Origin of the sequence: Nonomuraea sp. NPDC049158 (genome assembly GCF_040648335.1) — a bacterium.
Taxonomy (GTDB): domain Bacteria; phylum Actinomycetota; class Actinomycetes; order Streptosporangiales; family Streptosporangiaceae; genus Nonomuraea.
On sequence record NZ_JBEZDM010000004.1, the window covers coordinates 1 to 57671 of the forward strand.

Here is a 57671-nt window from a genome sequence, read left to right on the forward strand (position 1 = left end):
CGCGAACAGCGCGGAGAAGAAGCGGGGACCTAAACCGGCCATCAGTGGTGACCTCGAACTGGCCACCTGTGGGGACTTTTACATGGCCACGGACACGGGGAACGGCCTGGCCGCGTTCTACGCTCGCGTGGGCGCGTGGGCCCTGTCTGCCATGTGTGCCGCGTGAGCGCGTGAGCGCGTGAGCGCGTGAGCCACATGGGCCGTGTCTACCCGTGTGCCACATGTGCTGGGTGCGCTGCGTGTCCGGAGGACCCGGCGGGCCCAGCGGGCCCGGAGGCCCAGCGGGCCCGGAGGCCCAGCGGGCCCGGAGGCCCAGCGGTCCAGCGGTCCAGCGGTCCAGCGGTCCAGCGGTCCAGCGGTCCAGCGGTCCAGCGGTCCAGCGGTTGGACGGGTCGGGCGGGTCCAGTGGCTCCGGCGGCTCCAGCGGCTCCAGCGGTCGGACGGAGCGGGCGGACCAGGCGGAGGAGCGGGCGGAGCCGGCGGAGCGGGCGGACCAGATGGGCCGAGTGGACCGAGCAGTCCGGGCGAGAGCATCCGTAGGCAGTTGCCCGCGTGCACTGCGCGCGGTTTATGGGGTCATCCGTGGAAGCCGTTTGTGGATCGTCGCGGAAAGCGAGCGCGGGCTCGGGGAGAAAAGCGGGCGCGGTCCGTACGGATGCTGGAGACGAGCGGTGAGGCCACACGGCTACGGGCAACGAGCGGTAAGGGCTGGTCCGTACGGATTCGGGCAACGAGCAGTAGGGGATGGTCCGTACGGATGCGAAACACAAGAGACCGGGACCAGCCCCCAGCAACGGGCCATCGGTGGACAGCCCGTGGAAACGAACTCAGGAGAGGGCGGATCGCAGGACAGCCGCCGCACTCAAGCCGCACAACGTACATACGGCCATACAAGATCAGCCCTACGACACAACGGGCGAAGGGGTCAGACGGCGGCGCGGTGGGCGATTTCTCGGGCGGCGTCCATGTAGGCCATGGCGCCACTCGAGCCAGGGTCGTACGTCATCACCGACTGCCCATAGCTGGGCGCCTCCGAAAGGCGGACGCTGCGCGGGATGACCGTGCTGAGGACCGTCTCCCCGAAGTGGGCGCGGACCTCGTCGGCGACCTGGGACGCCAACCGGGTGCGGCCGTCGTACATGGTGAGGACGATCGTCGACAGGCTGAGCGTCGGGTTCAGGTGCGCCTTGATGAGGTCGACGTTGCGGAGGAGCTGGCCCAGGCCCTCCAGGGCGTAGTACTCGCACTGGATGGGGATCATGACCTCTTCGGCGGCGACCAGGGCGTTGACGGTCAGGAGGCCGAGCGACGGCGGGCAGTCGATGATGATGTAGTCGAGCTCGATCGCCTCGAAGGCCCCCAGCGCGCGCCGGAGGCGGGCTTCCCGGGCGACGAGGGAGACGAGTTCGATCTCGGCGCCGGCGAGGTCGATGGTGGCGGGGGCGCAGTAGAGGCCCGGCATGTCCGGTACCTCCTTGACGATGTCGGCCATCGGCAAGTCGTCGACGAGCACCTGATAGACATCCGGGACATCGCCCCGGTGTTCGGTGGCCAGGGCCGTGGAGGCGTTGCCCTGGGGGTCGAGGTCGACGACGAGTACGCGCTGGCCGTGCATCGAGAGCGCGGCGGCGATGTTGACCGAAGTCGTGGTCTTTCCGACGCCACCCTTCTGGTTCGCCACCGCGATCACTCGGCACTTGGGCGGCCTCGGCCAGGCGCCGTCGCCTCCCCCAGACGCGTCGCCTGCCTTGGCAGCGGCTGTTTGGGTGGCAGATGTTTCACGTGAAACCACTGAGCTGAGCGCCTCTCGTACCAACGGCGAATCACCGGGGTTTAGGGGGGTCTGGGTCACGTTGGCCATCCTTTCAACCAGTGGCAGGCCGGTGCCAGGAATTCGCTGTCGCGACACGCCCATTTCGGGCCAGCCAACCCCGCTGGGACTCTCGGACAGAGGGCTGTCCGGCCAGCCAAGACCGCTTGACGCGATTGGCACGACCGTCACCTCCTTTGTCGCCGCCTACCGGGCTCCGGCGCGCGACCTGCTACCACCCGAACCAATGTTGCAGGCGGCTCGACCTTACCGCGCCCGACGGTCACAAGCTCGGCTGTCCTCGCCCCGCAGGCCCGCAATTGGGGCTCCGCCTCGGCAAGTTCCTCCGCGGCGCGCTCCCCCTTCATGGCGATCAACTCGCCACCCTCGCGAAGGAGTGGCATGGCCCACTTCAGCAGCCGGTCAAGTGGCGCGACAGCGCGGGCGCTGGCGACGTCGAATTCGCGCTTGCCCGCCAGCTCTTCCGCGCGACCGCGCAACACCTCGACGTTGTCCAGTTTGAGGGCTTCGACGCACTCCTCCAGGAAGACGGTACGGCGAAGGAGCGGCTCCAGCAGGGTCACCGTGATGTCCTGCCGGACGATCGCCAGCACGAGGCCCGGCAACCCGGCGCCCGAGCCGATGTCGACCAGCCGCACCTCCGGCGGCACGGCCTCGGCGACGACGGCGCAGTTGAGCAGATGGCGATCCCAGATCCGCGGGACCTCGCGGGGGCCCAGCAGCCCGCGTACCACCCCAGGGCCGGCGAGGAACTCGGCGAACGCCTGTGCGCGGCCCCACGCCTCGCCGCTGAAGACCTCTCGCGCCACATCGGGTGGAGGCGGCAGCTCACGCGCTTCGTCGGGCGGAGGCGGCAGCTCGTCGGTCACTGGTGGGTGGCCCTTCCTCGGGGGTCATGGGCGGTGGTCTCTACTCAAAGGCTAGGCGTGCGATCACTTGGCAAGGCTAGCGGGCTGCCCTGAATGAGGGCCGCGCGCCACACTCTCTGCACTCCGCACCGAACCCGGAATGCTCCAAACTTCATGAAAGATGCCAAAAGGAGCAATTAGCTATAGAGCCGACAAACTGTACGTACATGAAGGATGCCCTCATGCGAACCGGCCGCCGTCCCCCGAGTGCGGGACGGCGGCCGGTCGGCGAGCGAGCGTACGTACGTGCGGTCAGACCGGGAGCACCACCACGTAGCGGTGCGGCTCTTCCCCCTCGGACTCGCTACGGAGCCCGGCGGCCGCCACCGCGTCGTGGACGATCTTGCGCTCGAAGGGCGTCATGGCGTGCAGTGCCTTGGGCTCGCCCTTCTCCTTCACCTCGTTGGCGATCTCGGTGCCGAGCTTGGTGAGCTCGGCGCGGCGCCGCTCGCGGTAGCCGGCGACGTCGAGCATCAGCCGGGACCGCTCCCCCGTCTGCCGGTGCACGGCCAGGCGGGTCAGCTCCTGGAGCGCCTCCAGAACCTCCCCCTCGGGCCCGACGAGGCCGGTGCCCTTGAGGCCCACGACCGAGACCAGCGCGCGGTCACCTTCGACGTCCATGTCGATGTCGCCGTCGATGTCGGCGATATCCAGGAGACCCTCGACGTAGTCTGCCGCGATCTCGCCTTCCTGCTCGAGCGCGTTGAGATCAGGAGTCTTCTCCTGCTCGGCCTCGGTCATGGCCGGCCTCTCCTTCGTGTTCACGACTTCTTGCTGCCGGTGCGCTTGCTGCGGGGCTGACGACTGGGCTGCTGCCGAATGATCTTAGGCTCCGGCGGCGCGGAAGGCACTTCCTCTTCCGGAGTGGCGCCGCCCTTGCGGATCTTCGAGAGCAGGCTGGTCTTCGGCTCGACCGGGACCACGTTGCCCTTGGCGTCGAACTGCGGCATCGGGTGGCGGGTGTAGAACCAGTGCTGCTGACCGAGCGTCCACAGGTTCGTGGTGACCCAGTACATGATCAGGCCGAGCGGGAAGTTGAGGCTGAAGAAGGCGAACAGCGGAGAGATGTACATCAGGATCTTCTGCTGCTGCGCCATGGGGTTGTCCGGCATCTGGGCCATCGAGCGGGTGACGCTCTGCCGGACGGTGAGGAACGTGGTGAGCGAGCTGATCGCCACGAAGACACCCAGCACGATCTTCGTCGTGACGACGGTGGCCCCGAAACTCTCTACCTGGGCCTGCGACATCCAGAAGTTCGCCGGGAGCGGCGCGCCGAAGATGTGCGCGGATCGGGCGCTGTCGACGAGCTGCTGCGTCATGCCGTAGACCGGGCGGCCGTCGGCCATGGCCCGCAGCACGGTGAACATCGAGATGAAGATGGGGAACTGCGCGACCACGGGCAGACAGCCACCGAGCGGGTTGGCGCCCGCTCCCTGGTAGACCGCCATGACTTCCTGGTTCATGCGCTGCTTGTCGTTCTTGTAGCGCTTGCGGAGCTCGGCCACCTTGGGGGCGAGTTCCTGCATCTTGCGCGACGAGCGCATCTGCTTCAGGAAGAGCGGGAAGATCAGGACCCGCATGAAAACGGTCAGCGTGATGATGGTCAGGGCCCATGTCAGCCCGCTGTCCGGGTTGAGGAATGTGCTGTATCCCTGATGGATCCAGATGATGACATGGGCTACGGCTTCATAGAGCCAGCTCAGCCAGGACAGCTCCACCGAGCTATCTCCCTTGCGTTTCGTGGGACCGAACCGGGCGTGGGGGCACCGGGTCTATACCTCCGGGATGGAATGGGTGGCACCGCCCGATGCGCCGGACAGTCAGCCATGTGCCGCGCAATGCACCGTGTACGGCTATCGCTTCGAGCCCGTAGGCACTGCATGACGGATAGAAACGGCAACGTGGACCGAGCATCGGGCTGATGAAGGCCCGATAGAACCGGATCGGGATGATCAATGCCCGAGCGGGGAGGCTCGGCATCCCTTGCGGCTGCTCCGTCATCTGTGTCCATCCATCGCGGACTCGCGCCGCCTGAACAAACGATCCAACGCGAGGTCGAGCTCGGCGGCAAGGTGCTCGTATCGCGCTGACGCGGCCGGTGGATTGGCGCGTACCACCAGCAGGCTACCTCGCGGGAGCCGGTCGAGACGGTCCCGCATCAGGTGTCGGAGCCGCCGCTTGACCTTGTTACGGACGGCGGCGCCACCCACAGCTCGGCTCACCACGAAACCAACCAGAGGCGTCGAATCCCCAGAAATGCTTAGATGCACTACCAGGGTAGGACGGCCCGCGCGCTTCCCACGCTTGACGGCCGCCTCGAACTCCTCCCCGCGTCGCATGCGGGATTGACGGGAAAGCACCATATACGCCTATCGCCCGCCGGCGGACTTCACCGGCGGGCGGACTATCGGACGCGAGCCGATCAGGCCGACAGCGTTTCGCGGCCCTTACGGCGGCGAGCGGCCAGGATGGCGCGACCGGCCCGGGTGCGCATCCGCAGCCGGAAGCCGTGGGTCTTCGCGCGGCGACGGTTGTTCGGCTGGAAAGTACGCTTGCTCACGGGTGGGCTCCAGGCTTGAAGGTGCGCCGCAGGGGCGCTGATACACACATGGCTGGCTTGCCAAGAGAGCGAGGGCACGCGAAATAGCCGTCGCGTGACAAGCCGACCATGGCACGTTACGGGGCAAGCATGCCCCAGGTCAAACTGGCGGCCCGGCGAAGGAGTTATCCACTAATCCACATGCGGGTTTTCCACCGCCTCGGCCGCGTCCACAGTATGTGCACTCAGGTACCACTAGGCTGTGGACAACGCTTGAACACAGCTGTGCACAGAGCTACTGTCAGCCCTCCCAGAGCCGCTCAGGCCCTGTGCATAACCTGTGGATGGCCTGTGGATGGTGTGGGTGTCCAGCTCGGCCGCCACGCTGTGGACGAAGGCGCCGGCCGCCCTTGCGGGTGGGAGTTCCTGTGGATAACTCGCCGCGGTGGACAGTCAGTGACGACGCATCGACGACTTGTGACATACGTGTGCGAAGCGCCAATAACCAGGCCGTAGCCGGTCAATGCCCGCACTGGGCAAGCGGTAAACGATCAATCGCGGGGGGCCGCGACAGGAAGGAGGGGTACCGCACATGAACCATGTCGACCTCGGCACGGTATGGGCGAACGCCCTGAGCAACTTCCTCAACGAGAACGTCCCCATACAGCAGCGCACCTGGCTCTCCATGGTGCGCCCGATCGCCCAAGCCGACGACACGATCGTCCTGGGCGTCCCCAACGACTTCCTGAAGGACCTCATCGAGGGGAAGTTGCGCCCCCTCGTGGCCCACGCGCTCTCCCAGGAGCTCGGCCGGGCGATGCGCCTGGCCGTGATGATCGACACGACGGCCCCCGCGCAAGCGATGCCGGACCTTCATCCACAGCCTGTGGCTCAAAATTATCCCCAGGGCCTGGACCCCCAGCCACGTTATGCACAGCCCCCATCGGCCCAGCACTACCAGGCTTCCGAGCCTCCGCAGTTCTATTCTCCACAGCCGGACCCGGCCCAGATATCCACCGAATATCCACAGCCCACGTTCTCTTTTGAACAGGCGCAGTCCCCTGTGGAGAAACTGCCGGAGCCGACGCACAACCGCTGGGAAGCGAAGAGCAACAAGCCCAGCGAACCCGCCCGGCTCAACCAGAAGTACACATTCGAGACATTCGTCATCGGGGCCAGCAACCGATTCGCCCACGCGGCCGCGGTGGCCGTAGCCGAATCCCCCGCAAAGGCGTACAACCCCCTCTTTATTTATGGGGACTCGGGCCTGGGGAAGACCCACCTCCTGCACGCGATCGGGCATTACGCCCAGAGCCTGTACGACGGCGCGCGGGTGAGGTACGTGAGCTCGGAGGAGTTCACCAACGACTTCATCAACAGCATCCGCGACCACAAGGCCGACGGCTTCCGTGGCCGCTACCGGGCGATCGACATCCTGCTCGTGGACGACATCCAGTTCCTGGAGGGCAAGGAGCAGACGCAGGAGGAGTTCTTCCACACCTTCAACACCCTCCACAACGCCAACAAGCAGATCGTCATCTCCAGCGACCGGGCGCCGAAGCAGCTGATCACGCTGGAAGACCGGCTGCGCAACCGGTTCGAGTGGGGCCTGATCACCGACGTCCAGCCGCCCGAGCTGGAGACCCGCATCGCGATCCTCAGGAAGAAGGCCATCCAGGAGGGCCTGGCCGCCCCGCCCGAGGTCCTGGAGTACATCGCCAGCCGCATCTCCACCAACATCCGCGAGCTGGAGGGCGCCCTGATCAGGGTCACCGCCTTCGCCAGCCTCAACAGGCAGGGCGTCGACCTCCAGCTGGCCGAGGTGGTGCTGAAGGACCTGATCACCTCCGACGGCGGCCACGAGATCACCATCGCCACGATCATGGCCAAGACCGCCGAATACTTCGGCATCAGCATCGACGACCTCTGCGGCAGCTCGCGCAGCCGGGCTCTGGTCAACGCCCGGCAGATCGCCATGTATCTGGTACGCGAGCTGACCGACCTGTCGCTGCCGAAGATCGGGCAGCAGTTCGGCGGCCGCGATCACACGACCGTCATGCACGCCGAGCGCAAGATCCGCTCGCTCATCGCGGAGCGCAGGTCGATGTACAACCAGGTCAACGAGCTAACAATGCGTATCAAACAGACGTCGCGCGGATCCTGACCGTCATGCACAGCCTGTGGATAACACTGTGGATCAGGGGAAACGTCAGATCGCGGCGGCCGTACGCCCCATCTTCGCCTGAAAAATCCTGCGCGATGCCTGGGGATAAAGTTGGGGACATCCTGAGGACAACCTGGGGACATCCGGTGGATGACTTGTGGACGGCCTGTGCACAGTCGAAAAAGGGTCTCCCGCGAGGCCGTTTATCCCGTGGATAACCTGTGGAAAGCCGGTGGATGACCAGTGGATGAACGCACCATGATCTGGGGACGAGCTGTGGGCAACGAACCTTCATCCCCAGGCGGCGAAGTTTCCCCCAGGCGTAATCCACCGAGCATGTGGGCGACGCCACGCAAGCTGACCAGGGGAAACGCCCGTTGTCCACACTATCCACAGCCCCTAGTGTGAAGACCACCTATCTCTCTTACTAAGAAACTCAAGACCCATAGAGGGGTTCTCCCGGAACTCGAGTGCGGGAGAGGCAACACTTGAATCAACGACGAACTCAGGAGGCTGATGACCGTGATGTTCCGAATCGAGCGAGACGTCCTCGCTGAGGCGGTGGCATGGACGGCACGCAGCCTGCCCGCGCGGCCGTCGGTCCCCGTTCTCGCCGGAATGCGGATGGAGGTCACCGAGGACCAGCAGCTGAAGCTGTCGGGCTTCGACTACGAGGTATCCGCCGAGGTGACGCTCGAACTCCACACCGGTGAGGCCGGCGTGGTCCTGGTCTCCGGCAAGCTGCTCGCCGAGATCACCCGCGCGCTTCCCGCACAGCCTGTGGACTTCGTCGTGGAGGGAGCCAAGGCGGTCGTCACTTGTGGCAGCGCCCGGTTCACCCTGCTGACCATGCCTGTGGAGGACTACCCGTCGCTGCCGGCCATGCCGCCGGCCGCCGGCCGGGTGGGCAGCGACGTCTTCGCCGCCGCCGTCGGCCAGGTCGCCGTCGCGGCGGGCAGGGACGACACGCTGCCCATGCTCACGGGCGTACGGATGGAGATCGAGGGCGACACCGTGACGCTCGCCGCGACCGACCGCTACCGCCTGGCCGTACGCGAGCTGAAATGGCAGCCCGACCAGCCCGACTTCGCGGCGATCGCGATGATCCCCGGCAAGACGCTCGCCGACTCGGCCAAGGCGCTCGGCGCGACCGGCGCCGAGGTGGAGATCGCGCTCAGCTCGGCGGGCGGCACCGGCGAGGGCATGATCGGCTTCTCCAGCGCCGGGCGGCGGACCACGACGCGGCTGCTCGACCCCGAGTTCCCCAAATACCGCTCGCTGCTGCCGACGGAGTTCTCGGCGCGCGCCGACCTGTCCACAAGCTCGTTCGTCGAGGCGGTCAAGCGCGTGGCCCTGGTCGCCGAGCGCAACACTCCTGTACGCCTGGCGTTCAAGAGCGGCGAGGTCGTGCTGGAGGCCGGCAGCGGCGACGAGGCCCAGGCCGTCGAGGTGCTGCCGGTGGACTACGAGGGCGAGGAGATGAACATCGCCTTCAACCACCAGTTCCTGCTGGAGGGGCTGGGCGCGATCGACTCGGACGTCGCCCGGCTGCAGATGACCACCTCCACCAAGCCCGCCATCCTCACCGGTGGAAAGCCTGTGGATGACGGCGGAGTCCCCGACTACCGTTACCTGATCATGCCGATCCGCTTGTCGAGCTGAAAATCCCATCGGGGATTATGGAGGCCTGACTAGGGGAGTTGGTACATCATGCAGATCGGCATGGTTGGACTTGGCAGGATGGGCGGCAACATGGCCGAAAGGCTGCGCCGCGGAGGTCACGAGGTGGTCGGCTATGACCACCATCGGGAGGCCAGCGACGTCGGCAGCTTGAAAGAGCTGGTCGACAGGCTGGAGACGCCGCGCGCGGTCTGGGTGATGGTCCCGGCCGGCAAGCCCACCCAGCAGACGGTCGACGAGCTCGGCAAGCTCCTCTCCGAGGGTGACATCGTCATCGACGGCGGTAATTCACACTATGTGGATGACCAGAAGCACGCCGCCGAGCTCGCCGAGCGCGGCATCCGCTTCGTCGACTGCGGCGTGAGCGGCGGCGTCTGGGGTCTGCAGAACGGCTACGCGCTGATGTGCGGCGGCGACGAGCCCGTGGTCCAGCACCTGATGCCGATCTTCGAGACGCTCAAGCCCGAGGGCGAGGACGGCTTCGTCCACGCGGGCGAGGTCGGCGCGGGACACTTCGCCAAGATGGTCCACAACGGCATCGAGTACGGCATGATGCAGTCCTTCGCCGAGGGCTGGGAGCTCCTGGAGGCCTCCGACGTCGTCAAGGACGTCAAGGGCTGCTTCAGCAGCTGGCGCACCGGCACCGTCATCCGCTCGTGGCTGCTCGACCTGCTGGTGCGGTCGCTCGACAGCGACGAGCACCTCGAGGAGCTGCGCGGTTACGCGCAGGACTCCGGCGAGGGCCGGTGGACGGTTCAGGCCGCGGTGGACCACGCCGTGCCGCTGCCGGTGATCACCGCCGCGCTGTACGCCAGGTTCGCCTCGCGCCAGGAGGACCCGCCCGCGATGAAGGTGGTGGCCGCGCTGCGCAACCAGTTCGGCGGCCACCCGATCGCCTCGGCGGAGGGCTCGACGGGCATGGGCGCCGACTCCCCCGGCGCTGACGTGACCCCGCCGAACGTGCGGTGAACGCCGAACGTACGCCGAGCCGAACCCGCCGAACGTGCGCTGAGCCGATATCGATTTATCCGATGCCGGTTTTCCACAGGTGCACGCCGGTGACCCCAGTGACCTGCGTGGCCCACTAACCTTCTTGGGGTGCACGTCGCCCACCTGTCGCTGACCGACTTCCGGTCCTACGCCTCCGTGGAGCTCGGCCTGGAGCCGGGCGTCACGGCGTTCGTGGGGCCCAACGGCCAGGGCAAGACCAACCTGGTCGAAGCCCTCGGCTACGTCGCGACGCACTCCAGCCACCGGGTGGCGAGCGACGCGCCTCTCGTACGGCAGGGCGCGAGCCGGGCCATCGTGCGCTGCGCCATCCACAGGGACGACCGGCGGGCGCTGGTCGAGCTGGAGATCAACCCGGGACGCGCCAACCGCGCCCGGCTCAACCGCTCCCCCGTGTCCAGGCCGCGCGACGTCATCGGCCTGCTGCGCACGGTGCTGTTCGCCCCCGAGGACCTGTCGATGGTCAAGGGCGACCCCTCCGAGCGGCGGCGCTTCCTCGATGAGCTGCTGGTGAGCCGCACTCCGCGGTTCGCGGGCGTACGCGCCGACTACGACCGCGTGCTGAAGCAGCGAGGAGCGCTCCTGCGTGCCGCCTCCCAGGCCCGCAGAGGGGCCAGGAGCGCCCGAAGGGCCGAGAGTGACACGGGATTCTCGGCGGCGGGCGCCGGAGACGTCCTGAGCACTCTGGAGGTCTGGGACGCGCATCTGGCGAGACACGGCGCGGAGCTCCTCCAAGCGCGGCTCGATCTCATCGACGCGCTGCGCCCGTTGGTCGCCGGAGCCTATGCCGCGCTCGCCCCCACGAGCGCCCCCGCGACCCTGGCCTATCGCAGCAGTTTGTCCACAGGCAGCGACGCGGCTGAGGACGAAGTCCCCGGTGAGACGGGATCTTCCGATACACAGACGTTATCCACAGACTTGGGGAAAACCCTTGAAGAACGACTCCGCGAGCGGCTATTGGAAGTCCGCGCGGCCGAGCTGGAGCGGGGTGTCACGCTCGTCGGCCCGCACCGCGACGACCTGATCCTCGGCATCGGCGAGCTGCCCGCGCGCGGCTACGCCAGCCATGGCGAGTCGTGGTCGTTCGCTCTGGCGCTGCGCCTGGCCGCCTACGACCTGCTCCGGGCCGAGGGCGGTGACCCGGTGCTGATCCTCGACGACGTCTTCGCCGAGCTCGACAGCCAGCGCAGGCGCCGCCTGTCCGAGATCGTCGCCCCCGCCGAGCAGGTGCTCATCACCGCGGCTGTGGCCGACGACGTGCCCGGGGAGTTGATCGGGGCCAGGTTCGACGTCGCCGAAGGGAGCGTGACACGTGTCCGCTGACAGCAACCCCCGCGGGTCCGCTGACGGCACCTCTCGCGGGTCCGCCGACGGCGGACCCCGGGTGCCCGCCGATGACAACCCCACGGCCAGGGGCGCGGCGATGGCCAGGGAGAAGCTGGCCCAGGCCAAGGCCGACGCGGCCAAGCGCGGCCAGCTCCCCCGCCGCGAGCCCAGGCGCAGGGCGGGGGCGCGCAGGGACGCCGGCGATCCGCAGCTTTTCGGACGCGCGATCTCCGACCTGCTGGCCGACCGCGGCTGGGAGCGGTCGGCGGCGGTCGGCGGAGTGTTCGGCCGCTGGTCCGACATCGTCGGCCCCGATCTGGCCGCGCACACCAAACCCGATTCGTTCGACGACGGCGAGGTGCTCATCCTGGCCGACTCCACCGCGTGGGCGACCCAGGTGCGCCTGCTCGCGCGCACCCTCGTACGCCGGCTCAATGAGGAGCTCGGTCACGGCACGGTGACGAAGGTGAAGGTCAGAGGCCCGCAGAACGCGCCGCGCGCGGCCGGGGGCCTGAGGGTGACCGGCAGCAAGGGTCCGGGAGACACCTACGGCTGAGCCGGATCGGTGGGAAACCCAGGGGCCGATCCGCGAGAAAACCCATCAGAGAGCCGCAGACGCGATGACCCCCATTCCTGTGGGGGGATGCTCGAAGAGGGGGAAATCAAGCGACAGGCCGTTACAGGCGCGTTCAATGCCACCTTGGGCCCTCAGAGCCGGTAGAATGAAACTGGATTCCGGACACGTCCGTTTGCGTGTCACCCCCGGCACGGATACAGCGCCGATTCCCCCGGGTGATCAACGCGACGGGGCACTCACGACGGTGACGGGCACGGCAGGGGCAGCTTGACAAGTGTCGCCTCCCCAGCCGCGTGTCCGCGGCAGGAGGATTTGGCACTTGTCCTACGACGCTAGCTCAATCACCGTACTCGAAGGGCTTGAGGCGGTTCGCAAGCGCCCGGGTATGTATATCGGCTCGACCGGTGAGCGCGGTCTGCATCACCTGGTCTACGAAATCGTCGACAACTCGGTGGACGAGGCCCTCGCCGGCCACGCCGACCGCATCGACGTCACCCTGCTCGCCGACAACGGTGTGCGGGTCATCGACAACGGCCGCGGCATCCCGACCGGCATCCACCCGGTCGAGAAGCGTTCCGCCGTCGAGGTCGTGCTGACCACGCTGCACGCGGGCGGCAAGTTCGACGGCAAGTCGTACGCCGTGTCCGGAGGTCTGCACGGCGTCGGCTCGGCCGTCGTCAACGCGCTGTCCACCGCCATGGAGGTGGAGGTCAAGCAGAACGGCCACATCTGGCGGCAGCGCTACGAGCACTCCAAGCCGACCGCGCCGCTGGCCACGGATGGGGAGACCACCGAGACCGGCACCACGATCACGTTCTGGGCCGACGAGGCGATCTTCGAGACCACCACCTGGAACTTCGAGACGCTCTCGCGGCGCTTCCAGGAGATGGCCTTCCTCAACAAGGGCCTGACGATCGTGCTGCGCGACGAGCGGCCCGACCACGTCAACGGCGAGGTCGTCGAGGTCACCTACTGCTACCAGGGCGGTCTGTCCGACTTCGTGATGCACCTCAACTCCAAGAAGGAGCCCGCGCACGCGTCGGTCATCGACTTCGAGGAGCACGGCGACGGCGTCTCCGTAGAGATCGCCATGCAGTGGAACAACTCCTACAGCGAGTCCGTCTACACCTTCGCCAACACCATCAACACGGCTGAGGGCGGCACCCACGAGGAGGGCTTCCGCGCGGCGCTGACGTCGATCGTCAACCGCTACGCGCGCGAGCAGAAGTTCCTCAAGGAGGGCAAGGACGACAACCTCTCCGGCGAGGACGTCCGCGAGGGCCTGACCGCGATCGTCTCGATCAAGCTGGCCGACCCGCAGTTCGAGGGACAGACCAAGACGAAGCTCGGCAACACCGAGGCCAAGTCGTTCGTACAGAAGGCCTGCAACGACCACCTGCGCGCCTGGTTCGAGCGCAACCCCGGCGAGGCCAAGGACATCATCAACAAGTCGCTGCAGGCCGCCAGGGCCCGGCTCGCGGCTCGCCAGGCCCGCGACCTGACGCGGCGCAAGTCGCTGCTGGAGTCGGGCAGCGGCCTGCCGGGCAAGCTGGCCGACTGCCAGTGGAACGACCCCGACAAGTGCGAGCTGTTCATCGTCGAGGGCAACTCGGCCGGCGGCTCGGCCAAGGGCGGCCGCGACTCGCGTTTCCAAGCGATCCTGCCCATTCGCGGCAAGATCCTCAACGTCGAGAAGGCCCGGGTCGACAAGGTCCTGCAGAACACCGAGGTCCAGTCGCTGATCACGGCCATGGGCACCGGCGTGCACGACGAGTTCGACATCAGCAAGCTGCGCTACAACAAGCTGATCCTGATGGCCGACGCCGACGTCGACGGCCAGCACATCACCACGCTGCTGCTGACGCTGCTGTTCAGGTTCATGCGCCCGCTGATCGAGGGCGGCCACGTCTACCTGTCGCAGCCGCCTCTGTACAAGATCAAGTGGGACCGCAAGGGCGACGACGCCTCCTACGCCTACTCCGACCGCGAACGCGACGCGATCATCGAGGACGGCATCGGCCGCGGCAAGCGTGACCCCCGTGCCCACGACGGGGTCCAGCGGTTCAAGGGTCTCGGCGAGATGAACGCCAACCAGCTGTGGGAAACCACCATGAACCCCGACAGCCGCGTCCTGCTCCAGGCCACGCTCGATGACGCGGCCCAGGCCGACGAGATGTTCAGCGTGCTCATGGGTGAGGACGTTGAGGCACGCAGAGCCTTCATCATCCGCAATGCGCGAGATGTCCGTTTCCTAGACGTGTAGCGCACGGCCGTACAGTAGAAAAGGATCTTCACACGTGACGGAAGTGAACACTCCGCCTCCACCGTCTTCGGACCGCATCGAACCGGTCGACATCCAGACCGAGATGCAGCGCAGCTACATGGACTACGCGATGTCGGTCATCGTCTCGCGTGCCCTGCCGGATGTGCGTGACGGTCTCAAGCCGGTGCACCGCCGCGTGCTCTACGCGATGTACGACGGCGGCTACCGCCCCGACCGCGGCTACTTCAAGTGCTCGCGCGTCGTCGGTGACGTCATGGGTTCCTACCACCCCCACGGCGACTCCTCGATCTACGACGCCCTCGTACGTCTGGCGCAGCCGTGGTCGCTGCGCCACCCGCTGGTCGACGGGCAGGGCAACTTCGGCTCTCCGGGCAACGACGCGCCCGCGGCGATGCGCTACACCGAGTGCAAGCTCGCGCCCATCGCCATGGAGATGCTGCGCGACATCGACAAGGACACCGTCGATTTCCAGCCCAACTACGACGGCCGCTCCCAGGAGCCCGTCGTACTCCCGGCGCGCTTCCCCAACCTGCTGGTCAACGGCTCGGGTGGTATCGCGGTCGGCATGGCGACCAACATCCCGCCGCACAACCTGCGCGAGGTGGCCGAGGCCGTCAAGTGGTCGCTGGACAACCCCGAGGCCTCCGAAGAGGAGCTGCTCGAGGCGGCCATCGCGCGGGTCAAGGGCCCCGACTTCCCGACCAAGGGCCTGATCGTCGGCCGCCGGGGCATCGAGGACGCCTACCGCACCGGCCGCGGCTCGATCACCATGCGCGCCGTCGTCGAGGTCGAGGAGGACAACAAGGGCCGGCACGCCCTCGTCGTCACCGAACTCCCCTACCAGGTCAACCCCGACAACCTCTCTTACAAGATCGCTGAGCTGGTCAAGCAGGGCAAGGTCACCGGCATCGCCGACGTCCGCGAGGAGTCGTCGTCGCGGGTCGGCCAGCGGCTGGTCATCGTGCTCAAGCGCGACGCCGTCGCCAAGGTCGTGCTCAACAACCTGTACAAGCACACCCAGCTCCAGGACACCTTCGGCGCCAACATGCTGGCCCTGGTCGACGGGGTGCCGCGTACGCTGCGGCTCGACCAGTTCATCACCTATTACGTGGCGCACCAGATCGAGGTCATCGTCCGCCGGACGCGCTACCTCCTGCGCAAGGCGGAGGAGCGGGCCCACATCCTGCGGGCGCTGCTCAAGGCGCTTGACCGGATGGACGAGGTCATCGCGCTGATCAGGCGCTCGCCGTCGGCCGCGGAGGCCCAGGGCGGCCTGATGACGCTGCTGGAGATCGACGAGATCCAGGCCCAGGCCATCCTCGACATGCAGCTGCGCAAGCTCGCCGCCCTGGAGCGCCAGGCGATCCAGGACGAGTTCGACGCGCTGATGACGGCGATCGCCGACTACCAGGACATCCTGAGCTCGGAGCCCCGGCAGCGGCAGATCGTCGGTGACGAGATGGCCGAGATCGTGGCCCGCTTCGGCAACGACCGGCAGACCGAGATCGTCGCGTACGACGGCGACATGTCGATCGAAGACCTCATCGCCGAGGAAGAGATCGTCGTCACCATCACCCGCGGCGGCTATGCCAAGCGCACCCGTACCGACCTTTACCGGGCGCAGAAGCGCGGTGGCAAGGGCGTCAGGGGCGCGCAGTTGCGCCAGGACGACATCGTCGACCACTTCTTCGTCACGACGACCCATCATTGGTTGCTGTTCTTCACGAACAAAGGCCGCGTTTACCGCGTCAAAGCGTACGAACTCCCCGACGCCGCGCGCGACGCGCGGGGCATGCACCTGGCGAACCTGCTGGCCATGCAGCCCGACGAGACAGTGATGGAGGTCCTCGACCTGCGTGACTACGACGTCGCCCCTTACCTCGTGCTCGCCACCCGCAGCGGCCTGGTGAAGAAGACCCGCCTGTCCGAGTACGACTCCCCCAGGTCCGGTGGTCTGATCGCGATCAACCTGCGGGACGACGACGAGGTCATCGGGGCCCGCCTGGTCTCCGAGGAGGACGATCTGCTGCTCGTCTCCAAGGGCGCGCAGTCCGTCCGCTTCACCGCCTCCGACGAGGCGCTGCGCCCGATGGGGCGGGCGACCAGCGGCGTCATCGGCATGAGATTCCTTGATGGTGACGAACTTCTCGCCATGAATAGAATTGCCGATGGTCAACATGTGCTTATCGCCACGAAGGCTGGGTACGCAAAGCGGACACCCGTCGAGCAGTATCCAGTTCAAGGACGTGGCGGTAGGGGCGTGCTGACTGCGAAAATCGTCAGTTCCCGTGGCAAGCTGGTCGGAGCAGTCATGGTCAACCCAGAGGATGAGGTCTTCGCGATCACGTCCGCCGGCGGGGTGATCCGGACGAGTGCCGGGGAGATCAAGCAGTCCGGCCGCCAGACCATGGGAGTGCGTTTGATGAATCTCGCCGAAGGCGACAGCGTGGTGGCCCTCGCCCGGAACGCCGAGTCCATGGAGACTTCGGTGGAGATTGAGGAAGACGGGGGAGGAGAGTAGGTCATGAGCGCCCAGGGTGGCTCCGCCAGGACTAAGGCGGCCCGGGACAACGGCCAGCAGCCGAAGAAGCCCAATGAAACCGAGATCTTCGACGCAGCGGTCGACGAGGAGAAGGCGACGCCTCCGCAAGGAGTAGTGCCGCCGGTCACGGGTCAGCCAGGGGAGGAGCAGACGACGGAGGGCAACGAGACGGTCCGCCTCCGTCCCTCGCTGACTTCTGAGGCCCCTCCGCTTGTCGAGATGCCCAAGAAGAAGTCCTCCAGCTCCGCGGGGGCCCGTCTCCCCCGCAAGGCCCACCTGGTCCTGCGTCGCGTCGAGCCGTGGTCGGCCATGAAGTTCAGCTTCGTGGTCTCCCTCGTCTGCTTCGTGGTGCTGTTCGTGGCAGTCGCCGTCCTGTACGGCGTGCTGTCCGCCTTGGGCGTGTTCGACTCGCTCGTGGACCTGGTCAACCAGCTCGGCAAGGGTGAGCAGGGACAGAACTCCATCCCGATCGACATCGCCTCTTGGTTCGAGCCGGTCCGCATCCTCGGCTACACCGCCCTCATCGGCGCGGTGAACGTGGTGCTGATCACGGCACTGTCCACGCTGGGGGCGGTCATCTACAACGTCGCCTCCGACCTGGTGGGCGGCGTCGAGGTGACCTTCAGCGAGGCGGAGTAGCTTTCGGTACGTGGTTCTGTGGCTCGTCGTTTTGCGTTTTTTTGGCTCGCGTCGCCGTCGATCTTTCGGGGGCGGCGCGAGCAACTACGGAGAGGCGGTAAGCTTTTCCTCGTCCGAACAACCGGTTCGCCGTCCCTGGTGGGGATGCGATACGGTTTGGCGTACGCGGGGCTATAGCTCAGACGGTTAGAGCGCTTCCCTGATAAGGAAGAGGTCCCAGGTTCAAGTCCTGGTAGCCCCACACAGTTCGAGCAGTTCAGAGGCTGGATCCCGAGATCGTGGATCTGGCCTCTTATTCGTTTGGCCGTCATTGACACGTCGTCGGCGGATCCCCAGCTCGTAGCTCTTAGGACGGCGCCGCCGTCGAAACGCTGGACGGCGCTTCCCCTCCGGCATCCGTGACGCCGCCGAACGCCTTGGCACGCGGGCGCCTGCTGATCGCATGAATCGCCCACAACCGAGCCGCGTTCAGGCTAGGGTGGCCAATTCGCGATCATGGAGGAAGCACTATGAAGCACACCATAGCCCTGCGGATCGGCCGGTCGGCGCTCGTGGCGGCGTTGGCTGGCGGGGTCGTGCTGGCGGGCGTCGCGCCCGCGGCGAACGCCGCTCCCGCCGCCCAGAAGGCGACGTTGGGGCCGTTCGGGTACGGCAGCCTGAAACTTGGGATGACCGAGGCGCAGGCCAAGGCGACCGGGCTGATCGTCCGCAAGACCATCAACGCCCCCACCAAGTGCTCGACCTATGACCTGAAGACGCAGCGCTACGGCGGCGACCGGGCGGGCTTGTTCATCTCGAAGAAGCAGGGCGTGGTCACGATCTCCGGGCCCGGCACCGTCAAGACGCCTCAGGGCATCGGCAGGGGCTCCACCCCCGCGCAGCTGAAGGCCGCCTACCCCAACCTGAAGCAGAACGCGATGTACGGGACTTTTGCCACCGTGCCGGGCAATCCCAAGGCGTCCTACGTCTTCCTCGTGTCGAAGAGAATGGTCGTCGGTGTGGTCCTGCTTCTGACCGCGCAGAACTGCCTCAGGTAGCGGCCCGTCACGCGTCGGTGGGGGTCAAGGCGCCGGTCCGCAGGCCGGCCTACCGGATTACTGGACAGCGCCGGGGAGCCGGTCAGAGGCAGGCCCGGCAGCGTCTGTCCCCGGCGGTATCGGGCGGGGCGGCCACGCGTGAGCGTCCACACGCTCCAGGCGCCGAGCAGTGCCCACAGCCCGGAGCTCCCGTTCAACAGTCGGTCGTTGAGCGCCAATTGAGCGCTTGACGCCGGGTTGAGGCCCAGCATCCCGCCCAGTGCCCAGGACGGCCAAGTACAGCGACATGCTGAACGCCGCGCCATAGCCGCCGAGCCTGCGCGCCCGGCTCCATCGCGCACCTACGGTCGGAACGTCCGCCGAATCCCGTGCCAGCTGCACCCGAACCCCCTCCACCGGCTGATCTCGGCACTACCGAGCCTTCCGGGGGTGTCGGTCGGGCAGCATCCCCTCACGTGGTGATCGTGCTCCCTCGCACGGGGATTACCTGGAGAGGTCCGTTTGGTCCGCTCCTTGATGAGCACCTGCCGAACTATGCCGATTGGGGGGAGCCGATCGGCGGCGATGGCTGGTTCCTCCGGGGCGGGTTTTAACGGTCACGACATCAGGCGAGAGCCGTGAGCAGGCCGATCGTCAGGGCCAGGCGCCTCGGGATGTGCTCGACCAGCAGGTGCTCGTGCCGAGCGTGCGCCCCGTCGCCCACCGCGCCCATGCCGTCCAGCACGGGTCGCCCGAGCGCCGAGATGAAGTTGCCGTCGCTGGCGCCTCCGACCGACACCTCGTCCAGCGGCCACCCGAGCCCGGCCGCCACCTCCTGGGCCTCCTTGAACAGTCGCTGCGAGGCGGGGTTCGGGGTCATGGGCGGCCGGTTCCACTCGCCGGTCACGGAGATCGTCACCCGTGGATCGGCGGCGCTCAGGCCGGCGAACACGTCGTCGATCCGTCCCATCTCGGATGGGTCGGTCACTCGTACGTCGATCCCGCAGCTCGCGTGGCCGGCCGTGACGTTGCGGCCGGTGCCGCCGGTGATCAGGCCGATGTTCACGGTGGTTCCGCGCTCGCGCGAGGCGGAGCCGGCCAGCGTGGTGACGATCTCGGCCAGGGCGTGGATCGCGCTCGCCCCGGCGTACGGGTCGAGCCCGGCGTGCCCTTCCACCCCGGTCACGCTCAGATCGAACAGCCCCACGCCCTTGCGGGCGGTCTTGAGCGCGCCGTCGAGTGACGCCTCGAAGACCAGGCTCGCCAGCGTGTCCGCGCTCGCGGCCTCGATGCGCGCGCGCGAGGCCGGGCTGCCGATCTCCTCGTCCCCGTTGAACAGGAAGCGCACGCTCGGATGCGGCAGCCCCAGTTCGCGCAGCCCGCGCAGCGCCCAGATCGACTGCACCAGGCCCGACTTCATGTCGAACACGCCCGGCCCGGTGGCCTTACCGTCGACCACCGTGAACGGCCACTCGGCCAGTGTCCCTGTGGGCCAGACGGTGTCGTAGTGGCTGAGCATGAGCACGGTCCCGGGCGCGGTGCCCTGGTAGGTCAGCTCGAGGATGTCGCCGTACGGACCGCCGTCGTGCAGGACCTCCGCGTCGGGCGGGCCGAGGAGGTCGATGGCGCGGGCGCGGATGGCGCGCAGCCCCTTGACCAGCATGGCCTTTTCGGAGCTGTGGGTTTCCAGCTCGACCAGGGCCTTGAGGTCGTCGAGCATGGCCGGGAGGGCCTGGCGGGTCCAATCGCTGATCAAGATGGGAATCCTTCCAATGCGCGGATTTCTCAAGGCTGCCGCTGGTGGGGACGTTTCTCATCGTCCGTTCTGCCAGCAGAGCTGTTCCGCGTTCGTGTGCCCGTACGAAATCCGCTGCGTTTGGCGACATTTCCCCATTTATAAGCGACGTGGGATGCTCTGGGCTGTGAACGAGCCTGGCAAGCCCGTACGGCGCATCGACCCTCCGTATGACCCCAACGGTGTCGAGCGCACGCATGCGTACGGCGCGGTGCTTCTCGGGCTGGGTCTTGCGCTCTGCGTGGGCGCGCTCATCGTTGAGCAGGGTCACCCGCCTTGGCAAGTGCTCGGCGTCTTCGCGCTCGTGGCGATCAGCGGCCTGGGGATGCGCATTGAGGCGGCGATACAACGACGTTCGCAGTGACGCCACGCTGTTCGGTGGCGTCGATGAAGGCGTGGAGGACCTGGCGGGAGCGGATGAGCAGGTCGATGTGTTCGTCCAGGTCGTGCATGCGGGCTCGCAGCGTGTCCAGGAGTTCGGGGCAGGGCTCGAGGTCGGGGGCCGCGCCGGTGGCGCAGGGCAGCATGAACCCGATTTCCTGGGTCGACAGTCCGGCTTCGAGCAGTTTCCGGATCTGGGTCACGGTCAGGACGGCATCGCTGGTGTACTCGCGGTAGCCGCTGGCGGCGCGGCGGGGTTCGAGCAGGCCCTGGGCCTCGTAGTAGCGCAGTTGATGCGTACGGACTCCGGTCCGCCGGCTCAGCTCCCCGATCAGCACGCTCGCTTCTCCTTGACCTTCATATCGGTGTGAACGTTGATGATTCTGCCATGAGCACTATGAAGCGGAATCGCGACGTGACGGTCATCGGTCTTGGTCTGATGGGCCAGGCGCTGGCCGGAGCGTTCCTGCGCGCCGGCTACCCCACGACCGTGTGGAACCGCACGGCGGCGAAGGCCGAACACCTTGTCGCCCAGGGGGCGAAGCTCGCCGGCTCGGTCCGCGACGCCGTCGTGGCCAGCCCGCTCGTGGTCGTCTGCGTCTCGGACTACGAGGCCGTGGACGCCCTTCTCAATCCGCTGGGCGAAAACCTCGACGGCCGCGTCCTGGTGAATCTGACCTCCGGTACGTCGCTGGGGGCCCGCGAGACCGCGGAGTGGGTGACGCGGCGGGGCGGCACCTACCTCGACGGCGCGATCATGGCCACCCCCGCGGCCGTCGGGGCGGAGGCCGTCCTCCTCTTCAGCGGGCCGCGGGCGGCCTTCGACCTGCACGAGCCGGCCTTGAGGAGCCTCGGCGCGGGGACGACGTACCTCGGCGACGACCACGGCCTGTCAGCCCTGTACGACGTGGCCGTGCTGAGTCTGATGTGGAACATCCTGAACGGCTTCCTCCAGGGTGCCGCCTTGCTCGGCGCGGCGGGTGTGGACGCCACCGCGTTCGCCCCGATCGCGAGCAAGGGGATCGAAACCGTGAACGGCTGGGTGGCCGCCTACGCGCGGCAGATCGACGACGGCACCTACCCGGCCGTCGATTCCACCATCGACACTCACCTGGCCGCGATGGAGCATCTCATCCACGAGAGTGAGTTCCTCGGGGTGAATGCCGAACTTCCGAGGTTCATCAAGGCCCTGACCGATCGGGCCGTGGCGGATGGGCATGGCGGCAGCGGGTACGCGGCGATGATCGAGCAGTTCCGTTCTGTAGGTGCCGTCGTCAAGCCGTGACACTCCGCTGCCGTCCTTGCCCAGGACGGCCCAGGACGGCAGCGGAGTCCGACCGGCCGCTATAAGTCGCTGATGTGGGGGATGATCTCCGTCAGCACCCAGAGGGCCAGGCCGAGGGCGATGAGGTTGACGCGGCCGCCGCCGACGTTGAAGGCGGCGAGCACGAAGCAGGCCAAGGCGAAGATGAGCAGAATGAGAGTGAGCATGCTGGGCTTCCGTTCCATCCGGTGTTACGGGTGTGGTTGCTCAGCGCTACCCATGATCGCCTGGTTCAGGCGTGGCGATTGATCGCGTGCCCCGAATTGTGACCCAGCCGCCTACCGCGACTCTCGGTAGGGGACGCGGGCATGCGAAAGATCCCGGACGACAAATGTCCCCGGCTATGGCCGCACGCGGCATGCGGGACATGCTCTTGGTCTGCGGGTTCCAGTTGTTGGTGACCTCTCCTGGCCGGAACTAGCCCGGGCCTGTGGAGAAACCCGGTCCTGTGGAAAAACCTGAGGAGGAGCCTGCAGAGGAGCCCAAGGAGGAGTACGCGACGGCCTGCCGGCTCGTCTCCGGCAGGGTGCCCAGCTTGTTGACCTCGTTGGTCAGCCCTTCGAGGACCGCGCGCAACTGGACCTGGGTGACCTCCGCGAAGGTGCGCAGGTAGGCGATGCGGCGTTCCAGTTCCTCGGCTTCGACCGACTGGACCTCTCCGCTCGAGCGATAGACGTTGACCGCCTGGCTGGCGGCCTCCTCTGCCTGCTGCTGCGCCTCCTGGAGGATCTGCTCGTACTGCTGGCGCGCTTGGCCCACCAGCCTGCGGGAGTAGTCCTCCGCTTCGGCTATCTGGGCGTCCGCGGTCTGCTGAGCGCGGGAGAGGAGGTTGACCGCGTCGACGTTGAGCCTGGCCGAGGCGCCCGGGGAGGTGTCGTGACCGTGGTCCTTGAACCAGTTGCGCAGGCGGTCGACCTCCGCGCGCAGGTCGGCCTTCTCCGTGTCGCTGGCCGCTATGTCGTCGGCCATACGGAGGAGGAACGTACGTACCTCATCCGCGTTGTAGCCGCGGCTCCCGAGCTTGGCGCGTGAGAAGTCCTTGTTACGTACCCGATCCGGCGTCAGTGGCTGGCGGTCGTTCGATGGGTTATGTGCCCATGGCGTCTCTCCCGTCACTGCTCCCTACCTCCAGCACTGGTGAATTCGTCGAAGCGGATTTGCTCGGCCGGCACGCCGGCGTCCAGCAGTCGGGCGATCGTGCTCTGGACCATCTCTTCGGAGCCGCATACGAAGACCTCCTGGCCACGCCAGGCCTTCAGGGCGACGTCCACCACATAGCCGCGCTCACCGCGGTAGAGCCCGTCATGGGACACGACAGGCACGACGCTCAACCATGGGTGCTCGGCGTCGAGCTTGGACAGTGCCTCGATGTCGTACAGCTCGCGGGCGGTCCGGGCACCCACGAAGAGGCGGATGTTGCAGCGCGCCCCTTCGTAGGCCACCTGCTCCACGAGCGCCTTGAGGGGAGCCAGGCCCGTGCCGCCGGCGATCAGCAGGAGATCCCTGGGCAGCTTCGTGTCGAGCGTCAACCGGTCGCCCAGCGGTGCGCCGATCTTCAGGGCGTCGCCGCGTTGCGCGCCGTGCACCAGGGCCGTGCTGACCGCGCCACCGTCGACCACCCGTACGTGCAGGTCAATAGTATTGTCGCGACGCGGCGCGTTGGCGAAGGAGTAGAAACGCCACATTCTCGGTCGCAGCCCGACCGAGATCGACGCGAACTGGCCCGCGCGGAAGGGGTACGGGTAGTTCAGGCGGGCCCGGATCACCGCGATGCCGGGGGCGCGCGGCTCGTGCAGGATGATCTCGCCGTCCCACCAGGGCGGTGTCGTGGCCGACGCCTCTTCGGCCGCCTCGGTCATCACCTTCGCGACCAGCCCGTACGCCTGCGTCCAGTCGTTGGCCAGAGCGGGTGTCCAGCGATCGCCGAGGAAGTGCTGCAGGGTGGCCAGGAGGGCCTGCCCGACAGCGGGGTAGTGCTGCGTGACCACGGCGAACTTGCGGTGGTCGCGGCCGAGTTGCTGGAGGAACGGCACCACGTCTTCCACATGGTCGACGTTGCTGACGACGCGCCCCAGCGCGCTGACGAGCCGATCCCGCTGAGTGGCCATGGACACCGGGAACAGGGCCCGCGTCTCGGGGTACATCAGGAACAGGGCTGAGTAAAAGAACAGCGGCACCTGATCACCCGACCGGGCGACCTGGTGCCAGCTGTCCTTTAAGGCTTGCGTGTCCACTTACCCGGCTGCCTCTGCGGGCTTCTCCACGATGGAGCCGCGCACCTGGCCCAGGATCGTCACGACGTTCGCCACGACCTCCTCAGGAGCGCCGAGGTCGCGCAGCACTGTGACGAGGATGTCGCCGACCTGGTCATAGTGCTCATCGGTGATGCCCATGCCACGGTGCGCGTCGGCCAGGTCGTGGCCCTCGTACACCTCGGGGCCGCCGAGGACGGAGCACAGCAGCATGACCATGTGCCGCTTGAGCCGCGCCATGTCGATGCCGTCGAAGTACGGCTTGAGGTCGGGAGTGTCCAACACGACCGTGTAGAAGCGGTCCACCGCTTCACGGACGGTGGGAGCGCCACCGATCTTGTCATAGTCCGAAACCACAGCTACCACAAAACCTCCCAAATCGGACACACATGTACGTGCGGGTACATGGGGTCAATTTCCTTGGTTCTCCGCTTGTTGCGGGCACCCGTCCGGCTGGATGGGCGTCAGTCGGCGGTCTGGGCCTCCCACTCGGTGGAGGTCACGTCTGTCTTCTTCCTGGGGTCATGACCGGCTCCGCGCGCTCAGGACACGGAGGGGGTCGGCGGGCATGTCGGAGGCGGCGGTCTCGGGCCGCGGCGGTGGGACCACGCCGCACTCCATTGCCGCCGGCACCACCACAGCCGAAGCCGTGCGCGGTCTGAGCGCCATTCATGCCCCCATAGAGCGGATCCTGTGCAGGCCGAATGCCTGTACTGGCCCTTAACCCTTCAGGCGTCCGAACACGTGAATATGCTTCAGGCACACTAGGGGGTGACCAAGGTGCTGGCAACTCGTCGCTCACGGAGCGTGTCGCCTTTTACACATAGCCACTCCGCGGTCAATTCCGGTCGTTGCCCTGACTTCTCCATGACTACCTGTGGCACAACCGGGTCTGACTCTATCGGTTCATGGCGATCTAGCTGACAATGTCAAAGGAGAGCGCCTCTTCGCGGTGCGGGTCAGGGGCTGGGCCTGGGGTGCGACCTCGAAGCGGACGTCCTGGTCGATAGCACGCAGCCGACTGCGGCGGGTGATGGGTAAGGGACCGTTCCATTTAGGTGACGCCGTGGTGTCCGCCCTTTCAGGAATGGCTGAGTCAAGTCGCGCTGGGTTACCTCAACCCCGTCCGAAAACGCTAACCAGGCTGTTCATGATTTCCTGCTGACCTGGGGAAACGCGGCTTATTCGCGGCATTGAGACATGCACATTCATCACTGAATGCGATGTGACAAAAAACAGAGCGACGGTCCGCTTGTGGCGGGGCCGTCGCTCTCCTGGACGCTGCTGCCTGCGGTTATTCACACAGGGCGGTGTCGAGGGCGGCTTCGAAGTGTTTGAAGGCGGACAGTTCGGTGGGCAGCGCGGTGACGGCGATGGTGGCGGCCCGGCCGTCATCGGTAATGGCGTTGGCGGTGGCGTAGCCGGGGGCGGAGCCGCCGTGGGACCAGGCGTAGCCGCCGCAGCTGAGTTTGAAGGTGGCCAGGCCGAGCCCGTAGCGGGAGCCGCCGACGGTGTCGAAGCCGGGGGCGTCGACGGTGGTCTTCATCTGCTTGAGCTGTTCGGGCTCGAGCAGCTTGCCGCCCAGGAGCGCGCCCATGAAACGGTTGAGGTCGGTGGGGGTGGAGATCAGCTGTCCGGCCGCCCAGGCCATGGAGGGGTCCATCGTGGTGACGTCGGTGTACGGGTCGCCGGACTTGGCGGCGTAGTAGCCCTTGGCGTGCGGGCCACTGATGGTCTGGTCGCCGAGAGCCGGCCAGTACGTTTTGCGCAGCCCGAGAGGCTTGATGATCCGCTGGGTGATCTGCTCGCTGATCGGCCGGCCGGTGACCTTCTGCGCGATGAGCCCGGCCACCACGTAGTTGGTGTTGCTGTAGCTCCAGCCGTGGGTGGGGGAGTTCTTGCTGGTCAGCCCCGCGTCCACCAGCTCTCGCGGCTCGTAGTGGGTGTGCTGGATGGCCAGGTAGTCCTTGATCAGGACGTCGTCGTAGTCGGCCAGGCCGCTGGTGTGCTGCAGCAACTGCCGGACCGTGATCTTGCGGCCGTCGACGCCCTTGCCGCGCACCACCTTGGGCAGGTACTTCTCGACCTTCTCGTCCAGGTCGATCTTGCCCTCGCCGACGAGCTGCAGGACGACCGTGGCGGTGAACATCTTGGTGTTGCTGGCGATGCGTACCTGCCCGTCGACGGGGACCTTCTCCTTGGTCTCCAGGTCGGCCACCCCGGCGGTGTAGTTGCGAGTCCGCCCGTCACGGCCTCGTACGGCCGCCAGCGCGGCGGGGTACTTGTCGACCTTGACCAGGGCGTCCAGGCTCTTCTGCACGACGTCGGTGTCGGCGTTCGCCGGTGCGGCGGTCAGGCCGAGACCGCTCAGCGCGGCGACGGTCACCGCCGCCAGGGCCAGCCGGCTGCGACGCTTGGTGGAGGGGTACGACATCGGGGGGCTCCCTGCTTGGTGGCTCGTTCGCGATGCCACAAGCCTGTCGGCCGGACCACCTTGTGATCGATCCCACTCGCTGGAGTTCAGAGGTATAGCCAGCGCTACCGGCGTTCGGGCGGGCCGTCACGGCCCGCCACCCGGCATCGCGCTACCAGTCGCCGCCTTCTTCTTCCTCGCCACCCTCGAAGATCTCTTCGGCCACCTCGGCCGCGACGAACCCGCCCACCAAGCCCGCGGCTCCGGCCGCCGCCACCGTTCCCCAACCGGGACCGCCGCCGCGGTGGTGGTCGTCGTCGTGGTGATGTCCGTAGCCGTCGTGATGCTCCATGTGGCCGTGCGAGCCGGGTCCATAACCGCCGTGCGATCCATAACCGCCGTGCTGGGCCAGGCCGGTCAGCCAGCGGTCGAGCTCGCTGGACCAGTCGGTGTGCAGCGCGTCGTCGTGGCTGACGTGGAAGCGGCCGATGGCGTCGCCGGAGTAACGGCCGGCCCGCTTGTCGGCCTCCAAGATGACCTCCAGCCCGGCCGGGCTCGCCACGAAGGTCAGCTCGACCTCGCCCACGACCCCGGCGTGCTGGGCGGGCGGGTAGAACTCGATCTCCTGGTAGAACGGCAGATCCTGGTGCACTCCGTACAGGTGGCCGGCTTCCAGATCGGCGGACTTGAAGTGGAAGCCGAGCCGCAGCAACGCCTGGAGGATGCGGAGCTGGGAGGGCAGGGGTTCGACCGCGATCATGTCCAGGTCGCCCTTGTCCACGGCCTTGGCGATGGCCAGCTCGGTGCGTACGCCCAGAGCCATGCCGTTCAGGTGCTGACCGTCGATCTCGCTGATCGGCGTCTCCCACGGCACCGGGATCTGGAAGTCGAGGGTACGGTTCTCGCCTTCGCGCAGCGTGAACGGGCCCGAGACCTGGACGCGGGAGAACTCGCCGAGCCCGCCGTGCTCCCCGTCGCCGTGCTCGATCTCCACCCGAGCCACGAGGCCGAGGGTGATGTGCTCGATCTCGGCGTCGAAGTCGCCGCCCTTGAGCCGTACCTGCCCGGCCAGCTGCCCACCCGGCTGGATGCGCGGGGTGGAAAGGACGGTGTCCACCGAGGGCGCGCCCACGCCGAAAGCGCCCAGCATCCGTTTGAAGACCACGCTGTTGTCTCCCTGTCGTCGGGATCGGTTGTGTCAGCCGCCCGTCACAACGATCAAGGCGAGGACCGGGTTCCGGAGCGGTCAGGATTCGAGAAGCGCGGGTCACCGAGCCACACCTAGCCTGAGCGATGTCGGTAGGGCAGTCCGCCGGTTCCGGCCCGGGCCGCCCATCAGGTAGACAGGGGGCCGTTGCCGGGGCGACCTGACGGGGAGCGCGACGGCGCCCCCGCCTAATAGATGGAGACACGATGAGCATGGCCACGAGTACGGACACGCAGTCGCCTGAGCCGCATGTCGCCGACAACCACGATCTGATCCGCGTGCACGGCGCTCGCGAGAACAACCTCAAGGACGTCAGCGTCGAGCTCCCGAAGCGCCGGCTGACGGTGTTCACCGGCGTCTCCGGCTCGGGCAAGAGCTCGCTGGTGTTCGACACGATCGCCGCCGAGTCGCAGCGGCTGATCAACGAGACCTACAGCGCCTTCGTCCAGGGGTTCATGCCGACGCTGGCGCGGCCCGAGGTCGACGTGCTCGACGGTCTGACCACGGCGATCATCGTCGACCAGGAGCGGATGGGCGCCAACGTCCGATCCACCGTGGGCACCGTCACCGACGCCAACGCGATGCTGCGCATCCTGTTCAGCCGGCTCGGGCAGCCGCACATCGGCTCGCCCCAGGCGTACTCCTTCAATGTCGCCTCGATCAGCGGAGCGGGTGCGGTCACGCTCGAGCGCGGCGGGAAGACGGTGAAGGAGCGGCGCGAGTTCAGCATCACCGGCGGCATGTGCCCGCGCTGCGAGGGCATGGGCAAGGTGAACGACATCGACCTGACCCAGCTCTTCGACGACTCCAAGTCGATCGCCGAGGGCGCGATCACCATCCCCGGCTACAAGACGGACAGCTGGTGGACGGTGGGGATCTTCGCCCAGTCGGGCTTCATCGACCCGGACAAGCCGATCCGCGACTACACCGAGACCGAGCGGTACGACTTCCTCCACCGCGAGCCGACCAAGGTGAACGTCAACGGCGTCAACCTCACCTACGAGGGGCTGATCCCGAAGATCCAGAAGTCGTTCCTGTCCAAGGACCGGGAGGCGATGCAGCCGCACATCCGGGCGTTCGTGGACCGGGCGGTCACCTTCACCGCCTGCCCCGAGTGCGGTGGCACCCGGCTCAGCGAGGCGGTCCGGGCCTCGAAGATCAAGGGGATCAACATCGGCGACGCCTGCGCGATGCAGATCAGCGACCTGGCCGAATGGGTTCATGGCCTCGACGAGCCGTCGGTGGCGCCGCTGCTCGCCAAGCTGCGGCACACCTTCGACTCGTTCGTGGAGATCGGGCTGGGCTACCTCTCGCTCGATCGGTCGTCGGGCACGCTGTCGGGCGGTGAGGCGCAGCGGGTCAAGATGATCCGCCACCTCGGGTCGTCGCTCACCGACGTCACCTACGTCTTCGACGAGCCGACGATCGGGCTGCACCCGCACGACATCCAGCGGATGAACGGCCTGCTGCTGCGGCTGCGCGACAAGGGCAACACGGTGCTCGTCGTGGAGCACAAGCCGGAGGCGATCGCGATCGCCGACCACGTCGTGGACCTCGGTCCCGGTGCTGGTACGGCGGGCGGCACCGTCTGCTTCGAGGGCACCGTCGAGGGGCTGCGGGCCAGCGGCACCATCACCGGCCGCCATTTCGACGACCGGGCCGCCCTCAAGGAGACGGTACGCAAGCCCACCGGAACGCTGGAGATCCGCGGCGCGACGGCGAACAACCTACGTGACGTCGACGTCGACATCCCGCTCGGCACGCTGGTGGTCCTCACCGGCGTGGCGGGCTCGGGAAAGAGCTCGCTGATCCACGGCTCGGTGTCGGGGCGGGACGGAGTGGTCTCCATCGACCAGGGCGCGATCCGCGGCTCGCGACGGAGCAACCCGGCGACGTACACCGGACTGCTCGAGCCGATCCGCAAGGCGTTCGCGAAGGCCAACGGGGTGAAGCCGGCGCTGTTCAGCGCCAACTCCGAGGGCGCCTGCCCCACCTGCAAGGGCGCCGGCGTCATCTACACCGACCTGGCGATGATGGCCGGGGTCGCCACCACCTGTGAGGAGTGCGAGGGGAAGCGGTTCGAGGCCTCGGTGCTGGAGTACCACCTCGCCGGTCGCGACATCAGCGAGGTGCTCGCGATGTCGGTGACCGAGGCCGAGAAGTTCTTCGGCGCCGGCGAGGCCCGTACGCCGGCCGCGCACGCCATCCTCGACCGGCTCGCCGACGTCGGGCTCGGTTACCTCAGCCTCGGCCAGCCGCTCACCACGCTGTCCGGCGGCGAGCGGCAGCGGCTCAAGCTGGCCACCCACATGGGCGACAAGGGCGGCGTGTACGTCCTCGACGAGCCGACCACCGGCCTGCACCTCGCCGACGTCGAGCAGCTGCTCGGCCTGCTCGACCGGCTGGTCGACGCGGGCAAGTCGGTCATCGTCGTCGAGCACCACCAGGCGGTCATGGCGCACGCCGACTGGATCATCGACCTCGGCCCGGGCGCCGGCCACGACGGCGGCCGGATCGTCTTCGAGGGCACCCCGGCCGACCTCGTCGCCGCCCGCTCCACCCTCACCGGCGAGCACCTCGCGGCCTACGTCGGCACCTGACCATCGCGGATACCGACTCGGCGCCGGATCACCGGCGCCGAGCACCGCCGAACTGCCGGATCACCGTACGCGCCGAACACCGTCTAATCGCCGGGTCACCGTACGGCGCCGAGGACCGCCCAGCGGCCGGACCGCAGTCTGGCCAGCTGGGTGGTCATCCGAATCACCAGGAAGGCCGACAAGCCTGACCAGATCCCCACCAGCCCCCAGCCGAAGCTCAGCGACCCCCAGACCAGCGGCAGGAACCCCAGCACCGCCGCACACAACGTCGCCGTACGCATGTACGCCGCGTCCCCCGCCCCGAGCAGCACCCCGTCCAAGGCGAACACGACGCCACCGATCGGCTGCAGCGCGACGAAGAACCACCACGCGTGGGGCATCTCGGCCAGCACCGTCGCATCGGTGGTGAACGCGTGGGGCAGGATGCCGGCCAGCGCCGCGAACACCACCCCGAGCAGCGCCCCGAAGACCAACCCGCAACCGGTCACCTGCCAGGCCAGCCGGCGCGCCCGTTCCCCGTCTTGAGCGCCCAGCGCGGCCCCGACCAGCGACTGGGCGGCGATGGCCAGCGCGTCGAGCACGAAGGCCAGGAACATCCACAGCTGAAAGACCACCTGATGGGCGCCGACCGCCGCGGTGGAGGTGTGCGCGGCGACCACGGTCGCCGACACCCAGCACGCCTGGAAGACCAGACCGAGCACCATCATGTCGCGCGCCAGGCCGAGCTGGGCGCGCATCGCGGCCGGAACCGGCGCCAGCGGCACGCCCTCCGCCAGCAGCGCCCGCACGAACAGGCTCGCGGAGATCACCTGCGCGACCACGTTGGCGACCGCCGAGCCGTTGAGCCCCCAGCCGAACCCGTGCACGAGCACCGGGCACAGCACCGCCGAGATCCCGTTGCCCACGAGCACGTAGCGGAGCGGGCGCCGCATGTCCTGCACGCCGCGCATCCACCCGTTGCCGGCCAGGGTGATCAGAATCATCGGGGCGCCGAGCAGGGCGATCCGCAGCCAGCTCACCGCGGCGGCGGCGACCCGATCGTCACCGGCGAGCAGGCCGGCGATCGGCGCGGCGAGCAGCTGCCCGGCCACGATCAGCACGACCCCCACGATCGCGCCGAGCCAGGTCGCCTCCACGCCCTCGGCCACGGCCTCGGTACGGCGGCCGGCGCCGTGCAGCCGGGCCGCGCGGGCGGTCGTACCGAAGGACAGGAACCGCATCTGGGTGGCGATCTGCGCCAGCACGATCGCGCCGATCGAGAGCCCGGCGAGTGGCACCGCGCCGAGATGGCCGACCACGGCCGTGTCGACGAGCAGGTAGAGCGGCTCGGCGGCCAGGACGCCGAGCGCGGGCACCGCGAGCTTCAGCAGCTGACGCAGGGGGGACCCGGCCGGGTCGACATGCTCCACCACGCGCTCCTCCGGGTAAGGCGCTCTGCCAGCTTTCGCTCCTGACAGCCGACTTTAACTGTAAGGGGCACCTAGCGGCAATGCCTCTTACTTCGATAGTCGAAGCCAAGGTCGGACGTGTTGTCGGAGGTGATCGAAACGCCCCCGCGCTTCCCCGCGAATGGGGTAAATTACGCGATCACTGATCGGCCGTTCGCACAGGTGCCGCCGCACCGGCTGGCGTCCGCGAGCCGCTGGGCTGGAGGTCGAAAGGCGTGACCGCGGACAGAACCGCGTGGGAGCAACACAGCGTGGCACGGGTGGTCTCGCCCGTCAGACCGCGCAAGCTGGCGAAGGTGCCCTTCGTCGAGATGGCCGACGGGCGGTTGCAGGGAGTCGTGTCGAGCGGCTCGGACATCAGCCGGGTGTACGTCTCGTCGGTCACCGCCGGGACCCATACCTACAACTGCAGCACCAACAACAACCGGCCGTGCGGCGGCCTGTACGGCGACATGTGCAAGCACCTGCGATCACTGGTCGATGAGGCGGTGCTGCAGTACGGCCAGGACCGGGTCGCCGGCTACCTGCGGGTGGAGCTCGCCGAGGGGGAGAGGCTGTCCTACCACCTGAACGGCGGTGTCGAGCGTACGCAGGGGGCCGCGGTGTTCAGCCGGTTCCTGAGCCACCTGGCCTACCTGGAGTTGCCCATGACCACCGAGCCCATCGCCGAGCTGCACTGGTTCCCGTCCACCGGGGCGGTGGGCTGATGCTGAGCGTGCAGCTGGCGGAACTGGCCGACCAGCCCCTGCCGGGCGTCGGCGAGGCGCTCGACCTGGTGACGGGCTTCGACGAGGCCCTGACGAACGGCTTGGCCCGGCTCGGCGAGGAGCGCGCCTCGGCGCTGACCGACCTGGCCGGCGCGGTGGCGGCCACGCCGCTCGGCGACCGGGTGGGGGAGGCGGCGGCCAAGGTCGCCGCGGGTTCGGTCTCGGAGGAGAACGTCACGGCGCTGGCCGGCGGGCGTACCGCGCTGCTGGGCGCGGTGCACGACGCCCTGCTCGGCCGCCTCGACGCGGCGCTGGGCCGGGAGCGGGACTCCTGGGCGGAGCCGCCTGCGGCCGGTACGACCGACAACCTGCTCAGCGGGTGCCGGTCCTGGCTCAACGAGCTGGCCATCACCGGCTGGCGAGGCGTCGACCACGACCTCGTCTCCGCCGTGAGCCAGACGATGGAGGCGCTGCTGTCCGAGCCGCGGCTGCGCCGGCTGGCGGTGCTGATCGACGGCCTGGCGGGGGAGCTGCGCGCGTCGTGCCCGGTCGCGACGATGGAGGTCGTGCCCGCCCGGCGCTGGGCCGACCTGTGGGCGCGGGCGCTGATGCTCACGCAGGCGGGTGGCCTGCCCGCGGGCTCCGGCCAGCCGGTGTCCGGGCGGCTGCTGGTGCTCGGCGTCGACGTGCACGAGCACGCGACCGCCGTGCAGGCGCAGGTCCACGCGATCCTGGAGCCCGCCGACGGCGGTCAGTCCCGCCTGGTGCGTACGAGCGTCGCCGCCACGAAGGTGGACACGATCGTCGGCTCGGCCGTGTGGCGACTGCTGACCGGGGCCCCGGTGCTGCTCAACGCGCTGGCCGAGCATCGCAGCCTGGACATCAAGGACATGCCGCTGCTCGGCGGCGGCGACCTGATCTGGCACGACGACCGGGCCACGGCGGGGAAGCCCGCGGACCCGTTCACCACGGCGAGGGTCCAGCTGGGGAGCGCGCTCGCCCCCGCCGCGCCGCCGCTGGAGCGCCACCCGGTGCGCCTCGCCGAGCCGGTGCTGGTCGAGGGCTACTCCGTGCCCAAGGGCGATGAGATGGTGTTCGACCTCGGCGGCAAGACGATCACGGTGGACACCGGCCGGCTGCCGTCGTGCGGTCCGCTCACGCCCGCGATCGTGCGCGGCTCCGAGTCGTGCATCGGGCTGCTCCGCTGGGACGCCGGCCGGTGGCTGCTCCAGCCGCTCGCCGTCCAGGGGACGGTCAAGAAGCTGCCGGTCACCGCGCACAACGGCGACTGGGCGCAGGGCCCGACGGACCCCAAGATCGCCAAGGCCGAGGCCAGGAACGGCGACGCGGTGGCCGTGCTGCGCGAGCGGGCGGGACGGCTGCTGCGCAAATGACTGCCAACAACGAGAACAGGCGGCAGGTGCTCTACTGGCGCCTGCTTGCCCGGGTGTTCAACACCGAGGAGCAGGCGAGCCTGGAGTCGGCCAGCGTGGCCGTCGTGGACGACCTCGGCCTGCCGGCCGCCCTGCTCGACCCGTCGGTGTCAGTGGACAACCTCGTCCAGCGCTTCCCCGACCTGGCCGCCGAGTTCGACGGCCTGCTCGACCACGCCGAGGACGCCGAGGACTCCGGTGACCAGGTGCGCAGGGCCGCGCTGATCTCCAAGCTCCTGCTCAACGTCTTCGCCATCGGGACGGGCGACGTCTCGGCCTCCCAGCTCGCCGCCTGGCAGAAGGACGCCGGCTGGTTCAAGCAAGCACTCGGGGGAGGCGGCGGCAGCCGCGACGCTCAAGGCGAAGGATCCGGCCAAGGCCGGGGGCTCGGCACCGGCGGTGGCGGTCGTGGCATCGACGACGCCGAGCTGAACAAGGTCCTGGCCAACCTGGAAGGCGACCTGGTCCGCCGCATGCGCCTGCGCGAGGTGCTGTCCAACTCCTCCCTGGCCGCCCAGCTCAATCCCAGCATGTCGCTCATCGAGCAGCTCCTGCGCGACAAGGACAACCTCTCCGGAGTCGCCCTGGCCAACGCCAAGGCGCTGATCCGCAGGTTCGTCGACGAGGTCGCCGAGGTGCTCCGTACGCAGGTCGAGAAGACCAGCGTCGGCAAGATCGACAAGTCGGTGCCGCCGAAGCGGGTGTTCCGCAACCTCGACATCGAGCGGACGATCTGGAAGAACCTCACCAACTGGAGCCCAGAGGACGAGCGGCTGTACGTGGACCGGCTGTTCTACCGGCACACGGCCAGGCGGACCACTCCGGCCCGGCTGATCGTGGTGGTGGACCAGTCGGGCTCGATGGTCGACTCGATGGTCAACTGCACCATCCTGGCGTCGATCTTCGCCGGCCTGCCCAAGGTGGACGTGCACCTGGTCGCCTACGACACCCGCGCGCTCGACCTGACGCCGTGGGTGAAGGACCCGTTCGAGGTGCTGCTGCGCACGACGCTCGGCGGCGGCACCGACGGTACGGTCGCGATGGCCCTGGCCCGGCCGAAGATCGTCGACCCGCGCAACACCGTGATGGTCTGGATCTCCGACTTCTACGACAACCGGTCGCTGATCGACGACTTCACGTCCCTGCATCGTTCGGGGGTCAAGTTCATCCCGGTCGGCTCCGTGAACAGCTCGGGGTACGCCAGCGTGGACCAGTGGTTCCGCGAAAAGCTGAAGGACCTGGGCACCCCCGTGATCTCCGGCCACATCCGCAAACTCGTGCTCGAGCTCAAGAACTTCCTCACCTAGGAGACCCGCGAATGACCGAGATACTGCGTGCCCCCGCCGAGGTCAAGTACGCCGAAGAGCTCGACTGGCTGGAGTCCGTGGACGACGGCCCCAAGCCGTTCTCGTGGCGGCTCAGCCCCCGGATGGTCCGCCTGTTCGTGCTCGGCTCCGAGCGCTCGGACGGGCTCGACCGGGAGATCCCGCAGAAGTGGTTCGGTGACCGCAGCTTCGTCGAGCGCAGCATCGTGACGCTGGCCTCCGACCGCGGCCTGCTGCTCATCGGCGACCCCGGCACCGGCAAGAGCTGGCTCGCCGAGCTGCTCTCGGCGGCGATCAGCCGCAACTCCACCCTGGTCGTCCAGGGCACGGCCGGCACCACGGAAGACCACATCAAGTACTCCTGGAACGTCTCCATGGTGATCGCCAAGGGACAGTCCCGCCAGTCGATGATCCCCTCGCCCATCATGACGGCGATGGAGCGGGGCGTGATCGGCCGCTTCGAGGAGCTGACCAGGTCGACCAGCGACGTCCAGGACGCCCTGATCTCCATCCTGTCCGAGAAGTACGTCTCCATCCCCGAGCTCGACGACGACAACATCGTCTTCGCCCAGCCCGGGTTCTCGATCATCGCCACGGCCAACAGCCGGGACCGGGGCGTCAACGACCTGTCGTCGGCGCTGAAGCGGCGCTTCAACTTCGTCCGCATCCCCGTGGTGACGAGCAAGACCAGCGAGGCGGAGATCGTCCGGTTCCGTACCACGGAGCTGCTGCGCCGGCACCGCATCGAGCTGGACGTGCCGCCCACGCTGCTCGACATCCTGCTGCAGAGCTTCGCCGACCTGCGGAGCGCGGCGGCCTCGGCCAAGAGCGACGACGACAAGCTCGAGTCGGCCCTGTCCACGGCCGAGCAGATCGGCGTGCTCGAGGACGCCATCCTGCACAGCCAGTTCTTCGGCGACCGCCAGTTGCGGGCGGAGACGCTCGGCGGCTCACTGGTGGGCTCGCTGGCCCGCCGCCAACCGGAGGACCTGGCCATCCTGAACAAGTACTGGCACGGCATCGTCGAACCCCGCAGCAAGAAGGACGGCGGGCCGTGGACGGACTTCCTCGAAGGTGGCCGCCAGGCCATCAAGACGCTCTCATGAGCCCGTTCGGCGCACTCCGCGAGCAACTGCTGGAGGCCGCCGCCGCGTTCGCCGGCGAGCCGGACACCCTGGCCGGGATCCTGTCGGGACTGGTCGACGACGTCGACCGGGCACTGAGCGAGGAGCTCGAGATCTTCCCGGTGTGTCACCACTCGCCGGCCTCGGCGCTGGCCATGGTGCGTCGCCTGCGCGAGAAGCAGCCCAAGGTCATCTACCTGGAGCTGTGCGAGGACCTGCGGCCGCTGCTCGACGAGCTGCGCAACTGCCGCCTGCCGGTGGCGTTGCAGGCGTTCGCCTCCGACGTCGACGGCTTCCCGGCCAGCTGGGAGCCGCTCAGCGTGGTGGCGCCCATCACGGAGGTGTCGGCCGAGTACCAGGCCATCTCGTACGCGCTCGGCACGCCGGGCGTCGAGCTGGTGCTGGTCGACCGCTCGACGGACCACGTCTTCCAGTGGCTGCCCCGTGACCCGGACGAACCGGCCGAGCCCAAGCAGGGCGGGGACGACGACGCGGGCCTGCACGGCGACGCCGTGGGCGTCGAGATCGGCGACCTGCGGCCGGGCTTCGCCGAGCTGGAAGAGCACCTGCTGCACCACGGCAAGGTCCGACACTGGTCGGAGTGGTGGGACCAGTACGTCGAGCAGCCGCTGACCGGCGCGGACTACGAGTCGTACCGGCAGGTCATGGTCCTGATCGGCAGCCTGTTCCGCCGCCTGCGCCCCGTGGGCGACCGGCGGATGGACCGCGACGAGGACCGCGAGCGCTACATGTGGACGCGGATGCGCGAGCACCTCGCCGAGACGGGCGCCGACCCGGCCGAATGCCTGTACGTCTGCGGCGCCTTCCACGCGGCCAGCCGGGTGGAGCAGTTCGGGCTGGCATCGGAGGCGCCCTTCGAGATCGGCCCCCGTACGGCCACCCGCTGGCTGTACGGGCTCATTCCGTCGAGCCACTCCGCCATCGAGGCCCAGTTCGGCCTGGCCTCCGGCTCGGTCTCGATCGCCGCGGCCACCTGGGAGAAGGCGCTGCGGCGCGACGGCGTCAAGCCGTACCAGCTGGCGGGCCAGAAGAAGCCGGGCAAGAAGCCGCCGAAGCCGGTGGCGCCGGCCGCGCCGGAGCCGGTCACCGACCGGCTGTCCGGCTTCCTGGCCAAGCCGCCGGTCCTGGACGGCCTGGACGAGGCCGAGCTGCTCGGCTGGTCCGTCGACATCGTCCGGCTGGCCCGGCGCAACGGCTACCAGTCCAGCACCGCCGACGCGATCGCCGTGTTCGAGACGTCGATCCTGCTCGCCGGGCTGCGTGGCCGGGGACGTCCCACGCCGTACGACTTCCAGGACGCCGCCGTCACCTGCATCGAGAAGGACACGGTGCCGGGACGCCGGGACGTGCGCCGCCTGTGCGAGATCCTGCTCGGCGGCGACCGGATCGGCCAGGTGGGCTACCACGCCATGCCGCCGCTGGCCCAGGACGTGTTCGACCGGCTGCAGCCGCTGGGGCTGGACCTGAGCAAGCGCACGGTACAGCGGGCGCTCATGGACCTCAAGGCGGATCCGCATCTGGTGCCCTGCTCCGACCTGCTGTGGATCCTGCGTCACCTGCTGCCCGACGACGCCGTACGGCCCATCATGGGCGCGCGGCGACTGGGCGAGCGGGCGATCCAGGAGAGCTGGGACCTGACGATCGGCAAGCACCAGCGCTCGATCATCGAGCTGGGCTACGAGGGCATCACCGTCGAGCAGGTGCTGGAGCAGCGGCTGCGGCGCAAGGTGTGGGATCCCAAGGCGACCGCGGCCGTGGCGCTGGCGGCCGTCGAGGACTCGATCCTCTACCTGCGCAGCCGGCGGTTCACCGACGAGCTCGGGGCGCGGGCCGTGGAGCTGCTGGCCGCCGAGCGGTCCGTGGACGACGCGCCGGAGGTGCTGCGCCGGATCAGGCGGCTGCTGGCCCACTACCGCGCGACCGAGCCGGAGCTGCCGGCCTGGTGCGAGGCGTTCGTCACGGCGGGGTTCGCGCATTACTGCACGCTGCTGCCGACCGCCTTCGTGGACGAGTACACCGGTGTCCGGCAGGTGTCGGCCATGCTCGGCTTCCTGTTCACGATGGAGAGCCTGGCGCTGGCGCTGGGCTGCGAGCGGGCCCAGCTGGAGATCGCGGTGCGGCAGTCGCATCCGGAGGCGCCCGCCAAGGTGGCCCTCCTGTGGTCGGCCCAGTACCTGCTCGGCACGTTGCCGCTGGCCGAGCTGCGGGCCCGCTGCGACGAGCTGCTGGCCAACCCGCTCGTCATCCCGGCCTTCCCGGAGTACATGAGCGGGTTCGCGCAGGCGATGGAGCCGGCTCCCGCGTTGGCGTCGTTCGTGGTCGAGCTGATGTCGAAGGCCTTCGGCCGGTTGCCCGACTCCGTGCTCCTGCCGTGGCTGCCCGGCCTGATCACCACCCTGCGCGAGCAGGCCGGCGAGCTGGTGCCCGTACTGGTGCGCGAGGCGGGCCGTACGTTCCCCGGGGGCCTGGCCGCGCTCGACCAGTGGACACCACCCTGGTCGGCGAAGCCCGCGAAGAAGGCGGCGGGTGCGGCGGCGCCCGCGCAGGCGGGCCCGGTGACCGACCTGCTGGCGGGACATCCGGGCGCGACCGACGCCGTGGCCGCGCTGCTCGGCTGCGAGGGCGGCTGGCAGCAGGCCGCAGACGGATCGTCCGGCGGCTCGTTCAGCGGCTCGTTCAGCGGGGAGGCGGGCGCGCTGCTGGCCCGTCACCCCGAGACCGCCGACGCCGTGGCGGCGGTGCTCGTCAGCGTGTGAGCCGGGGACCGGCGCCTACCGATTCACCGGTAGGCGCCGGTCTGCGGGGTTCGGCGACCCAGCCCTGCTCCCAGGGGTCCCGGTCGCGGCGGGGTCACATGGGAGGTGGCGGCACCGGGCCGAGCTCGGGGCGTTTGGCGACGCGCCCGTCCCCCGAGGACCGGCCGCGCAGGCGCCGGTAGATCCAGGGCCCGGCGAAGCTCGCGACCCAGCGCACCTCGGCCCCGGCCACCCGCCAGCGCGCGGCCGGGGGGAGCGGGGTGAGCGGGACCGACCAGGTGTCGTCGCTGCCGGGCAGCCCGATGGCGTGGGCGATGGCGGCGGCGATCCTGGCGTGGCCCAGCGGGCTGGCGTGCAGCCGGTCGCTGCTCCACATCCTGGCGTCGGTGCTGAAGGAGTGCGGGAAGGTGTCGACGACGATGACACCGTGGCGGGCGGCGGCGGCCTGGATCCGGGCGTTGATGTCGATCACGCGGGGGACCAGCCGCCGGGCCAGCGGCGCTATCTTGCCGATGTCGGGGAAGGTCACGGTCACCACGCACGCGCCGGACGCGGTGAGCTGGGCGAACATGTCTTCCAACGCCGAGGCGACCGCGGCGGCGTCGAAGCCGGGCCGGACGAGGTCGTTCATCCCGGCCATCACCGTGGCCAGGTCCGGCCGCAGCCGCAGCGCCGGGCCGAGCTGCTCGTCGCGGATCTGCCCGGCCAGGCGCCCGCGGACGCCCAGATTGGCGTACTGGACGTCGGGGTTCGCGGCGGCCAGCTGCTCGGCGAGCCGGTCGGCCCAGCCGCGGTGGCCCCGGATGTCGTCGCCGTCACCGAGGCCCTCCGTCTGGCTGTCACCGAGGGCGACATATCGGGCGTAGGTCATCCAGAGAGTAGAGCCCACAAGACCGCCGGGGTCAACGGCGTTCCCGTCACGCGGTCGGCGATCTCCGGCAGCGCGGCGGCGACCGCGTTGCCGATGGCCGCCGGCGGGCCGATCGTCCCCGACTCCCCGGCGCCCTTCATGCCGCCCGGCGTGCGCGGCGAGGGCACCTCCAGCGTCGCGAGCCGGATGTCGGGGATCTCCCGGGTGGTCGGCAGCAGGTACTCGGCGATCGGCTGCCCCTCCTCGGTGTAGACGATCTCCTCCGTCAGCGCCATGCCGATCCCCTGCGCGATCCCGCCGAGGACCTGGCCCTCCACGATCGCCGGGTTGACCAGCACGCCGGAGTCGTTGACGGCCCAGTAGCCCTCGACCTCGACCGCTCCGGTCTCCGGGTCGACCGCGACCGCCGCCGCGTGCGCCCCGTAGGCGTATGTCATGTCGGCCGGATCGTAGGAGACCCGCTCCTCCAGCCCGGGTGCGGCCCCCTCGGGCAGGTCCCAGCCCCGCCACGCCGACGTGGCGATCTCCCGCAGCGTCAGCGACGCCTGCGGATCCCCCTTGACGCGTACGACGGAGTCGACGATCTCCAGATCGGCCGGCGCCGCCTCCAGTCGATGGGCGGCGATGGCCACGATCTTCTCCCGCAGCCGGTCCCCGGCCAGGGCCAGCGCGCCACCGCCCACCGCGAGCGAGCGGCTGGCGATCGACCCGATCGAGGAGTACGGCGTGGCCGAGGTGTCGCCCAGCACCACCCGCACCCGGTCGAGCGGCACCCCCACCCGGTCCGCCGCGATCTGGGACAGCGCCGTCTCGATGCCCTGCCCGACCCCCGACACACCCGACGCGACGACGACCGAGGCGTCCTGCTCCATGCGCAGGACCGCGGTCTCGAAGCCCCCGGCCAACATGCCCATGGCCTTCATACCCATGGACGAGCCGAGCCCGGTGCCCTCCACGTGGCAGGAGTAGCCGACGCCGCGCCTGCGTCCGTCGTCACGGGACGGGGGAGTGACCAGGTCGCGCAGGGTACGCAGGGCTAGGGGATAGTCGCCCGAGTCGTACGCCTGCCCGGTCCGGGACGTACAGGGGAGCTCGTCGGGGCCGAGCATGTTGCGCAGTCGCAGCTCCACCGGGTCGGCGCCGAGCCGCCTGGCCGCTTCGTCGATCAGCCGCTCCCTGGTCCAGGTGGCCTCCGGCTGGCCGAATCCGCGATAGGAGCCGGTCGGGGTGGTCGTCGTGACGACGGCGCGCAGCCGTACCCCCACCCGGTCGAAGCGGTAGGGGCCGGGCAGCAGCGTGGCGGTCACCGCGAACGGCGAGATGCCGACGTTCGACGGGTGGCCGCCGAGGTCGCCGACGACGTCGGCGTGCAGCGCGACGAAGCGCCCGTCCGCGTCGAGCGCCAGGCGGGCCCGGTGTACGGCGGCCCGCGAGGGCAGGGTCGAGGCGAGGCGGTCGGTGGGCGACTCCGTCCAGCTCACCGGGCGGCCCAGGCGCATGGCGGCCAGGCAGATGAGCACCTCATCCGGATACAGGTGCTCCTTCCCCCCGAAACCGCCGCCCGCGTCGCCGGTCACGACGCGCACCCGGTCGTGCGTGAGCCCGAGCGCGTCCGCGGCCTGCTCGCGTACGTGGTGCGGGGCCTGCGTCGAGGTCCGCACGGTGAGCTCGCCGTCGGTGAAGTCGGCGACGATGCCGCGCGGCTCCAGCGGGTACGGCGTGGCCCGGCCGAACGTGCACGTCATCTCCACCACGTGCGCGGCCCCCGCGATGACCGCGTCGCAGTCCTGGTCGCCGAGCGTGAAGTCGGTCAGCACGTTGCCGCCCCAATCCGGGTACAGCAGCGGGGCATCACCGGCCAGCGCCCGCTCGATCCCGATCACCGGAGGCAGCGTCTCGTAGCCGAGGTCGAGCAGGTCGGCCGCGTCCCTGGCGGCCTCCGGCGTCCGCGCGACCACCACGGCGAGCGGCTGGCCCACGTAGCGGATCGCCTCGTCGAGCGCCAGGTAGGAGGTGACGGGCTGGCCGGGGCTCAGAGTGACGCAGGGCAGGCGGACCGCGGCCGCGTCGGCCGGCGTGATGACGTCGAGCATCCCCTCGATCGTCCACGCCTGCTTGGCGTCGCAGCTCACCAGCCGCCCGTGGGCGATGGGGCTGCGGACGACGACCGCGTACGCCATGGCGGGCAGCCGGACATTCGCGACGTAGCGGGCGCGTCCGGTCAGCAGCCGGGCATCCTCGCGGCGGGGCGTCCTGGCACCCACATAACCTTCAGGCATAGCCCGATTGTGAGCGTGCGCGGACGGCCGGTCCATCGACACACGGGTGTCACTCGGCTACCTCTTGTGTCACCCGGCCGCCTCTTGTGTCATCCGGCTGCCGCCCGGCACGGGTGTTACCCGGCCGCCTCCCACACGGCCTCGAAGGCGGCCCCGGTGATCTCGGTCAGCTCCCAGATCTCCACGGCCTGCTCGGTGAGGAAGCCGTGCTCGTCCTGCAGATGGCGCCACCAGTAGCGGTGCGCGGCGCGATCGGGTCCGATCTCGACCTGCCTGACCGCCCAGTGCTCGCCCTCGCCCTCGACGGTCTCGAACAGCCATAGGCCGCCGCGCTCGTCGTCGCCGCGCCAGTGGTGGCGCGGCAGGTCCGACTCGGTGAGCTGCTTGATCAGGTCGGGAAGCACGGCTCCACTCTAGGTTGATCGCGAGCCGCCATGGGTAGCCGGTGGGCATGAGGCGACCACGGGGCAGCTGTGCAGACGTTCCTGCCTTATCCCGATTTCGCGCGCACCGCTGCGGTCCTCGATCCGCTGCGGCTGGGTAAGCAGCGGGTCGAGGCCCTGCAGATCCTGCGTGCCCTGACGATCCCCGGCTACGGCTGGCGGCACCACCCGGCGGTGCGCATGTGGGCGAGCTACGAGGAGGCCCTGGTGCGCTCCGCCCTGCTGCGCAAGGAGCCCGGCTTCTACCGGCCGCTGTTCGGCGACGAGCCCGACGACCTGGACTACGTCTGGCCCGCCTCGGGCCGCCCGCCCTCCTGCCTGCCTGGTTCGCAGGTCACTTGAGCAGGCCGTCTCCGATCCAGCCCTCGGGTGCGCAGCCCGGTGGGATGGCGAAGACGGCCGAGCCGACGGGTGTGATCCACTCGTTCAGCAGGTCGCCCTTGGCCAGGTTGCGCTGGATGGGAACGAACTGCCGGTCGATGTCCGCCTGGTAGGAGGCGAACAGCAGCCCGGAGTCCGATTTTCCGTCCGGCGTGAGCCCTTCGTCGTAGTTGTAGGGACGGCGCAGGATGCGCAGCCCCGGGTCCGTGACGTGGGCCCGCCTGACGTGGGCGTACTCGGAGATGATCGGGAAGCCGAGCTTGTTCACCTGGCTGTAGTCCGCCTCGTCGCGTTCCGCCCGGCCGGTCAGCGGGGCGCCCGTGTCGAGCCGGCGGCCGATCGTGAACTCCCTGGCCACCCGGTCGGCGGCGTCCCAGGACTCCAGGCTCATGCGGATGCGCCGCAGCACCAGGGTGGTGCCGCCGCGCAGCCACGCGGGCCCTTGGGAGATCCACACCGCCCGGTCCAGGTCGGCGGGCTGGACCGTACCGTCGACCTGGCCCATCAGGTTGCGCCGCGTCGCGCTCTGGAAGCCGCGCTGAACCCAGCGGACCTTGGCGAACGCGCGGGCGTCCTTGACGATCATCCGCAGCGCGTGGGCGACGGTGACCCCGTCGTCCGCGCAGATCTGTACCAGCAGGTCGCCGCCGCTCCACCGCTTGTCCAGCTTGTCGATCGTGAACGACGGCAGCGGAGCCACCGGCGACTCCGCCTTCACCGCCGCGAACAGCCCCGGACCGAAGCCGAACGTGATCGTCAGCCGGGCGGCCGTCGCGGCCAGCTCGGGCTCGGTGTCGGCCAGCGCGGGCCGCCCCTGGGTGAGGCGGCGCGCGTCGTCGGTCAGCAGCTGGAGGAGTCGTACGACGGCCTCCTTGTCGCTGTCCGGCGACAGATCGAGGCCGACGAAGACGGCGTGCGCCTGCGGAGGCGTCGCGATCCCGGCCTGGTGGGGCCCATGGAAGGGCTCGACAGTGGCTTGTGCGGGGGCTGCGGTCAGGGCGCCGACGGCCGTCAGAGCGCCGCCGGCGATGAGACCCCGGCGGCTGATCACTTGTGGCCCATGCCGGGCTGGTAGTCCTCCTTGCCACCGGCGAAGTCCTTGCCGATCGCGGTGAACTCCAGCGGCTCGCCGCCCTTGACGGTGAGCGTGAACGGGATCCGGGCGCCCGGCAGCACCTCCTGCGCGACGCCCATCAGCATGATGTGGTCGCCGCCGGGCCGCAGCTCGTGCGTGCCGTGCGCGGGGATGACGAAGCCGCCCGCCTTGGGCCGCATGATCATCTTGCCGCCGGACTCCACGACCTCGTGCAGCTCGATCTTCGGGGACAGCGGAGAGGCGCCGGAGACGATCGTCACCTCGGCGTCGGTGTTGTTGACCAGCGTGCCGAAGGCGGCGCTCATCCCCTTCTTCGCGGTCTTCACCCAGGGGTCGGTGATCGTGAGGGCCGCGGCGGTGGGGGACTGCTGGGCAGCGGCGGGGGACTGCTTGGCCGGTGCGGCGGCGACCTGCGCGGAGCCGCAGCCCGTGAGCGCGATGGCGGCGGCGGCGAGCAGCAGGGCATGGCGAGAGAACATGAGGGAATGCCTTTCTCCACCCGGTACGGCACGCCGAAGCGCGCCCTGCCGGGCGTGGTCATCGAAACGAGGTCATCGAAACGAGGTCATCGAAACGAGGTCATCGAAACGAGGTCATCGAAAAGGGGTCAGCGGGTTTCGACGACCATCGGCGGACCCCGCCCGGAGACCACATGCCGCAGCACGGCGGAGCGGAAGACCGGTGGCTCCGCCGTACACGGAGCCGGGAACGGCGTCCGGATGACGGGCAGCAGCACGACCAGCAGCCGTATGGCCAGACGGCGCAGCAGCCCCCAGAGCAGGGCCTCGCCGCGCGCCAGCCACAGGGCGGTCAGCCCGATCGCCCAGCCGTGCGCGACCAGCATGCCGAGACCCGGCACCAGACCCGAATGCGCGTGACCTGTCGCCGCGATCGGCGAGGCGGCATGAGCCAGCGAGAACAGCAGGTGCATGACCACCTGGAGACCGCCGAGCAGCGGCAGGATCGCGCCTACGGTCCGCTCGCGCCCCGACAGCGGGAAGGCCGCCGCGAACGACAGACCCAGCGCGGCGCCCATGGCCGGCGCTCCGACCGTGCCGCCGCCGAACACGTGCGCCGCCACGCCCAGCCCAAGGCACACCGCGGCGAAGGCCGAGGTGCGGGCGAGGCGGAAGGGGAGGCCGGCGGTCACAGTGCCGTCATCATGCCACGGCCATGGATCGCCTTGCGATCAAGCATCGGAGTGAATACTCACTCCACTCTTGACGGAGTGAGTATTCACTCCGTACCGTGGTTCGCATGAGTGAGAACCCAGTCCGGCGCAGGGCGCCGGGAATGAGCCCGGAGGAGCGCCGCGCGATGATCATCGCCGCCGCCCTCCCCCTGGTGGCCGAGTACGGCACCGCCGTCACCACCAGCAAGATCGCAAGGGCGGCGGGCATCGGCGAGGCCACCGTCTTCCGCGTGTTCGCCGACAAGGACGAGCTGCTCGACGCCTGCATGGCCGAGGCGATGCGGCCCGACCACGTGGTCACGGAGCTCGCCTCCATCCCGCTCGACCAGCCGGTGGCCGACCGGCTCGCCGAGGCGGCCGACGCGCTCGGCGCCCACCTGGCGCGCATGGGCACCGTGGCCGGCGCCCTGCATTCCAGCGGCCACCGGAGCGGTGAGCGGGGCGCCCGCCCGCAGCCGGGCAGCCGCGAGGCGTCCATGGACCTGATCGGGGACGCGATCGCCGACCTGCTCGAACCGGACGAGGCGGCACTGCGGCTGCCCGCCGCGCAGGTGAGCAAGGTCTTCCTGAGCCTGCTGTTCACCCGGTCGACCGTCCTGCCCACGAGCCAGCTCGTCGAGGTGTTCCTGCACGGAGCCATCAAGGAGAAGGAGCCGGCGTGAGCGTGTCCCTCAACCACACGATCGTCCCCGCGGCCGACAACAACCGGGAGGCCGACTTCTTCGCCGACATCATGGGGCTCGAGCGCCTGCCGCCTATGGGGGCCCGCGGGCACTTCGCCCCCGTGCGGGTCGACGAGCGGCTCACGCTCGACTACATGACCGTCGACAATCCTGAGGGGCACCACTTCGGGTTCGACGTCGATCCCGCCACGTTCGACGCGATCCTGGCCCGCATCCAGGAGCGCGGCGTGCCGTACGGGAACCACCCCGCGACCCCAGACAACGGACGGATCGACCACCCGCTCTGCCCGCGCGGACTGTTCTTCACCGACGCGGTCCGCAACCTCTACGAGATCATGTCGCCCGAGTAAGCGCCCAACACGACTGCTTCTCGCCCGGCATAATGGCGCTCAATGCCGAAATTACAAGACCTGGCGGATTATGCGGCGACCATGGGTCCCGTCATCGGCGCGGTCCACGTGAACGTGCACGCCTCGGCTCGCGCGCAGGACGCGGGGCTGCTGCCCGGCTTCCTGATCGACCTGCGCTTCACGCTCCCCCTCCGCCCGCTGAGCCGCCGCTCGCTCGCCACGATCTACCGGTACGGCGACGCGGCCGAGCTCGACGCCGAGATCCAGGACCACCTGGACCTGGGCATGCTGGAGGAGGACGGCGGCGGCGCGCTGCGGGCGACGGCCAAGGCGCTGGCGTTCATCGACGGCCTCTACGCCGTGCACGCCGCCACCACCGAGCGGATCTGGGCGGGCCGCGACCTCAAGACGCTCGCCGACCTGGCCGGACGGGTGATCGGCGCGGCCCAAGCGGATCCCGGTGGCGCCTTCGCCGCGATGGCGCCGCCGTACGAACCGGTGGGTACGCCGGCGGGTGTGCTGCTGTTCAACCGGCTCGCCGCGCTGCGCTACCACCGCGCCGACTCGCACGCCGCCGCCTGGCGGGCTGCCGGCCTCACCGCCGCCGAGATCGTCGTGCTCGGGCCGGGGCCGCTGCGCGACCGGATCGAGCATGAGACCAACCGGCGGGCCGCCGAGCCGTACGGCGTGATCACCGAGCGCGAGCGCGCGCTGTTCCACGACGGCCTGCTGGCACTGGTCTAACCAGGCCCGGCCCGCTCAGAGCGAGCCGGGCAACCCCCGCTCAGAGGGAGGCGAGTAACCGGCCCACCTCCGCACGGTCGTTGACGCCGAGCTTCTCGTACACGGCCTGCAGGTGGTTCGCGGCCGTCCGGGTGGAGACCGTGAGCCGGGCGGCGATCTGCCGGTTCGTCAGGCCGGCCGCCGCGAGCTGGACGATCTCCCGCTGGCGCGGCGTCAGCTCGGGCGTGGCCAGCTCGACCAGCGCGGGCGTGGACACCCCCGGGCAGCGCCTGGCCAGTGCCCACGCCCTGGTCTGCGCCCCCTTGGCCAGGGCGCCCCGGCCCAGCGCGCGGTAGGCGGCGGACTCCTGGGCGGTGGCCTCGGCGGCGTACAGGATCATCCCGAGCCGCTCGAACCCGGCCGCCACCGCACGCAGTTCGTCGGGGTCGCCGGTGGCCCGCGCGTGCCGGGCCAGGAGCCTGGCGAGGGATCCGTCCATACGTTCGGCCAGCGCGGAGAGGCGGTCGGCGGCCAGCGCGGGAACCCCCAGTCGCACCAGGTCGTGCAGCGCGAACATCAGGTGCCCGGACTGCTCGTGCTTCTCCGCGGCATCGGCCGCCGACAGGCACAGGCGTACCGCCTCGTCCAGGTCCCCGCTGCTCGCCGCCACCCACACCCCGGCCTGCAGCGTCGGATAGCGGGTGAACACCCATCGGGAGGCGAGCTCCTCGGCCTCGGCCTGCAGGCCGCGCGCCTCCGCCGTCCTGCCCAGCAGCGCCAGAGCGTGCGCCTGCTCGGCCAGGCACCGCCCCCGGTACGGGGAGCGGTCGTACAGTCCGGCGGCGTCGTCGCGGCTCCAGCGCACGGCGCCCTCGGCGTCGCCCCGCAGCCTGCTGACCAGCGCGCGGAACGCCCCGAACCCGGAGACCGACAGCTCGGCGGCGGCCAGCTCCATGCCGTAGTCGGCGGTGCGTTCCGCCGCGTCCAGCCGCCCGGCGAACGTCTCGGCCGCGCAGCGCGCGTCGAGCATCGTCGGCAGCGCGTGTGGCGTCTCGTCCCCCCAGCCGTCCACCCCGGCCAGGGCCTGCTCGACGACCGCGATGGTGTGCTCGGTCCGTCCCGAGTAGGCGCTGGTCCACGAGTCGAGCGCGGCCATGTGCGCCGCGCCGCGCACGGTGATCGGCGAGCACGCGCGGGCGCGCTCGAGCGACTCGACGGCTCGGGTGGTGCGGCCCGCCCAGAACTCGGCCACGCCGAGGTAGATGTGCGCCTCCTGCTGCCAGGCCGAGTCGGTGAGCGTACGCGCCGCCTCGCCGAGCACTCGGCACGCCTCGGTGAGCGAGCCCGCCCAGGCGTGGTTGAGTCCCAGGCTGATGGCGTGCTGGGCGCGCTCGCTCTCGGTGACCACCGCCGGTGCCGTCTGCCGCAGCGCCGTCAGCGCGGCGTCGGCGTCACCGAGCACCATGAGCGCCTCGCCGAGCAGCGCGACCGCGGCCACGCTCGGCCCCGCGTTCATCGCCGCCCTGGCCAGCCGCGCGGCCAGGCGGGGATCCTGCCTGGCCCAGGCCAGCCGCGCGGCGACGAGCAGCATGTCCGGGTCGGTGGTCGAGCCGCTGTCGAGCCGCCACACGGCCGCGCGCAGCACGTCCTCGCGCCGCCGCAGCCCGCTCGCCTCGAGCGCCTCGGCGAGCATCCGCAGTCGCCGCCGTGTGCGCAGCGTGCCGCAGCCGCCGCGTACCACCTCGCCATAGAGCGGGTGGCCGAGCCGCAGGTGCTCGCGCTGCACGTCACGTACGGCCACGATCAGCCCGCGGTCCTCCACCCGCTCCACCGCGATCGGCGAGGTGAGCGAGACGAGCAGGTCGGTGCCGAGCGGCTCGCCGAACGCCACCAGCTCCAGCACCTCCCGCTCGTCCTGGTCGAGGTGCCCGATCCTGGCGTCGACCAGCTCGCGCAGCCGGGTGGTCATCGACAGCTCGCCCTGCCAGCGCCACTGCCCGTCGGTCTCGGTCAGGCATCCCGAGGTACGGCCGGCGTGCACCACCTCGCGCAGGTAGAGCACGTTCCCCTCGCTGACCCTGGCCAGGTGCCTGACGGTCTGCCCGGCCACCTCCCCGCCGAGTGCTCCCGCCAGCACCTCGCCGACCTCGGCCACGGTCAGGGGCGGCAGCTCGACCCGGCGGAGCAGCTCGTCCTTCCACAGCGCGGCGACCGGCGCGGGCAGCGGCTCACCGCTGCGTACCGTGACCAGCAATCTCGCGGCGCCGCTCTCCGCCAGGTGGTGCACCAGCGCCGCCGAGGCCGCGTCGAGCCGGTGCGCGTCGTCCACGCTCACCAGCAGCTCGTCCCGCCCCGCGCTGATCCGCAGGTGCCGCGCGGCCCAGCGCAGCAGGTTCTCCCCGCTGCTGGGCGGTTCGGTCAGCGCGTGGGCGAAGGCGCCGAACGGGATCGCCGCCGCCGTCTCCGTACCCAGCGCTCGAACCACCCCGTACCCCTCCAGGCCGGACAGCGCCTGCGCCGCCAGCCTGCTCTTGCCCACCCCCGCGTCTCCGGCGATCATCACGCCCGCCCGCGACCGCAGTGCCTCCCGTACGGTCGCCAGCTGGCCCCCTCGCCCGACGAACGGCCATGTGCTCCCCAGCTGCTCGCTCATCGTGCCTCCTCTCACCCTCGATGATGGTGAACGAGGTTCGCGGGAGGTTCAGGGCTGATCTCGGGTCAAACCGGCGGCGGAGAGCAGCAGGTCGACGATCGCCTCGCTCCCGCTGAACGGCACCGGCTCGCCACCGACTTCTTCGAGCAGCCCGCGGAGCTGGCCGCCGGACTGCTCAGGCTCGACCAGCCGTACGATGACCGTCCTCATTTCGGCACCATCTCCCCGACCGGTTCAGGCCAGGTTCAGGTGAGCCGGAGACGGGCTGCTCAGGTGGGTTCGAGGCGGGCTGCTCAGGTGGGGTAGGGCGCGGGCTCGACCTCCAGCTCGCGCATCCGCTCGGCGTACAGGGCGTAGCGCCGCCGCGCGTCGCCGCGCCGGCCCGCCGAGTCCAGCACCCGGACCAGGCCGAGGTGGGCGCGCTCGTCGTAGCGGTCGCGTTCGAGCAGGCGCAGCCAGTAGCGAGCCGCCTCGTCGTGCCGCCCCTCGCCCGCTCGTGCCGTCGCGAGCCTGGCCGCCGCCCGCACGTACGCTAGCCGCGCCTCCTCCCGCAGGCCCACGGCCCAGTCGGCGTACGGATCCTCCTCGCAGAAGTCGCCTCCGTAGGCGGCCTCGGCCTCGGCCCACCGCGCCAGCGCCTCCGCCGCCCGCCCCGCCTGATCCAGTTGCCCGGCCGAGCCCACCAGGTCGAGGAAGTCCTCCACATCGACGTCCACGTTGGCCAGATCGAGCCGCAGCGCCCCCTCGTCGGAGACGACGAACTCGTCCGCCGGACGTACATGAACCGGATCGAGCACCGCCCGCAGCGTGGACACCATCACGTTCAGCCGCTTCAGCCCGACCGCGTCGCCCTGCTGCTCCGGCCAGAGGATCTCCACCAGCCGCTCCCTGCTGACCGCCGAGCCCCGGCGGCTGACCAGGATCTTCAGCAGGTCGCGGGCCTTGCGCGACTGCCATGCGGTACGCGCGACGGGCACCGCGCCGCGCAGGACTCGGAACGTTCCCATGGTCTCGACCCGCACGCGCGCCTCCGCCACCGGCGTGAACCGGCCGACCAGCGCGTCGATCCTGGCGTCGAGCGCCCGGCAGCCGATCGCGTGCATGCGGCTCCTGACCTGATCCGCGACCTCCCTGCCGGGCACCGCGTCGCCCAGCGCGGCCCTGACCAGCTCGGCCCTCGCCCGGCCGATCGGATCGCCGAGCGCCGACCACCGGCGCACTGCGTCGTCGGCCAGCCGGGAGTCGCCGTCGAGCTCGGCCCGTAGCTCCACCATCGCGGCCTGCGCCGCGTGGTCCCTGCGCCGTACGGCGACGGCCTCGGCCTCGGACAGCAGCGCCCTGGCCTCGTCGTACCGCCCGGCCGCCAGCGCGACCCGGGCCGCGACCAGCCTGGCGTCCACCCCGGCGATGCCCTCCGCGTGCTTCAGCGCCCGCGCGGCCACGCGCGCCGCCTCGTCGGGATCGTCGTCCGTGAGCAGGACGGCCAGCTTGTTCAGGGCGTTGGACAGCTCCTGGACCTCGCCGGACGCGCCGGCGTCCGCGATGATCCGCCGGTAGATGGCCATCGCCGATCTGCGGTCGCCGCGCAGCACCTGGACGTCGGCCAGCCGGATCAGCCCATAACCGACGAACCGCGACCCCATCGCCTCCCATCTGGCCGCCGCGTCCGCGGCGTCGATCGCCGCCTCTTCCAGCCGGCCGAGCCCGATCAGCGCCTTGGCCCGGTTGGCGATGTTCAGCGCGGCGTACGGGGCGAACGACACCAGATCCGACAGCCTGGCCGCGATCTCGACCTCCGCCAGCGCCCTGGTGTAGGCGGCCTCGTCGAGGTGACAGGAGGCGCGATTGGCCCGGATGCGGATGAGCTGGACGACGTCCCCGGCCCGCTCGGCGTACTCCAGCGCCCGCAGGTAATAGGCGTCGTTGGCCCGCCGGTCGCCGTCGAGCGAGGCGAGCATGGCCTGCACGGTGTTGGCCGCGGCCAGGGCGCCCGGATCGCCCAGCGCGCTGGCCAGCTCCAGCGCCCGGTCCGCCAGCTCGGCGCAGCCCGCCCGATCCCCCTTCAGCCAGAGCACCGACGCGGTGGAGGCCGCGCACATCGCCGCGTCGGCCGGCGGCAGGCCGTACTCGAAGCCCTTGGTGTAGATGGCGATGGCCGAGTCGAGGTCGCCGCGCAGATGGTCGATGAGGCCGAGCCGCCGGGCCAGGAACGCGTCGAACGCCGAGGTCGCCGCCGCTCGGGCGAGCAGGTCGCGCGCCCGGGTCCAGTCGCCGCGGTTCTGCTCGGCGATGCCCGCGAGTCGTTGCATCGCCGGCGCCTGCCTGATCGGCTCGGGCAGCAGGGCGAGCGCCGCCACCACGTCGTCGCCGCGCTCGGCCAGGCGCAGGCCGTGCGTGCCGAGCAGCGAGGTGACGAGCGTGCTGTGCCGGGTGGCGACCGCGGCGCGCAGGGCCAGCTCGGGCTGGTCGTGCTCGACGTACCAGCGGGCGGCGACGGCGGCCGTGTCGTGGGCCTCGTGCCGGTCCAGCGGCGCGTGCGCGGCCAGGACGTGGGCGCTGGTGGCGGTCAGCCGGTATCCGCTGGGCGGGGTCGGCCGGTGCGCGCCGGCCGTGGGGTGGTTGCCTGTCCCGTTCGGCTGGTGTTCGTTGGCCGCGCGGTGGGTGCCCGTCGAGGCGGTCCCGGCCCGGTGTCCGTCGTGGCCGGCTTCCAGGAACAGGCCCCGGCTGGTCAGCGAGGCCAGCGTGTCGGGCGGGGCGCCGAGCGCGGCGGCGAGGTCGTCGGTGAGCACGGGCAGCACGGTCGCCGCCCGCAGCAGCTCGCGCATCGTCGCGGGCAGGTCGTCGAACGCCGACAGCGTGAGCCGCTCCAGCGTGGCGGAGGTGGCGGCCAGGCCGGCGGCCGTACCCGGCCAGGCGGCCGGATCGGTGCGGGCGAGCGCGTCGAGCGCGGCCCGCACGGCGGCGGGCCAGCCGCCGCAGGCGTCGTGCAGCGTGGCGGCGATCGCCGCCCCCGGCTCGCCCAGCCGCTCGCGCGCCCAGGCCGTGGTCTCGCCGATCGTGAGCGCGAGGTCGGTCGCGTCGAGGTCGAGCACCTCGTGATCCTGGCGGAGGCGGGCGGTGGGGAACGGCAGCGGCGCCCGTGAGGCGGTGACCACGTGCAGGTGGCGCGGGGCCGCCCGGACCAGCGTCTCGACATAGCGTACGGAGCCGGCCGCGCCGATGATCGTCTCGATGCCGTCGAAGACCAGGGCGAGTCCCCGGCGCAGCCGCCCCGCCAGCGCCTCGGCCAGCGCGCCCGCCAGCGCCGCCGCCCGGGACAGCTCGTCGGCGTCCGGCCCGAGCGGGGATTCGGCGGCGGCCGCTAGCTCGGCGGGCAGGTCAGGAACCACCTCCGCGAGGGCCGAGACCAGCGCGCCGGCCAGCGTGGTGAGGTCGCGATCGGCGGGCCCCAGCCGGTGGAGCACCGCGCCGACCGCCTCACTCCAACTCGTCAGCGCGATCGACTTGCCGTAGCCCGTGGTGGCCACCAAAGTGGTCAGCCTGTGCGTCAGCGCCCCGTCGAGCCGCCGGTCGAGGGCGGGACGGGGTCGCACCCACCCACGTTCCACCCACGCATGCTACGCCGGGGATCGCGAACGACTCCAGAGTTCGCAAAGTGCCACCTCCCGGTAACCGGCACTGAGGCGCACTATGGTCGAGTACCTCTTCGAGGAGGGTCGCGGTGGATCAGGACCTGCCCGGCGGAGCGAGGCTGATCGTGGGAGTGGACGAGTCCCCGGCCGCGCGCTGGGCGCTGGCGTGGGCCATCGGGGCCGCGCGGCTGCATCGGATGGCGCTGATCGCCGTCCACGTCAGCCGGGCCCCGGTACATCCCTTCCCCGAGGCGCTGCCCGTGCAGCACGCCATGAAGGCAGGGGAGGAGGCGCGGTGCAACGAGGTGATCGCGGGCGTGTTCGACGACGTGGCCGGCGGGCTGCCCCCCGACCTCACCACGGCGGTGGTCGGCCGGGTCGGTGACCCCGGCTATCACCTCGTCGACCTGGCCCGTGAGGGTGACCTGCTGGTGCTGGGGCGGGGCAAGCGGGGGATGTTCAGCCGGTTGTTCCTGCCTTCGACGAGCATGTACTGCGCTCGGCACGCCAAGACGACGGTCGTGATCGTCCGGCAGCCGACACCGCCGGACGAGCCGCATCTGCCGGGGGAGCGCACGCGACGGTTCTGGAGCCGCAAGCACATCTAGCGGGGTCGGGTGTCCGTTCTTCCTCTCCCGGACTCTCCGACTCCCGGGGTCCCCGGATCCTCCGACCCCCCCGGATCCCCCGGGTCCTCGCCCCCCGAATCCCCGGCCCTCCGGGTCCCCCGATCCCTCAGGACCCGGATCCCCCGAAGGGGGTATCTCCCAATAAGGACCCCAGCCACCACAGACCGTCACAGGGATCGAGACGGTCGTTAGCCCAGGGCTTCCTTCAGGATGTTCAGGCCCTCCGGGATCTCGGCTTGCTGGATCGCGCCGTACCCCAGAACCAGGCCCTGCTGGGCGGGGCTCTCACCGCAGTAGGCGTCGAGCCGTTCCAGCGCAAGCCGGGGCTCCGGGCGTACGGACACCCCGGGGGAGAAGCGGGCGCACAGGTGAAGCCCCGCGACCGAGGGAACCAGACGCAGGCGGTCGTCGCCGGCGAGAGTGTCGACGACGAGGGCGTGCCGGGCGGCGTACTCGCGGGTGGCCTTCCTGATGTGCCTGGCCAGCAGCCCCTCGTCGATGAAGCGAGCCAGCGCGGCCTGCGTGGTCAGCTCGCCGTGGCTGTCGCTCAGTTGCCTGGCGGCGCGCAGCGCGGGCATGAGCGAAGCGGGGGCCACCAGGAAGCCGAGGCGCAACATGGGCAGCAGCGTCTTGGAGAACGAGCCGACATAGATGACCCGCCCCGCCCGGTCCAGGCTCTGGAGCGGCTCCAGCGGCCGGTCGCCGAAGCGGAACTCGCTGTCGTAGTCGTCCTCGACGATCACTCCGCGCCGCCGTTCCGCCCAGGCCAGCAGCGCGGCGCGGCGAGCCAGCGACATCGGGGTGCCGAGCGGGAACTGGTGGGACGGGGTGACGTACACCAGCCGAGCGGCGTTCGGGATGGCGGTCACGTCGATGCCTTCGCCGTCCACCGGAACCCCGGCCACGCGGGCGCCCAGCGAGCGGAACAGCCGGCGCGCGGGCGGGTAGCCCGGCTCTTCGACCGCCACGCAGGCGCCGGGGTCGATGAGCACCCGGCCGATGAGGTCGAGCGCCTGCTGGGCGCCGTTGGTGATCAGGACGTCGTCGGCGCCGGCTCGTACGGACCGGCTGATACCTATATGTCGTGCTATCGCATCCCTGAGGGCTTCGTGGCCGGCGGGGTCGGCATATCCGGCGAGGCCGGTGCGCAGCTCACGGGCCACCAGCCTGCGCCACGTCTCCATCGGGAACAGCCGGGGATCGGGCACGCCCACGCGGAAGTCGTACTCGTGGCCGGCGGTTGGTGCGTCGACAGCCATGGACCGCCAGATGGTGCGGGGCCGTACGACGCCCTGGGGTGCCGATCTGGCGCGTACCCGGTCCGCGGAGACGAACGTGCCCGCGCCCGCCCGGCCGACGAGGAAGCCGTCGGCCACCAGCCGGTCGTAGGCGACCGCGACCGTGTTCCTGGAGATCTCCAGCCGCCGGGCCAGCTCGCGGGTCGGCGGCAGGCGTTCGCCCGATCTGAGCCGTCCGTCGAGGATCGCGTTCAGCAGCTGCCGGTAGACCTGTGCGGCCAGGTCACCCCGGCCGTGAAGACTGATATGGACGTCCATCTTGGCCCACTCATTTACCCGAAAATTGGATCTTATATCAGGACAAGGTGGGTCTTAAGTTGGAGCCATGACACAGCGCATGAATCTCGGCGAACTCGCCGGAGAAGCCTACAAAGCCATGGCCGGCCTCGACCGTTACGTCAAGCACAGCACCCTGCCCGCACCCCTGCTGGAGCTGGTACGCCTGCGCGCCAGCCAGATCAACGGCTGCGTCTACTGCGTGGACATGCACAGCGGCGACGCCAAGCAGGCGGGCGAGAGCGACGTCAGGCTGCACGCCGTGGCCGTGTGGCAGGAGGCCCCCTTCTTCACCGACCAGGAACGCGCCGCCTTGGCCTTCACCGAGGCCGCCACCAGGCTCTCGACCGACGACATCACCGACGAGATCTGGCAGCGGGCCGCCGAACACTTCGACGACCAGGAACTCGCCGCCCTGGTGGTGGCCGTCGCCACGATCAACGCCTGGAACCGGATGGGCGTGGCCACCCGCATGACCCCCGAGTCGTACAAGGGCTGACCACCGGTGCCACTCGCTACCACGACAGGACCCGCACAATGACGACGACGGGACCCACTCCGGGACCCACGACGGCGAGCGGGCGATCGAGCAGGCGGCTCCTCGTACAGGCGCAGCTGGCGAACTCGATCGGCGACGGCGCCTACCTGGTCACCTCGGCGCTCTATTTCGCCAGGATCGTCGGCTTGTCGGCGACGGAGATCGGCTTAGGGCTCACGCTGGGCTGGGCCGTCGGCACTGTCGCGGGCGTCCCCTTCGGCCACCTGGCCGACCGCCGCGGGCCGCGCGGAGTGGCCGCCCTCCTGGCCCTGACAACGGCCGTCGCGGTCATGTCGTTCCTGTTCGTGCGGTCGTTCGCGCTGTTCGTACTGGCCGCCTGCCTGTACGGCACCGCGCAGACCGGCCTGTCCGCGGCCCGCCAGGCGCTGCTCGCCGGACTGATCGAGCCGGCCAAACGCACCGAGGTCCGAGCCGTACTCCAGTCCACGATCAACGGCGGCCTCGCGGTGGGCGCCGCTCTGGGCGGGTTCGCGCTGCATGTGGACACCCGGGAGGCGTACCTGACGGTGTTCGCGGTGGACGCCGTCAGCTTCCTGGTCGCCGCCCTCCTGCTGCTGCGGCTGCCCGCCGTCGCGCCGATCTCCGCCGCCGCCGGGCCGAAGCTGGCCGTGCTCAGGGACCGGCCGTACGCGCTGGTCACGCTGATCAACGCGGTCATGCTCTTCTACATGCCGCTGCTCAGCCTGATCGTCCCGCTCTGGATCGTCCAGCGCACCACGGCACCGACCTGGCTGGTCTCGGCCCTGCTCCTGGTGAACACGGTGAGCGTGCTGCTCTTCCAGGTACGGATCGCCCGGCGGGTCAGGGGTTTGGCCGACGCCTCCCGATCAGTGCGGTACGCGGGCCTGGTCATGCTGGCGGCCTGCGTGGTGTTCGCGATGTCGGCCATCGGCTCGTCGGCCTGGCTCGCCGGGCTGATCCTGCTCGCCGCGGCCGGGCTCCAGGCATACGGCGAGATGCTGCTCGGGGCGGGCTCCTGGGAGATCGGCTTCGCCCTGGCTCCGGCTGACAAGCAGGGCCAGTACCAGGGGTTCTTCGGGACCGGGATGGCGGTGGCCAGGATGCTCGGCCCGGTCGTCCTCACCACGCTCGTCCTCGGCGGGGGGACGCTGGGGTGGCTGCTGGTCGGTGGCCTGTTCGTGGCGGCCGGCGCCGCGATGGGCCCGGCTGTGAGCTGGGCCGCCCGCACCCGCTACGGTTTGACATGATCTACCTGGTGTCCGAGATGGGACGGCATAACCGGTCCCACCTGGGGTTGTTCATTCGTTCTTTGCACATCCGGTACATCTGGTTCGTGCACAACACA

The 57671-nt window shown here is 69.7% G+C and carries 49 protein-coding genes and 1 tRNA gene; 24 read left to right on the forward strand and 26 right to left on the reverse strand.

The window, feature by feature from the left end; all coding sequences use genetic code 11:
* Positions 1-925: 925 nt before the first annotated feature.
* The 7 genes from AB0B61_RS10335 to rpmH form a co-directional block, all read right to left on the reverse strand.
* Entirely contained in the window at positions 926-1861 is a 936-nt protein-coding gene (locus AB0B61_RS10335; RefSeq protein ID WP_358430448.1) for a ParA family protein, read from the reverse strand.
* A gap of 137 nt (positions 1862-1998) precedes the next feature.
* A complete protein-coding gene (gene rsmG, locus AB0B61_RS10340) occupies positions 1999-2658 on the reverse strand; it encodes a 16S rRNA (guanine(527)-N(7))-methyltransferase RsmG (protein WP_358431376.1) in 660 nt (219 codons plus the stop codon).
* Positions 2659-2991: 333 nt separating this feature from the next.
* Complete coding sequence (locus AB0B61_RS10345) at positions 2992-3480, reverse strand: R3H domain-containing nucleic acid-binding protein (RefSeq protein WP_357939728.1); 489 nt, start codon at positions 3478-3480, stop codon at positions 2992-2994.
* A gap of 20 nt (positions 3481-3500) precedes the next feature.
* Positions 3501-4457 carry a membrane protein insertase YidC gene (gene yidC, locus AB0B61_RS10350; RefSeq protein WP_358430451.1) on the reverse strand — a complete coding sequence of 319 codons (957 nt, stop codon included), beginning with the start codon at positions 4455-4457 and terminating at the stop codon, positions 3501-3503.
* 4 nt (positions 4458-4461) lie between these two features.
* On the reverse strand, positions 4462-4719 hold the full coding sequence (gene yidD, locus AB0B61_RS10355) for a membrane protein insertion efficiency factor YidD (protein WP_357655404.1): 258 nt from the start codon (positions 4717-4719) through the stop codon (positions 4462-4464).
* Positions 4720-4736: 17 nt separating this feature from the next.
* Positions 4737-5102, reverse strand: coding sequence for a ribonuclease P protein component (gene rnpA / locus AB0B61_RS10360; RefSeq protein ID WP_225300917.1), 366 nt, complete (start codon positions 5100-5102; stop codon positions 4737-4739).
* A gap of 59 nt (positions 5103-5161) precedes the next feature.
* Complete coding sequence (rpmH, locus tag AB0B61_RS10365) at positions 5162-5299, reverse strand: 50S ribosomal protein L34 (protein ID WP_093172456.1); 138 nt, start codon at positions 5297-5299, stop codon at positions 5162-5164.
* Between the two features lie 571 nt (positions 5300-5870).
* On the opposite strand from rpmH, the gene dnaA reads away from it, so the two are divergent.
* From dnaA to AB0B61_RS10415, 10 genes are all read left to right on the forward strand, one after another.
* Positions 5871-7442 (forward strand): chromosomal replication initiator protein DnaA, encoded by a 1572-nt coding sequence (dnaA, locus tag AB0B61_RS10370; RefSeq protein ID WP_358430453.1) that lies wholly within the window; start codon positions 5871-5873, stop codon positions 7440-7442.
* A gap of 522 nt (positions 7443-7964) precedes the next feature.
* A complete protein-coding gene (gene dnaN, locus AB0B61_RS10375) occupies positions 7965-9104 on the forward strand; it encodes a DNA polymerase III subunit beta (RefSeq protein ID WP_357939730.1) in 1140 nt (379 codons plus the stop codon).
* Between the two features lie 48 nt (positions 9105-9152).
* Positions 9153-10091 carry a phosphogluconate dehydrogenase (NAD(+)-dependent, decarboxylating) gene (gene gnd, locus AB0B61_RS10380; RefSeq protein WP_358430456.1) on the forward strand — a complete coding sequence of 313 codons (939 nt, stop codon included), beginning with the start codon at positions 9153-9155 and terminating at the stop codon, positions 10089-10091.
* A 129-nt stretch (positions 10092-10220) separates the two neighbouring features.
* Positions 10221-11453: a DNA replication/repair protein RecF gene (gene recF / locus AB0B61_RS10385; protein ID WP_358430459.1), complete on the forward strand. Its 1233-nt coding sequence runs from the start codon at positions 10221-10223 to the stop codon at positions 11451-11453.
* Entirely contained in the window at positions 11443-12012 is a 570-nt protein-coding gene (locus AB0B61_RS10390) for a DUF721 domain-containing protein (protein ID WP_358430461.1), read from the forward strand. Before recF ends, AB0B61_RS10390 begins: the two co-directional genes overlap by 11 nt.
* Positions 12013-12352: 340 nt before the next feature.
* Complete coding sequence (gene gyrB / locus AB0B61_RS10395; RefSeq protein WP_358430464.1) at positions 12353-14296, forward strand: DNA topoisomerase (ATP-hydrolyzing) subunit B; 1944 nt, start codon at positions 12353-12355, stop codon at positions 14294-14296.
* A gap of 34 nt (positions 14297-14330) precedes the next feature.
* A complete protein-coding gene (gyrA, locus tag AB0B61_RS10400; protein WP_358430466.1) occupies positions 14331-16838 on the forward strand; it encodes a DNA gyrase subunit A in 2508 nt (835 codons plus the stop codon).
* Positions 16839-16841: 3 nt separating this feature from the next.
* Positions 16842-17498: a DUF3566 domain-containing protein gene (locus tag AB0B61_RS10405; protein WP_358430468.1), complete on the forward strand. Its 657-nt coding sequence runs from the start codon at positions 16842-16844 to the stop codon at positions 17496-17498.
* 167 nt (positions 17499-17665) lie between these two features.
* Positions 17666-17739 (forward strand) — tRNA-Ile (locus AB0B61_RS10410).
* Between the two features lie 268 nt (positions 17740-18007).
* Positions 18008-18535 carry a hypothetical protein gene (locus AB0B61_RS10415; RefSeq protein ID WP_358430471.1) on the forward strand — a complete coding sequence of 176 codons (528 nt, stop codon included), beginning with the start codon at positions 18008-18010 and terminating at the stop codon, positions 18533-18535.
* A 604-nt stretch (positions 18536-19139) separates the two neighbouring features.
* On the opposite strand, the gene AB0B61_RS10420 is transcribed toward AB0B61_RS10415, so the two are convergent.
* Together AB0B61_RS10420 and AB0B61_RS10425 are read right to left on the reverse strand one after the other, a co-directional pair.
* A complete protein-coding gene (locus AB0B61_RS10420) occupies positions 19140-20270 on the reverse strand; it encodes a M20 family metallopeptidase (RefSeq protein ID WP_358430474.1) in 1131 nt (376 codons plus the stop codon).
* A 350-nt stretch (positions 20271-20620) separates the two neighbouring features.
* Positions 20621-21028 carry a MerR family transcriptional regulator gene (locus tag AB0B61_RS10425; RefSeq protein WP_358430475.1) on the reverse strand — a complete coding sequence of 136 codons (408 nt, stop codon included), beginning with the start codon at positions 21026-21028 and terminating at the stop codon, positions 20621-20623.
* A gap of 50 nt (positions 21029-21078) precedes the next feature.
* Between AB0B61_RS10425 and AB0B61_RS10430 the strand changes: the two genes are divergently transcribed.
* Positions 21079-21975 (forward strand): NAD(P)-binding domain-containing protein, encoded by an 897-nt coding sequence (locus AB0B61_RS10430; RefSeq protein WP_358430478.1) that lies wholly within the window; start codon positions 21079-21081, stop codon positions 21973-21975.
* A 59-nt stretch (positions 21976-22034) separates the two neighbouring features.
* On the opposite strand, the gene AB0B61_RS10435 is transcribed toward AB0B61_RS10430, so the two are convergent.
* The 6 genes from AB0B61_RS10435 to AB0B61_RS10460 form a co-directional block, all read right to left on the reverse strand.
* Complete coding sequence (locus AB0B61_RS10435) at positions 22035-22181, reverse strand: hypothetical protein (RefSeq protein ID WP_357938195.1); 147 nt, start codon at positions 22179-22181, stop codon at positions 22035-22037.
* Between the two features lie 250 nt (positions 22182-22431).
* Entirely contained in the window at positions 22432-23130 is a 699-nt protein-coding gene (locus tag AB0B61_RS10440; RefSeq protein ID WP_358430480.1) for a DivIVA domain-containing protein, read from the reverse strand.
* The gene (locus AB0B61_RS10445; RefSeq protein WP_358430482.1) at positions 23127-24191 is read right to left on the reverse strand and encodes a globin domain-containing protein; all 1065 of its coding nucleotides are present in this window, start codon (positions 24189-24191) and stop codon (positions 23127-23129) included. Before AB0B61_RS10445 ends, AB0B61_RS10440 begins: the two co-directional genes overlap by 4 nt.
* Positions 24192-24248: 57 nt before the next feature.
* The gene (locus AB0B61_RS10450; protein ID WP_358430484.1) at positions 24249-24632 is read right to left on the reverse strand and encodes a group 1 truncated hemoglobin; all 384 of its coding nucleotides are present in this window, start codon (positions 24630-24632) and stop codon (positions 24249-24251) included.
* A 928-nt stretch (positions 24633-25560) separates the two neighbouring features.
* Complete coding sequence (locus tag AB0B61_RS10455) at positions 25561-26700, reverse strand: serine hydrolase domain-containing protein (protein WP_358430486.1); 1140 nt, start codon at positions 26698-26700, stop codon at positions 25561-25563.
* A gap of 151 nt (positions 26701-26851) precedes the next feature.
* Positions 26852-27844, reverse strand: coding sequence for a sporulation protein (locus AB0B61_RS10460; protein WP_358430488.1), 993 nt, complete (start codon positions 27842-27844; stop codon positions 26852-26854).
* A 254-nt stretch (positions 27845-28098) separates the two neighbouring features.
* Between AB0B61_RS10460 and AB0B61_RS10465 the strand changes: the two genes are divergently transcribed.
* Positions 28099-30486: an excinuclease ABC subunit UvrA gene (locus AB0B61_RS10465; RefSeq protein ID WP_358431377.1), complete on the forward strand. Its 2388-nt coding sequence runs from the start codon at positions 28099-28101 to the stop codon at positions 30484-30486.
* 95 nt (positions 30487-30581) lie between these two features.
* Here the strand turns inward: AB0B61_RS10465 and AB0B61_RS10470 are convergent, their stop codons facing one another.
* Positions 30582-31895 (reverse strand): MATE family efflux transporter, encoded by a 1314-nt coding sequence (locus AB0B61_RS10470; RefSeq protein WP_358430490.1) that lies wholly within the window; start codon positions 31893-31895, stop codon positions 30582-30584.
* Positions 31896-32149: 254 nt separating this feature from the next.
* Here AB0B61_RS10470 and AB0B61_RS10475 point away from each other — a divergent pair, with 254 nt between their 5' ends.
* Genes AB0B61_RS10475 through AB0B61_RS10495 form a run of 5 tightly spaced genes read left to right on the forward strand, consistent with a single transcriptional unit; the run spans position 32150 to position 39300 of the window.
* Positions 32150-32641: a hypothetical protein gene (locus AB0B61_RS10475; RefSeq protein ID WP_358430492.1), complete on the forward strand. Its 492-nt coding sequence runs from the start codon at positions 32150-32152 to the stop codon at positions 32639-32641.
* Entirely contained in the window at positions 32641-34035 is a 1395-nt protein-coding gene (locus AB0B61_RS10480; protein WP_358430495.1) for a hypothetical protein, read from the forward strand. The genes AB0B61_RS10475 and AB0B61_RS10480 overlap by 1 nt, the downstream gene beginning before the upstream one ends.
* Positions 34032-35381 carry a VWA domain-containing protein gene (locus tag AB0B61_RS10485; protein WP_358430497.1) on the forward strand — a complete coding sequence of 450 codons (1350 nt, stop codon included), beginning with the start codon at positions 34032-34034 and terminating at the stop codon, positions 35379-35381. The genes AB0B61_RS10480 and AB0B61_RS10485 overlap by 4 nt, the downstream gene beginning before the upstream one ends.
* Before the next feature lie 11 nt (positions 35382-35392).
* Entirely contained in the window at positions 35393-36505 is a 1113-nt protein-coding gene (locus tag AB0B61_RS10490; RefSeq protein ID WP_358430499.1) for an AAA family ATPase, read from the forward strand.
* Entirely contained in the window at positions 36502-39300 is a 2799-nt protein-coding gene (locus AB0B61_RS10495) for a DUF5682 family protein (RefSeq protein ID WP_358430501.1), read from the forward strand. Before AB0B61_RS10490 ends, AB0B61_RS10495 begins: the two co-directional genes overlap by 4 nt.
* A gap of 94 nt (positions 39301-39394) precedes the next feature.
* On the opposite strand, the gene AB0B61_RS10500 is transcribed toward AB0B61_RS10495, so the two are convergent.
* The 3 genes from AB0B61_RS10500 to AB0B61_RS10510 form a co-directional block, all read right to left on the reverse strand.
* Positions 39395-40171, reverse strand: a complete 777-nt coding sequence (locus AB0B61_RS10500) for an SGNH/GDSL hydrolase family protein (protein WP_358430504.1) — start codon at positions 40169-40171, stop codon at positions 39395-39397.
* On the reverse strand, positions 40168-42450 hold the full coding sequence (locus AB0B61_RS10505; protein ID WP_358430506.1) for a xanthine dehydrogenase family protein molybdopterin-binding subunit: 2283 nt from the start codon (positions 42448-42450) through the stop codon (positions 40168-40170). The genes AB0B61_RS10500 and AB0B61_RS10505 overlap by 4 nt, the downstream gene beginning before the upstream one ends.
* A 116-nt stretch (positions 42451-42566) precedes the next feature.
* Positions 42567-42854, reverse strand: coding sequence for a hypothetical protein (locus AB0B61_RS10510; RefSeq protein WP_358430508.1), 288 nt, complete (start codon positions 42852-42854; stop codon positions 42567-42569).
* Positions 42855-42923: 69 nt separating this feature from the next.
* Here AB0B61_RS10510 and AB0B61_RS10515 point away from each other — a divergent pair, with 69 nt between their 5' ends.
* Complete coding sequence (locus tag AB0B61_RS10515; protein ID WP_358430511.1) at positions 42924-43235, forward strand: MSMEG_6728 family protein; 312 nt, start codon at positions 42924-42926, stop codon at positions 43233-43235.
* Here the strand turns inward: AB0B61_RS10515 and AB0B61_RS10520 are convergent.
* The 3 genes from AB0B61_RS10520 to AB0B61_RS10530 form a co-directional block, all read right to left on the reverse strand.
* Positions 43228-44325, reverse strand: coding sequence for a Dyp-type peroxidase (locus tag AB0B61_RS10520; protein ID WP_358430514.1), 1098 nt, complete (start codon positions 44323-44325; stop codon positions 43228-43230). The genes AB0B61_RS10515 and AB0B61_RS10520 overlap by 8 nt on opposite strands.
* Positions 44322-44849, reverse strand: a complete 528-nt coding sequence (locus tag AB0B61_RS10525; protein WP_358430517.1) for a copper chaperone PCu(A)C — start codon at positions 44847-44849, stop codon at positions 44322-44324. The genes AB0B61_RS10520 and AB0B61_RS10525 overlap by 4 nt, the downstream gene beginning before the upstream one ends.
* A 128-nt stretch (positions 44850-44977) precedes the next feature.
* Positions 44978-45520, reverse strand: coding sequence for an MFS transporter (locus AB0B61_RS10530; protein WP_358430519.1), 543 nt, complete (start codon positions 45518-45520; stop codon positions 44978-44980).
* Positions 45521-45627: 107 nt separating this feature from the next.
* Between AB0B61_RS10530 and AB0B61_RS10535 the strand changes: the two genes are divergently transcribed.
* Genes AB0B61_RS10535 through AB0B61_RS10545 form a run of 3 tightly spaced genes read left to right on the forward strand, consistent with a single transcriptional unit; the run spans position 45628 to position 47339 of the window.
* Entirely contained in the window at positions 45628-46224 is a 597-nt protein-coding gene (locus AB0B61_RS10535; protein WP_358430522.1) for a TetR/AcrR family transcriptional regulator, read from the forward strand.
* Complete coding sequence (locus tag AB0B61_RS10540; protein ID WP_358430526.1) at positions 46221-46595, forward strand: VOC family protein; 375 nt, start codon at positions 46221-46223, stop codon at positions 46593-46595. The genes AB0B61_RS10535 and AB0B61_RS10540 overlap by 4 nt, the downstream gene beginning before the upstream one ends.
* 42 nt (positions 46596-46637) lie before the next feature.
* Complete coding sequence (locus AB0B61_RS10545) at positions 46638-47339, forward strand: hypothetical protein (protein ID WP_358430529.1); 702 nt, start codon at positions 46638-46640, stop codon at positions 47337-47339.
* Positions 47340-47379: 40 nt separating this feature from the next.
* On the opposite strand, the gene AB0B61_RS10550 is transcribed toward AB0B61_RS10545, so the two are convergent.
* From AB0B61_RS10550 to AB0B61_RS10560, 3 genes are all read right to left on the reverse strand, one after another.
* Positions 47380-49971 (reverse strand): LuxR C-terminal-related transcriptional regulator, encoded by a 2592-nt coding sequence (locus AB0B61_RS10550; RefSeq protein ID WP_358430531.1) that lies wholly within the window; start codon positions 49969-49971, stop codon positions 47380-47382.
* A 48-nt stretch (positions 49972-50019) separates the two neighbouring features.
* Complete coding sequence (locus tag AB0B61_RS10555) at positions 50020-50181, reverse strand: hypothetical protein (protein ID WP_358430534.1); 162 nt, start codon at positions 50179-50181, stop codon at positions 50020-50022.
* An 83-nt stretch (positions 50182-50264) separates the two neighbouring features.
* Positions 50265-53579, reverse strand: coding sequence for a BTAD domain-containing putative transcriptional regulator (locus AB0B61_RS10560; RefSeq protein WP_358430537.1), 3315 nt, complete (start codon positions 53577-53579; stop codon positions 50265-50267).
* A 113-nt stretch (positions 53580-53692) separates the two neighbouring features.
* Between AB0B61_RS10560 and AB0B61_RS10565 the strand changes: the two genes are divergently transcribed.
* Complete coding sequence (locus AB0B61_RS10565; protein ID WP_358430540.1) at positions 53693-54211, forward strand: universal stress protein; 519 nt, start codon at positions 53693-53695, stop codon at positions 54209-54211.
* A 209-nt stretch (positions 54212-54420) separates the two neighbouring features.
* Here AB0B61_RS10565 and AB0B61_RS10570 read toward each other — a convergent pair whose 3' ends face one another.
* Positions 54421-55788 (reverse strand): PLP-dependent aminotransferase family protein, encoded by a 1368-nt coding sequence (locus AB0B61_RS10570; protein WP_358430543.1) that lies wholly within the window; start codon positions 55786-55788, stop codon positions 54421-54423.
* 67 nt (positions 55789-55855) lie between these two features.
* Here AB0B61_RS10570 and AB0B61_RS10575 point away from each other — a divergent pair, with 67 nt between their 5' ends.
* A complete protein-coding gene (locus AB0B61_RS10575; RefSeq protein ID WP_358430545.1) occupies positions 55856-56305 on the forward strand; it encodes a carboxymuconolactone decarboxylase family protein in 450 nt (149 codons plus the stop codon).
* Between the two features lie 38 nt (positions 56306-56343).
* A complete protein-coding gene (locus AB0B61_RS10580) occupies positions 56344-57573 on the forward strand; it encodes an MFS transporter (RefSeq protein WP_358430548.1) in 1230 nt (409 codons plus the stop codon).
* The last annotated feature ends 98 nt before the right edge of the window (positions 57574-57671 follow it).

What these genes read in the sequence shown, in the direction of transcription:
- AB0B61_RS10335 (WP_358430448.1), bottom strand. Translation starts at nt 1,861, where the DNA reads ATGGCCAACGTGACCCAGACCCCCCTAAACCCCGGTGATTCGCCGTTG.
- AB0B61_RS10345 (WP_357939728.1), bottom strand. Translation starts at nt 3,480, where the DNA reads ATGACCGAGGCCGAGCAGGAGAAGACTCCTGATCTCAACGCGCTCGAG.
- yidD (WP_357655404.1), bottom strand. Translation starts at nt 4,719, where the DNA reads ATGCCGAGCCTCCCCGCTCGGGCATTGATCATCCCGATCCGGTTCTAT.
- rnpA (WP_225300917.1), bottom strand. Translation starts at nt 5,102, where the DNA reads ATGGTGCTTTCCCGTCAATCCCGCATGCGACGCGGGGAGGAGTTCGAG.
- dnaA (WP_358430453.1), top strand. Translation starts at nt 5,871, where the DNA reads ATGAACCATGTCGACCTCGGCACGGTATGGGCGAACGCCCTGAGCAAC.
- gnd (WP_358430456.1), top strand. Translation starts at nt 9,153, where the DNA reads ATGCAGATCGGCATGGTTGGACTTGGCAGGATGGGCGGCAACATGGCC.
- AB0B61_RS10405 (WP_358430468.1), top strand. Translation starts at nt 16,842, where the DNA reads ATGAGCGCCCAGGGTGGCTCCGCCAGGACTAAGGCGGCCCGGGACAAC.
- AB0B61_RS10415 (WP_358430471.1), top strand. Translation starts at nt 18,008, where the DNA reads ATGAAGCACACCATAGCCCTGCGGATCGGCCGGTCGGCGCTCGTGGCG.
- AB0B61_RS10430 (WP_358430478.1), top strand. Translation starts at nt 21,079, where the DNA reads ATGAGCACTATGAAGCGGAATCGCGACGTGACGGTCATCGGTCTTGGT.
- AB0B61_RS10435 (WP_357938195.1), bottom strand. Translation starts at nt 22,181, where the DNA reads ATGCTCACTCTCATTCTGCTCATCTTCGCCTTGGCCTGCTTCGTGCTC.
- AB0B61_RS10455 (WP_358430486.1), bottom strand. Translation starts at nt 26,700, where the DNA reads ATGTCGTACCCCTCCACCAAGCGTCGCAGCCGGCTGGCCCTGGCGGCG.
- AB0B61_RS10465 (WP_358431377.1), top strand. Translation starts at nt 28,099, where the DNA reads ATGGCCACGAGTACGGACACGCAGTCGCCTGAGCCGCATGTCGCCGAC.
- AB0B61_RS10480 (WP_358430495.1), top strand. Translation starts at nt 32,641, where the DNA reads ATGCTGAGCGTGCAGCTGGCGGAACTGGCCGACCAGCCCCTGCCGGGC.
- AB0B61_RS10485 (WP_358430497.1), top strand. Translation starts at nt 34,032, where the DNA reads ATGACTGCCAACAACGAGAACAGGCGGCAGGTGCTCTACTGGCGCCTG.
- AB0B61_RS10490 (WP_358430499.1), top strand. Translation starts at nt 35,393, where the DNA reads ATGACCGAGATACTGCGTGCCCCCGCCGAGGTCAAGTACGCCGAAGAG.
- AB0B61_RS10495 (WP_358430501.1), top strand. Translation starts at nt 36,502, where the DNA reads ATGAGCCCGTTCGGCGCACTCCGCGAGCAACTGCTGGAGGCCGCCGCC.
- AB0B61_RS10500 (WP_358430504.1), bottom strand. Translation starts at nt 40,171, where the DNA reads ATGACCTACGCCCGATATGTCGCCCTCGGTGACAGCCAGACGGAGGGC.
- AB0B61_RS10505 (WP_358430506.1), bottom strand. Translation starts at nt 42,450, where the DNA reads ATGCCTGAAGGTTATGTGGGTGCCAGGACGCCCCGCCGCGAGGATGCC.
- AB0B61_RS10525 (WP_358430517.1), bottom strand. Translation starts at nt 44,849, where the DNA reads ATGTTCTCTCGCCATGCCCTGCTGCTCGCCGCCGCCGCCATCGCGCTC.
- AB0B61_RS10535 (WP_358430522.1), top strand. Translation starts at nt 45,628, where the DNA reads ATGAGTGAGAACCCAGTCCGGCGCAGGGCGCCGGGAATGAGCCCGGAG.
- AB0B61_RS10545 (WP_358430529.1), top strand. Translation starts at nt 46,638, where the DNA reads ATGCCGAAATTACAAGACCTGGCGGATTATGCGGCGACCATGGGTCCC.
- AB0B61_RS10550 (WP_358430531.1), bottom strand. Translation starts at nt 49,971, where the DNA reads ATGAGCGAGCAGCTGGGGAGCACATGGCCGTTCGTCGGGCGAGGGGGC.
- AB0B61_RS10555 (WP_358430534.1), bottom strand. Translation starts at nt 50,181, where the DNA reads ATGAGGACGGTCATCGTACGGCTGGTCGAGCCTGAGCAGTCCGGCGGC.
- AB0B61_RS10570 (WP_358430543.1), bottom strand. Translation starts at nt 55,788, where the DNA reads ATGGACGTCCATATCAGTCTTCACGGCCGGGGTGACCTGGCCGCACAG.
- AB0B61_RS10575 (WP_358430545.1), top strand. Translation starts at nt 55,856, where the DNA reads ATGACACAGCGCATGAATCTCGGCGAACTCGCCGGAGAAGCCTACAAA.
- AB0B61_RS10580 (WP_358430548.1), top strand. Translation starts at nt 56,344, where the DNA reads ATGACGACGACGGGACCCACTCCGGGACCCACGACGGCGAGCGGGCGA.